Annotated in this window: 56 protein-coding genes (2 of these 56 only partly in view); 28 read left to right on the top strand and 28 right to left on the bottom strand. The window is 65.6% G+C overall.

The window, feature by feature from the left end; all coding sequences use genetic code 11:
* From atpD to HL671_RS21205, 4 genes are all read right to left on the bottom strand, one after another.
* Positions 1–641, bottom strand: the 5' end (the start) of a protein-coding gene (atpD, locus tag HL671_RS21220) for a F0F1 ATP synthase subunit beta (protein ID WP_012040747.1). It extends 802 nt beyond the left edge of the window; only the first 641 of its 1,443 coding nucleotides appear in the window; its start codon is at positions 639–641; its stop codon lies off the left edge, out of view.
* A gap of 88 nt (positions 642–729) precedes the next feature.
* Positions 730–1,608: a F0F1 ATP synthase subunit gamma gene (locus HL671_RS21215; protein ID WP_012040746.1), complete on the bottom strand. Its 879-nt coding sequence runs from the start codon at positions 1,606–1,608 to the stop codon at positions 730–732.
* 153 nt (positions 1,609–1,761) lie between these two features.
* Positions 1,762–3,291: a F0F1 ATP synthase subunit alpha gene (gene atpA, locus HL671_RS21210; RefSeq protein ID WP_012040745.1), complete on the bottom strand. Its 1,530-nt coding sequence runs from the start codon at positions 3,289–3,291 to the stop codon at positions 1,762–1,764.
* A complete protein-coding gene (locus tag HL671_RS21205) occupies positions 3,291–3,851 on the bottom strand; it encodes a F0F1 ATP synthase subunit delta (protein ID WP_172238313.1) in 561 nt (186 codons plus the stop codon). The genes atpA and HL671_RS21205 overlap by 1 nt, the downstream gene beginning before the upstream one ends.
* Before the next feature lie 650 nt (positions 3,852–4,501).
* Between HL671_RS21205 and HL671_RS21200 the strand changes: the two genes are divergently transcribed.
* Positions 4,502–5,050 (top strand): septal ring lytic transglycosylase RlpA family protein, encoded by a 549-nt coding sequence (locus HL671_RS21200; RefSeq protein ID WP_012040743.1) that lies wholly within the window; start codon positions 4,502–4,504, stop codon positions 5,048–5,050.
* A 156-nt stretch (positions 5,051–5,206) separates the two neighbouring features.
* On the opposite strand, the gene HL671_RS21195 is transcribed toward HL671_RS21200, so the two are convergent.
* Complete coding sequence (locus HL671_RS21195; protein WP_172238264.1) at positions 5,207–7,417, bottom strand: primosomal protein N'; 2,211 nt, start codon at positions 7,415–7,417, stop codon at positions 5,207–5,209.
* A 223-nt stretch (positions 7,418–7,640) separates the two neighbouring features.
* On the opposite strand from HL671_RS21195, the gene HL671_RS21190 reads away from it, so the two are divergent.
* Positions 7,641–8,636, top strand: coding sequence for a tyrosine recombinase XerC (locus HL671_RS21190; RefSeq protein ID WP_172238261.1), 996 nt, complete (start codon positions 7,641–7,643; stop codon positions 8,634–8,636).
* A gap of 80 nt (positions 8,637–8,716) precedes the next feature.
* Positions 8,717–9,307: a DUF4337 domain-containing protein gene (locus HL671_RS21185; protein WP_012040740.1), complete on the top strand. Its 591-nt coding sequence runs from the start codon at positions 8,717–8,719 to the stop codon at positions 9,305–9,307.
* A gap of 195 nt (positions 9,308–9,502) precedes the next feature.
* Here the strand turns inward: HL671_RS21185 and HL671_RS21180 are convergent, their stop codons facing one another.
* From HL671_RS21180 to HL671_RS21130, 11 genes are all read right to left on the bottom strand, one after another.
* Positions 9,503–10,042 (bottom strand): hypothetical protein, encoded by a 540-nt coding sequence (locus tag HL671_RS21180; RefSeq protein WP_012040739.1) that lies wholly within the window; start codon positions 10,040–10,042, stop codon positions 9,503–9,505.
* A 129-nt stretch (positions 10,043–10,171) separates the two neighbouring features.
* Positions 10,172–11,575: a dihydrolipoyl dehydrogenase gene (gene lpdA, locus HL671_RS21175; protein WP_012040738.1), complete on the bottom strand. Its 1,404-nt coding sequence runs from the start codon at positions 11,573–11,575 to the stop codon at positions 10,172–10,174.
* Positions 11,576–11,620: 45 nt separating this feature from the next.
* Positions 11,621–12,367, bottom strand: a complete 747-nt coding sequence (locus HL671_RS21170; protein ID WP_012040737.1) for an SDR family oxidoreductase — start codon at positions 12,365–12,367, stop codon at positions 11,621–11,623.
* A gap of 67 nt (positions 12,368–12,434) precedes the next feature.
* The gene (gene odhB / locus HL671_RS21165; RefSeq protein WP_012040736.1) at positions 12,435–13,670 is read right to left on the bottom strand and encodes a 2-oxoglutarate dehydrogenase complex dihydrolipoyllysine-residue succinyltransferase; all 1,236 of its coding nucleotides are present in this window, start codon (positions 13,668–13,670) and stop codon (positions 12,435–12,437) included.
* A gap of 136 nt (positions 13,671–13,806) precedes the next feature.
* On the bottom strand, positions 13,807–16,764 hold the full coding sequence (locus HL671_RS21160) for a 2-oxoglutarate dehydrogenase E1 component (RefSeq protein WP_012040735.1): 2,958 nt from the start codon (positions 16,762–16,764) through the stop codon (positions 13,807–13,809).
* A 141-nt stretch (positions 16,765–16,905) separates the two neighbouring features.
* Complete coding sequence (sucD, locus tag HL671_RS21155; protein ID WP_012040734.1) at positions 16,906–17,790, bottom strand: succinate--CoA ligase subunit alpha; 885 nt, start codon at positions 17,788–17,790, stop codon at positions 16,906–16,908.
* Positions 17,791–17,846: 56 nt separating this feature from the next.
* A complete protein-coding gene (gene sucC, locus HL671_RS21150; protein WP_172238257.1) occupies positions 17,847–19,043 on the bottom strand; it encodes an ADP-forming succinate--CoA ligase subunit beta in 1,197 nt (398 codons plus the stop codon).
* A gap of 122 nt (positions 19,044–19,165) precedes the next feature.
* Positions 19,166–20,134 (bottom strand): malate dehydrogenase, encoded by a 969-nt coding sequence (mdh, locus tag HL671_RS21145; protein WP_012040732.1) that lies wholly within the window; start codon positions 20,132–20,134, stop codon positions 19,166–19,168.
* A 225-nt stretch (positions 20,135–20,359) separates the two neighbouring features.
* The gene (gene zapE, locus HL671_RS21140; RefSeq protein ID WP_012040731.1) at positions 20,360–21,541 is read right to left on the bottom strand and encodes a cell division protein ZapE; all 1,182 of its coding nucleotides are present in this window, start codon (positions 21,539–21,541) and stop codon (positions 20,360–20,362) included.
* Positions 21,542–21,744: 203 nt separating this feature from the next.
* Positions 21,745–22,284 carry an RNA 2',3'-cyclic phosphodiesterase gene (gene thpR, locus HL671_RS21135; RefSeq protein WP_012040730.1) on the bottom strand — a complete coding sequence of 180 codons (540 nt, stop codon included), beginning with the start codon at positions 22,282–22,284 and terminating at the stop codon, positions 21,745–21,747.
* Between the two features lie 205 nt (positions 22,285–22,489).
* Positions 22,490–23,122 (bottom strand): arylesterase, encoded by a 633-nt coding sequence (locus HL671_RS21130; RefSeq protein ID WP_172238310.1) that lies wholly within the window; start codon positions 23,120–23,122, stop codon positions 22,490–22,492.
* 55 nt (positions 23,123–23,177) lie between these two features.
* Here HL671_RS21130 and HL671_RS21125 point away from each other — a divergent pair, with 55 nt between their 5' ends.
* From HL671_RS21125 to HL671_RS21110, 4 genes are all read left to right on the top strand, one after another.
* Entirely contained in the window at positions 23,178–23,912 is a 735-nt protein-coding gene (locus tag HL671_RS21125; protein WP_172238254.1) for an ABC transporter ATP-binding protein, read from the top strand.
* Entirely contained in the window at positions 23,909–26,479 is a 2,571-nt protein-coding gene (locus HL671_RS21120) for an ABC transporter permease (protein WP_172238251.1), read from the top strand. Before HL671_RS21125 ends, HL671_RS21120 begins: the two co-directional genes overlap by 4 nt.
* 263 nt (positions 26,480–26,742) lie before the next feature.
* The gene (locus HL671_RS21115) at positions 26,743–27,534 is read left to right on the top strand and encodes a Bax inhibitor-1/YccA family protein (RefSeq protein WP_012040726.1); all 792 of its coding nucleotides are present in this window, start codon (positions 26,743–26,745) and stop codon (positions 27,532–27,534) included.
* 182 nt (positions 27,535–27,716) lie between these two features.
* A complete protein-coding gene (locus HL671_RS21110; RefSeq protein ID WP_012040725.1) occupies positions 27,717–28,247 on the top strand; it encodes a GNAT family N-acetyltransferase in 531 nt (176 codons plus the stop codon).
* Between the two features lie 86 nt (positions 28,248–28,333).
* Here HL671_RS21110 and HL671_RS21105 read toward each other — a convergent pair whose 3' ends face one another.
* From HL671_RS21105 to acnA, 3 genes are all read right to left on the bottom strand, one after another.
* Positions 28,334–28,699: a DUF2794 domain-containing protein gene (locus tag HL671_RS21105; protein WP_012040724.1), complete on the bottom strand. Its 366-nt coding sequence runs from the start codon at positions 28,697–28,699 to the stop codon at positions 28,334–28,336.
* Positions 28,700–29,128: 429 nt separating this feature from the next.
* Positions 29,129–29,869 (bottom strand): DUF1223 domain-containing protein, encoded by a 741-nt coding sequence (locus HL671_RS21100; RefSeq protein ID WP_012040723.1) that lies wholly within the window; start codon positions 29,867–29,869, stop codon positions 29,129–29,131.
* Positions 29,870–30,058: 189 nt separating this feature from the next.
* A complete protein-coding gene (acnA, locus tag HL671_RS21095) occupies positions 30,059–32,776 on the bottom strand; it encodes an aconitate hydratase AcnA (protein WP_012040722.1) in 2,718 nt (905 codons plus the stop codon).
* A 223-nt stretch (positions 32,777–32,999) separates the two neighbouring features.
* On the opposite strand from acnA, the gene ccmA reads away from it, so the two are divergent.
* The 5 genes from ccmA (at position 33,000) to HL671_RS21070 (ending at position 36,308) form a co-directional block, all read left to right on the top strand.
* On the top strand, positions 33,000–33,611 hold the full coding sequence (gene ccmA, locus HL671_RS21090; RefSeq protein WP_041750261.1) for a heme ABC exporter ATP-binding protein CcmA: 612 nt from the start codon (positions 33,000–33,002) through the stop codon (positions 33,609–33,611).
* Positions 33,612–33,996: 385 nt separating this feature from the next.
* Positions 33,997–34,665, top strand: a complete 669-nt coding sequence (gene ccmB, locus HL671_RS21085) for a heme exporter protein CcmB (RefSeq protein ID WP_012040720.1) — start codon at positions 33,997–33,999, stop codon at positions 34,663–34,665.
* Positions 34,666–34,757: 92 nt separating this feature from the next.
* On the top strand, positions 34,758–35,534 hold the full coding sequence (locus HL671_RS21080) for a heme ABC transporter permease (protein WP_012040719.1): 777 nt from the start codon (positions 34,758–34,760) through the stop codon (positions 35,532–35,534).
* A gap of 1 nt (position 35,535) precedes the next feature.
* A complete protein-coding gene (gene ccmD / locus HL671_RS21075; protein ID WP_012040718.1) occupies positions 35,536–35,715 on the top strand; it encodes a heme exporter protein CcmD in 180 nt (59 codons plus the stop codon).
* Positions 35,712–36,308 (top strand): DsbE family thiol:disulfide interchange protein, encoded by a 597-nt coding sequence (locus HL671_RS21070; RefSeq protein ID WP_012040717.1) that lies wholly within the window; start codon positions 35,712–35,714, stop codon positions 36,306–36,308. Before ccmD ends, HL671_RS21070 begins: the two co-directional genes overlap by 4 nt.
* A 106-nt stretch (positions 36,309–36,414) precedes the next feature.
* Here the strand turns inward: HL671_RS21070 and HL671_RS21065 are convergent, their stop codons facing one another.
* Both HL671_RS21065 and ftsY read right to left on the bottom strand, forming a co-directional pair.
* Positions 36,415–37,017, bottom strand: a complete 603-nt coding sequence (locus HL671_RS21065; protein ID WP_172238248.1) for a septation protein A — start codon at positions 37,015–37,017, stop codon at positions 36,415–36,417.
* 86 nt (positions 37,018–37,103) lie between these two features.
* Positions 37,104–38,051 carry a signal recognition particle-docking protein FtsY gene (ftsY, locus tag HL671_RS21060; RefSeq protein WP_012040715.1) on the bottom strand — a complete coding sequence of 316 codons (948 nt, stop codon included), beginning with the start codon at positions 38,049–38,051 and terminating at the stop codon, positions 37,104–37,106.
* Between the two features lie 60 nt (positions 38,052–38,111).
* Between ftsY and HL671_RS21055 the strand changes: the two genes are divergently transcribed.
* The gene (locus tag HL671_RS21055; RefSeq protein WP_172238245.1) at positions 38,112–39,029 is read left to right on the top strand and encodes an RluA family pseudouridine synthase; all 918 of its coding nucleotides are present in this window, start codon (positions 38,112–38,114) and stop codon (positions 39,027–39,029) included.
* A gap of 52 nt (positions 39,030–39,081) precedes the next feature.
* On the opposite strand, the gene mtaB is transcribed toward HL671_RS21055, so the two are convergent.
* Together mtaB and dapF are read right to left on the bottom strand one after the other, a co-directional pair.
* Positions 39,082–40,386, bottom strand: a complete 1,305-nt coding sequence (gene mtaB, locus HL671_RS21050; RefSeq protein WP_012040713.1) for a tRNA (N(6)-L-threonylcarbamoyladenosine(37)-C(2))-methylthiotransferase MtaB — start codon at positions 40,384–40,386, stop codon at positions 39,082–39,084.
* On the bottom strand, positions 40,383–41,252 hold the full coding sequence (gene dapF / locus HL671_RS21045; RefSeq protein ID WP_012040712.1) for a diaminopimelate epimerase: 870 nt from the start codon (positions 41,250–41,252) through the stop codon (positions 40,383–40,385). Before dapF ends, mtaB begins: the two co-directional genes overlap by 4 nt.
* Positions 41,253–41,421: 169 nt before the next feature.
* Between dapF and HL671_RS21040 the strand changes: the two genes are divergently transcribed.
* The gene (locus HL671_RS21040; RefSeq protein WP_172238242.1) at positions 41,422–42,150 is read left to right on the top strand and encodes a GyrI-like domain-containing protein; all 729 of its coding nucleotides are present in this window, start codon (positions 41,422–41,424) and stop codon (positions 42,148–42,150) included.
* Between the two features lie 5 nt (positions 42,151–42,155).
* Positions 42,156–42,866, top strand: a complete 711-nt coding sequence (locus HL671_RS21035) for an SIMPL domain-containing protein (protein ID WP_172238239.1) — start codon at positions 42,156–42,158, stop codon at positions 42,864–42,866.
* An 86-nt stretch (positions 42,867–42,952) separates the two neighbouring features.
* On the opposite strand, the gene HL671_RS21030 is transcribed toward HL671_RS21035, so the two are convergent.
* Positions 42,953–43,945: an MBL fold metallo-hydrolase gene (locus tag HL671_RS21030; RefSeq protein WP_012040709.1), complete on the bottom strand. Its 993-nt coding sequence runs from the start codon at positions 43,943–43,945 to the stop codon at positions 42,953–42,955.
* Between the two features lie 345 nt (positions 43,946–44,290).
* Between HL671_RS21030 and ffh the strand changes: the two genes are divergently transcribed.
* From ffh to HL671_RS20995, 7 genes are all read left to right on the top strand, one after another.
* Complete coding sequence (gene ffh, locus HL671_RS21025) at positions 44,291–45,838, top strand: signal recognition particle protein (protein WP_012040708.1); 1,548 nt, start codon at positions 44,291–44,293, stop codon at positions 45,836–45,838.
* A gap of 183 nt (positions 45,839–46,021) precedes the next feature.
* Positions 46,022–46,354 carry a 30S ribosomal protein S16 gene (gene rpsP / locus HL671_RS21020; protein WP_008964221.1) on the top strand — a complete coding sequence of 111 codons (333 nt, stop codon included), beginning with the start codon at positions 46,022–46,024 and terminating at the stop codon, positions 46,352–46,354.
* Between the two features lie 128 nt (positions 46,355–46,482).
* On the top strand, positions 46,483–47,079 hold the full coding sequence (gene rimM / locus HL671_RS21015) for a ribosome maturation factor RimM (RefSeq protein WP_012040707.1): 597 nt from the start codon (positions 46,483–46,485) through the stop codon (positions 47,077–47,079).
* A 167-nt stretch (positions 47,080–47,246) separates the two neighbouring features.
* Positions 47,247–48,005, top strand: coding sequence for a tRNA (guanosine(37)-N1)-methyltransferase TrmD (gene trmD / locus HL671_RS21010; protein WP_172238236.1), 759 nt, complete (start codon positions 47,247–47,249; stop codon positions 48,003–48,005).
* A 107-nt stretch (positions 48,006–48,112) separates the two neighbouring features.
* Complete coding sequence (gene rplS / locus HL671_RS21005; protein WP_012040705.1) at positions 48,113–48,496, top strand: 50S ribosomal protein L19; 384 nt, start codon at positions 48,113–48,115, stop codon at positions 48,494–48,496.
* A 402-nt stretch (positions 48,497–48,898) separates the two neighbouring features.
* Positions 48,899–50,305: a 3-isopropylmalate dehydratase large subunit gene (gene leuC, locus HL671_RS21000; RefSeq protein WP_172238233.1), complete on the top strand. Its 1,407-nt coding sequence runs from the start codon at positions 48,899–48,901 to the stop codon at positions 50,303–50,305.
* A 191-nt stretch (positions 50,306–50,496) separates the two neighbouring features.
* A complete protein-coding gene (locus HL671_RS20995) occupies positions 50,497–50,712 on the top strand; it encodes a hypothetical protein (RefSeq protein ID WP_012040703.1) in 216 nt (71 codons plus the stop codon).
* Positions 50,713–50,796: 84 nt separating this feature from the next.
* Here the strand turns inward: HL671_RS20995 and HL671_RS20990 are convergent, their stop codons facing one another.
* Positions 50,797–51,501, bottom strand: coding sequence for a hypothetical protein (locus HL671_RS20990; RefSeq protein ID WP_172238230.1), 705 nt, complete (start codon positions 51,499–51,501; stop codon positions 50,797–50,799).
* A gap of 195 nt (positions 51,502–51,696) precedes the next feature.
* Here HL671_RS20990 and HL671_RS20985 point away from each other — a divergent pair, with 195 nt between their 5' ends.
* A complete protein-coding gene (locus HL671_RS20985) occupies positions 51,697–52,011 on the top strand; it encodes a DUF1330 domain-containing protein (RefSeq protein ID WP_374050106.1) in 315 nt (104 codons plus the stop codon).
* 418 nt (positions 52,012–52,429) lie between these two features.
* Here the strand turns inward: HL671_RS20985 and HL671_RS20980 are convergent, their stop codons facing one another.
* Both HL671_RS20980 and HL671_RS20975 read right to left on the bottom strand, forming a co-directional pair.
* Entirely contained in the window at positions 52,430–52,702 is a 273-nt protein-coding gene (locus tag HL671_RS20980; protein ID WP_012040699.1) for a hypothetical protein, read from the bottom strand.
* A 278-nt stretch (positions 52,703–52,980) separates the two neighbouring features.
* The gene (locus tag HL671_RS20975; protein ID WP_012040698.1) at positions 52,981–53,286 is read right to left on the bottom strand and encodes a hypothetical protein; all 306 of its coding nucleotides are present in this window, start codon (positions 53,284–53,286) and stop codon (positions 52,981–52,983) included.
* Between the two features lie 141 nt (positions 53,287–53,427).
* On the opposite strand from HL671_RS20975, the gene HL671_RS20970 reads away from it, so the two are divergent.
* From HL671_RS20970 to HL671_RS20950, 5 genes are all read left to right on the top strand, one after another.
* Positions 53,428–53,826 carry a metallopeptidase family protein gene (locus HL671_RS20970; RefSeq protein ID WP_041750257.1) on the top strand — a complete coding sequence of 133 codons (399 nt, stop codon included), beginning with the start codon at positions 53,428–53,430 and terminating at the stop codon, positions 53,824–53,826.
* A gap of 93 nt (positions 53,827–53,919) precedes the next feature.
* A complete protein-coding gene (gene leuD / locus HL671_RS20965) occupies positions 53,920–54,522 on the top strand; it encodes a 3-isopropylmalate dehydratase small subunit (protein ID WP_012040696.1) in 603 nt (200 codons plus the stop codon).
* A gap of 85 nt (positions 54,523–54,607) precedes the next feature.
* Complete coding sequence (locus HL671_RS20960; protein WP_172238227.1) at positions 54,608–55,405, top strand: glycosyltransferase family 32 protein; 798 nt, start codon at positions 54,608–54,610, stop codon at positions 55,403–55,405.
* 110 nt (positions 55,406–55,515) lie between these two features.
* Complete coding sequence (locus HL671_RS20955) at positions 55,516–55,932, top strand: DUF6455 family protein (RefSeq protein ID WP_012040694.1); 417 nt, start codon at positions 55,516–55,518, stop codon at positions 55,930–55,932.
* A gap of 39 nt (positions 55,933–55,971) precedes the next feature.
* Positions 55,972–56,343 carry a c-type cytochrome gene (locus HL671_RS20950; protein WP_172238224.1) on the top strand — a complete coding sequence of 124 codons (372 nt, stop codon included), beginning with the start codon at positions 55,972–55,974 and terminating at the stop codon, positions 56,341–56,343.
* 3 nt (positions 56,344–56,346) lie between these two features.
* Here the strand turns inward: HL671_RS20950 and HL671_RS20945 are convergent, their stop codons facing one another.
* Positions 56,347–56,436: the 3' portion of an HpcH/HpaI aldolase/citrate lyase family protein gene (locus HL671_RS20945; protein WP_172238221.1), read on the bottom strand. It continues 789 nt past the right edge of the window; the window shows 90 of its 879 coding nt (coding positions 790–879); the start codon falls outside the window, past its right edge; it ends in the stop codon at positions 56,347–56,349.

Here is a 56,436-nt window from a genome sequence, read left to right as displayed (position 1 = left end):
ACCGACGGATCCGGATTGTGCGGATCGGCGTTGACCTTGGACTCGATGAACTCGTGATAGAGGTCGTTGCCCTCGCGGGTGCGCTCGCCGACGCCGGCAAACACCGAGTAGCCACCGTGCGCCTTGGCGACGTTGTTGATCAGCTCCTGGATCAGCACGGTCTTGCCGACGCCGGCGCCGCCGAACAGGCCGATCTTGCCGCCCTTCGCATAAGGAGCAAGAAGGTCGACGACCTTGATGCCGGTGACCAGGATCTCGGCCTCGGTCGACTGGTCGGTGTAGCTCGGCGCTTCCTGGTGGATGGCGCGGAGGCTGTCGGCCTTGACCGGGCCGGCTTCGTCGATCGGCTCGCCGATCACGTTGATGATGCGACCCAGCGTGCCCTCGCCGACGGGAACGCGGATCGGAGCGCCGGTGTCGGTCACTTCCTGACCGCGCACGAGACCTTCCGTGGTGTCCATCGCGATCGTGCGCACGGTGGATTCACCGAGATGCTGCGCGACCTCGAGCACGAGGCGGTTGCCGGCGTTCTTCGTTTCCAGCGAGTTGAGAATTGCGGGCAGGTGACCTTCGAACTGAACGTCGACGACAGCGCCGATCACCTGGGTGATGCGACCGATCTGGTTGGCTGCGGTAGCCATCTCATCTCTCTCCTTACGATCCGAATTTCAGGCCGCGGTCTTTGACCGCGAGAATTGAACGTGATTGCTTGCAACGGGCGCTGCGCGGTCAGACCGCCTCGGCACCCGAAATGATTTCGATCAGCTCCTTGGTGATCTGCGCCTGGCGGGTCCGATTGTAGACCAGCGTCTGCTTGCGGATCATCTCACCGGCGTTGCGCGTCGCGTTGTCCATCGCCGACATCTGCGCACCGTAGAACGAGGCGTTGTTCTCAAGCAGCGCGCGGAAGATCTGGACGCCGACATTGCGCGGCAGCAGCGCCGACAGGATCTCGTCCTCCTCCGGCTCATACTCGTAGAGCGCGACCGGCGCGGCGTTGGCGGCCGGCGCCTCGACCACCAGCGGGATGATCTGCTGCGCGGTCGGGATCTGGGCAATGACCGACTTGAAGCGCGAATAGAACAGCGTGCAGACGTCGAACTCGCCGGCGTCGAAGCGGGCGATCACCTGCTTGGCGATGTCCTCGGCATGTACGAAGCCGATCTGGCGCACCGAGCGCAGATCGACATGTGCGATGATCTGCTTCTCGAACTGGCGGCGCAGCTGCTCATAGCCCTTGCGGCCGACACAGAAGAACTTCACGTCCTTGCCCTGGTTCATCAGGGCCAGGGCCCGCTCGCGTGCCAGGCGCACGATCGACGAGTTGAACGCGCCGGACAGACCGCGCTCGCCGGTGCAGACCAGCAACAGATGGACCTGGTCGCGCCCGGTGCCGGCCAGCAGCTTCGAGCTCGCCGGCGAGCCGGCGGAGGCCGCCGCGATGTTCGAGATGACGGCGTCCATCTTCTCGGCATAGGGACGAGCCGCCTCGGCGGCGAGCTGCGCGCGGCGCAGCTTGGAGGCCGCGACCATCTGCATCGCCTTGGTGATCTTCTGCGTCGCCTTGGTCGAGGCGATGCGCACCCGCATATCTTTCAGTGACGCCATGGTTCGTTAGCTCACCCCGGCGGCCGATCCGTCAGGACCCGGCCGCTCAACCCATAAAGATCATTTGGCGCCAGGCCGTGTGCCTGGCGTGACATCTTGGTCCACGTCGTCGACGTGGGGTGGCCGGTCGACCCGGCCACGCCTCCCGATCGATCAGGAGAAGGTCTTGGCAAAGCCCTCGACCGCAGCCTTCAGCTTGGCGGCGCTGTCGTCCGACAGATCGCGGGTGTCACGGATCGTGTTCAGCAGATCGGCATGCTTGCCGCGCAGCAGCGACAGCAGGCCGTCCTCGAACGCACGGACCTTGCCCAGCGGAAGCGCGTCGAGATAGCCGTTGGTGCCGGCCCAGATCACGCAGACCTGCTCTTCCATCTTCAGCGGCGAGAATTGCGGCTGCTTCAGGAGCTCGGTCAGGCGCGAACCGCGGTTCAGCAGGCGCTGCGTCGCGGCGTCGAGATCGGAGCCGAACTGCGCGAACGCCGCCATCTCGCGGTACTGCGCCAGCTCGCCCTTGATCTTGCCGGCGACCTTCTTCATCGCCTTGGTCTGCGCCGAGGAGCCGACGCGCGACACCGACAGACCGACGTTCACGGCCGGGCGGATGCCCTGGAAGAACAGGTCGGTTTCCAGGAAGATCTGGCCATCGGTAATCGAGATGACGTTGGTCGGGATGTAGGCCGACACGTCGTTGGCCTGGGTCTCGATGACCGGCAGGGCGGTCAGCGAGCCCGCACCTTGCGTCTCGTTCAGCTTGGCGGCGCGCTCGAGCAGGCGGGAGTGCAGGTAGAACACGTCGCCCGGGTAGGCTTCGCGGCCCGGCGGACGGCGCAGCAGCAGCGACATCTGGCGGTAGGCGACGGCCTGCTTGGACAAGTCGTCATAGATGATGACGGCGTGCATGCCGTTGTCGCGGAAGTACTCGCCCATGGTGCAGCCGGTGAACGGCGCCAGATACTGCATCGGGGCCGGATCGGACGCGGTCGCGGCGACCACGATCGAATATTCCAGCGCGCCCTGCTCCTCGAGCACCTTCACGAACTGGGCGACGGTCGAACGCTTCTGACCGACGGCCACGTAGACGCAATACAGCTTGATCTTCTCGTCCGGCTGCGCGTTGAGCGGCTTCTGGTTCAGAATCGTGTCGAGCGCGATCGCGGTCTTGCCGGTCTGGCGGTCGCCGATGATCAGCTCGCGCTGACCACGGCCGATCGGGATCAGCGCGTCGATCGCCTTCAGGCCGGTGGCCATCGGCTCGTTGACCGACTTGCGCGGAATGATGCCCGGCGCCTTAACGTCCACCCGCTTGCGCTCGGTGAACTGGATCGGACCCTTGCCGTCGATCGGGTTGCCGAGCGCGTCGACGACGCGGCCGAGCAGACCCTTGCCGACGGGGGCGTCGACGATGGCGCGGGTGCGCTTGACGGTCTGGCCTTCCTTGATCTCGCGGTCGGCACCGAAGATGACGACGCCGACATTGTCGGTCTCGAGGTTCAGCGCCATGCCGCGGGTGCCGTTCTCGAACTCGACCATCTCACCGGCCTGGACGTTGTCGAGACCGTAGACGCGGGCGATACCGTCACCGACGGACAGCACCTGCCCGACTTCGGTGACTTCGGCTTCCTGCCCGAAATTCTTGATCTGGTCCTTGAGGATCGCGGAAATTTCCGCGGCGCGGATGTCCATCAGCCTGCCTCTTTCATCGCGTGCTTGATCGAGTTGAGTTTGGTGCGAAGCGAACTGTCGATCATCCGGCTGCCGAGCTTGACGACGAGCCCGCCGATGATCGCTGGATCCACCTTCACGTTGAGCGCGACGTCCTTGCCGGTCACTGTCTTCAGTGAGGCCTTCAGGGCGTCGAGATTCTTGTCGGAGAGCGGCTCGGCGACCGTGACGTCGGCCGTGGCTTCACCCTTGTACTTTGCGACCAGCGCGTTGAAGGCGCGGATCACATCGGCCACTGCGAACAGACGGCGATTGGCGGTCAGCACGCGCAGCACGTTGGCCGCAACGCCGGCGATGCCGGCTTTGTCGAGCACGGCGTTCAGCGCCTTCAGCTGCACGTCCGCGCCGAACACGGGGCTGCGAACGAGACGCTTGAGGTCGGCGCTTTCATCGAGAAGAGCATTGAACTTGTCGAGATCGGCCTTGACCGCATCGACGGACTTTTCGTCACGGGCCAGTTCAAACAGGGCCGTCGCGTAACGACCGGACACACCGGACACGGAGGGATCTTCAGCAGCCACAGGCGCGCTCTTTTTATATGTGCCCAACCCACAAGAGGGAAACCGGCGCGCCGCCGCAGCGGCAGTCCAGTTAAGCCCTTGGAATTCAAGCAGGACTTTGATTTTCGATCGCCGCGAGAGCAGCTTGATCACGAAAAGCGGCGCTTTGCTAACATAGCGTAAGCGCAGCCGCAACAAGCGGCGGCCCGCTATTCGGCACGTTGTTGCCGCGCTGCATTGGGAACCGCGGCAGCCACGCCGATCACGCCAAATGGGCCAACCACAGACCGGACAGTCATACCTCCTCAGAACCTAAGTGTTCCAGCTGTTGCTGCATGGCCGCCATGTCCCATTCCCCTTGACTCTTGTTTGGCCGACTTCCGCGCGCCTGCCGCGCTGGGAACGCATTACTTGGCGTCATCTTGGTATGGCCAACGAGAACTTAACTCGAAAGTAATACGAAGTATTCATTACTTAACGAAGCGTTAAAGGGCCGGATTACGGAATTTTCCGAGCGTGACGGAACAAGTCCAAAGATAATTGAACTGGATCGGAACAATTTCTACTGCCCCATTCGTGCCTCATTGCCCCACCAAACGGCGCGCGCCTCAACACCTGACGGGGGTCCACTGGCCGCAGAAGGCGGCAATACTGTTTCGAGGGACAGATAGATGCTCAAACTGAAGAACCTCTCGGCTGGCAAGATCGCCGGCTCGCGCACCGCGCTCGCTGTAGCCGTGACGTTGATCGTCGGCGGCAGTGCCACCGAAGCCTCGGCCCGCTCCAGGCATCATCATCATCACGCCCGCCATCACCACCACCACATGGCGCGCCAAGCCGCTCAGCCCGCGGCAGACTCCTTTTCGAACGGCTGGTCGTCCAACGGCTCGTCCTGGATGAACGCCAACGCGTCGGTCACCCCGACCTCTGGCACCGGCCGCACCTTCTCCGGCATGGCCTCGTATTACGGCAACGAGTCCGGCAGCCGCACCGCCTCCGGTCAGCGCATGAACGCCAACGCCATGACCTGCGCCCACCGCTCGCTGCCATTCGGCACCAAGCTGCGCGTGACCCATGGCGGCCAGAGCGTCATCGTCACCGTCAATGACCGTGGCCCGTTCATCCGTGGCCGGGTGCTCGACCTCTCGACCGGCGCCGCCCGCGCCATCGGCCTGACTCGCGCCGGCGTCGGCCGCGTCACCGCCGAGGTCGTGTCGTAAGGCACCTGCATCTAGCCACTCTCCACGCGTCGTTAGGAGCGCAGCGAAGCTATCCAGGGGCCTGATCGGGACGCTGGATTGCGTCGTCGCGGAGCCTGTCATCGGGCCGCGCTTTGCGCGGACCCGTTGCTCCTCGCAATGACGGCAGAGAGAGACTTACAAGAAGCTCTGGGGGTCGACGTCGACCTCGAGCTTGAGATTGCCCTTGGGCTTCTCGGCATGCGCCAGCCAGTGGCGCAGATAGTCCGACAGATCGAAATTACGGGCCGATTTGAGCAGCAGCCGGAAGCGGTAGCGGCCCTTGATGACGGCGAGCGGGGCTTCGGCCGGGCCGAGCAGCAGCACGCCCTCCTCACGCGGCGCTGACGCTACCAGCCGGCGCGCGAAGCCCTCCGCGGTCGGCCGGTCGCCCGCCGAGATGATCAGGCTCGCCAGCCGGCCGAACGGCGGATAGCCGGTGCGCTCGCGGGCCTCGATCTCGCTGGTGTAGAAGGCCTCGCGATCGCAGGCGACCAGCGCCTTCATGACGGGATGCTCGGGCTGGTGGGTCTGCAGATAGCCGCGCCCGCGGCCCTGCTCGCGGCCGGCGCGGCCGATCACCTGGTTGAGGAGCTGCCAGGTGCGCTCGGCAGCGCGCGGATCGCCATTGCCGAGGCCGAGATCGGCATCGACCACCCCGACCAGATTCAGCCGCGGAAAATTATGGCCCTTGGCGACGAGCTGGGTGCCGATAATCAGGTCGACGCGGCCTTCCGCGATCTCGGTCAGCTCCGCGCGCATGGTCTCGATCGAGGTGATCAGGTCGCTCGACAGCACCATGCTGCGCGCGTCCGGAAACAGCGCCGCCGCCTCCTCCTGCAGCCGTTCGACGCCGGGGCCGACCGCAACCAGCGATTCCTCGGCGGCGCAATGCGGACAGGTCGGCGGGCGCGGCATCGAGAAGCCGCAATGGTGGCAGACCAGCCGCTGGCGAAAGCGGTGATCCACCAGCCAGGCGTCGCAGATGGTGCAGGCGAAGCGATGCCCGCAGGCGCGGCACAGGGTCAGCGGCGCATAGCCGCGGCGGTTCAGGAACAGCAGCGCCTGCTCGCCGCGCTCGATTGCGGTCCGGATCTCGCCCGCCAGCCGCGGCGAGATGTAGCGGCCGCGTGGCGGCGGCTCACGCCGGAGATCGATGGCCTCGATATGCGGCATGTGCTGGCCGCCGAAGCGCGACGGCAGCGCGACGCGCTGGTAGCGGCCCTTGCGCGCATTGACCTCGGTCTCGACCGAGGGCGTCGCCGAGGCCAGCACCACCGGAAACTTGGCGATGTGGCCGCGCACCACCGCCATGTCGCGGGCGTGATAATGCGCGCCCTCGTCCTGCTTGTAGGCCTGGTCGTGCTCCTCATCGACGACGATCAAGCCCAGATCCGCATAGGGCAGGAACAGCGCCGAGCGCGCGCCGACCACGACCGGCGCCTCGCCGGCGGCGATCGACGCCCAATTGCGCTGGCGCGTGCGCGGGGTCAGCTCGGAATGCCATTCCAGCGGGCGGACGCCGAAGCGCCGCGAGAAGCGCTCGAGAAACTGGCCGGTCAGCGCGATCTCCGGCATCAGGATCAGCGACTGGCGGCCGCGGCGGATCGTTTCGGCCACCGCCTCGAAATACACCTCGGTCTTGCCGGAGCCGGTGACGCCGTCGAGCAGCGCCACCTGGAATGTGCCGTTCGCGGCCAGCGTCCGCATCGCCGCGACGCCGGCAAGCTGGGCATCGAAGAACTCCGGCCGGGCGAAGTCGGGATCAGGGGCAGGCGGCGGGAGCGTCCGCGGCATCGCTTCGACCGTCAGGGTGCCCTCGTCGACAAGGCCGTCGATGACGCTACCGGACACGCCGATCTCGCGGACGAGGTCAGACTTGCCATGCAGCAGGCCGTCCGAGACCGCCTCGATGACCCGCCTCCGCGCCGGCGTCAGCCGTTTCGGCGCGTCCCCGATCAGGCGGACGCCGAGCCGCACCCGCTCCGGTCCGAGATGCTCGCCCATGCGTAAGCACATCCGCAGCACCATGCCGCGCGGCGACAGTGTGTAATTGGCGACCCAGTCGACCAGCGAACGCAGCTCCGGCTTGAGCGGCGGCACGTCGAGCTTCTCGCTGACCTCCTTCAGCCGGTTGTGCAGCCGCGGATCGGGATTGGCATTCTCCGCCCACACCACGGCCAGCACTTCGCGCGCGCCGAGCGGCACGCCGACCACGTCGCCCGGTTTCAGCGCCATGCCACGCGGCACGCGGTAGGAATAAGTGTGGTCGAGCGCGACCGGAACCAGCACGTCGACCACGCCGGCCGTGCTCGGGGCACCTGGAAAGAGATCGGTCGCGCGGTCCATGACGGCGGAGTTAGCCTTGATCCGGCTGAAGCGAAAGCCGCCCGGCAAAGTTAGCGAACGGTAAAGGTCGGGGATGCGATATACTTGAACTCCCTCGATGGGATCGAGCTGTTTCCGCGAACGCCGCGACGCCCCCTCGCCCCGCAGGCGGGGGAGAGGCACGGGCCCAGCCTGCCGCGAGAGACATCGCTCCATCGGACGCCGAACTCTTCGCGGGCACGACATGGCAAAACAGACGCGACCAATCGAAAAGGACATAAGCGACGCGCCCCAAGCCCCCGATCTCCTCGGCGCCGACGAGGGCGTCATCCGCGCCATGATGCAGTGGCTGGCGCATCTGCGCAGCGAGCGGCGGCTGTCGCCAAAGACGGTCGAGGCCTATGCGCGCGACCTCAGGCAATGCCTGCAATTCCTCTGCACGCATTGGGGCGGGCCGGTGACCTTGGCGCGCTTCGCCGCGCTGGAGGCCGCCGACATCCGCGCCTTCATGGCGATGCGCCGCGCCGACGACATTGCCGGGCGCTCCTTGATGCGGACATTGGCGGGCTTGCGCTCGTTCGGCCGCTTTCTGGAGCGCGAGGGCCAAGGCAAGGTCGGCGCGCTCGCCGGGATCCGCGCGCCGAAAATCGCCAAGAGCCTGCCGAAACCGCTGCCGATGGACGCCGCCAAGCGGCTCGCCGATGCCGATGAGCGCGCTGGCGAGACGCGCGAGACCTGGGTTTTGGCGCGCGATGCCGCCGTGATGGCCCTGCTCTACGGCTCGGGCCTGCGCATCTCCGAGGCGCTCGGCCTGAAGCGGCGCGAGGTGCCGCGGCCTGGCGAAGGCGACGTGCTGGTGGTCACCGGCAAGGGCAACAAGACCCGTATGGTGCCGGTGCTGCAGAACGTGCTGCAACTGATCGACGACTACGCCCGGCTCTGTCCCTATCCGCTGCCTGCCGAGGGGCCGATGTTTCTCGGCGCCAAGGGCGGCCCGTTGAGCCCGCGCATCATCCAGCTCGCGATGGAGCGGCTGCGCGGCGCGCTCGGCCTGCCCGACAGCGCCACACCGCACGCGCTGCGGCATTCCTTCGCGACGCACCTGTTGTCGCGCGGTGGCGACCTGCGCGCGATCCAGGAGCTGCTCGGCCACGCCTCGCTGTCGACCACGCAGGTCTATACCGGCATCGATTCGGAGCGGCTGCTGCAGGTCTACGCGTCAGCGCATCCGCGGCGCTGACACCGTTCCGTCACATCGTTTCGCTTGCGCTTGCACCCCCGTTCCGGCAATCGTCCGACGCTTGATCCGGAGGGGAACAGATGAGCGCACATGAGAGCATGGAGCATGCGGAGCACGCCGAGCACGCCTCGGGCGAGAACAAGAAGATCGCGCTGCTGATCGCGGTGATCGCGCTGTTCCTGGCGTTGTCGGAGACGCTCGGCAAGGGCGCGCAGACCGAATCGATCAGCAAGAACGTCGAAGCATCCAATCTGTGGGCCTTCTTCCAGGCCAAGACGGTGCGGCGCACGGTGGTGCAGACCGCAGCCGAACAGGGCAAGCTCAACCTGCCCGCGCTGCCCGACGAAGCGACCAAGGCCGCGCTGCAGAAACAGATCGACGATTGGCAGAAGAACGCCGCGCGCTACCGGTCCGAGCCGGAGACCGGCGAAGGCAGCGAACAGCTCGCCGCGCGCGCCAAGCATGCCGAGGAGGAGCGTGACCTCGCCACGGCGAAATACCACCACTACGAGCTGGCCTCGGCCGCCTTCCAGATCGGCATCGTGCTGGCGTCAGCGACGATCATCACCGGGATGCTGGTGCTGGCCTGGGCCTCCGGCGCGCTCGCTGTCGTCGGGATCGCCATGACCGTGCTCGGACTGTTCCAGCCGCATCTGTTGCATCTGCACTAAAGCCGGTGACGGCGTGTGACTCCCTCCCAGCTTGCGGGGAGGGTTGGGGTGGGGACCACCGCAGCGGCGGTGCACGTGGAGAGAATTCCCCCACCCGCGTCACATCTGACGATGCGACGCGACCTCCCCCGCAAGCGGGGGAGGTGAAGGACAATTCAGCAAATCTGCGCGTTGTTGAGTTTCGAGCAAGTCGGATTAGCGCGCCTGCACGCTGCGGCGAAAGCGCGTGATCTGGCGAACCAGCCGGGCGGACCAGCCACGGGTATTGCCGCCGAGCACGTCGCTGACGATCTCGCGGATGCGCTGCTTGATTGGGTCGACCAGCGCCGCGGCCTTCCGGCGCAGCGTGAGCACGGCGTCATAGAGCCACGCGAACCACGGCATCTGCAGCAGCTTGCTGCGCGTCACGTCGAAGATGAAGGCGGTGATACCGACGCCGACCATCTTGCCGAATACGATCGTCCCCAGCGCGAGCTTCCATTGATGATGCATCAATAGCCACATGCCGAGCAGCTTGAGCGGAAACAGCAGGACGACTGGCACGACGAAGACCACCAGGGTCAGCGCCGGCGACAGTGTCTCGATCCGGGCCGCGAGCCAATGCTTCAGGCTGCGCAGCGGGATCGCCGCGACGATGCGCGCCACGATCGGTTCGAGATGGTCCCACAGCCAGGCTTCGATCAGGAAGATGATCGCGAGCAGGACCCAGAACGGCTGAAGCAGGCGGCGCAGCATGGCACTCCATCTCGGCCCGGCCTCGGGCTGAGGCCGCCGTGACGATACGACCTCGAACCTTGCCGTTTGGTTCAGCGTGGTCGGCAGACCTTTTTGTCGCACCCGCCGATCACACCGCAAAAGCGTCGGTCACATGTGGATGGCACGCTTGCCGACCGCAAGAGCGGCTTCCTTGACGGCCTCCGACCGCGTCGGATGGGCGTGGCAGGTGCGCGCCAGATCCTCGGCAGAGCCACCGAACTCCATCAATACGGCGGCTTCGTGGATCAGTTCACCGGCCTCGCGGCCGATGATGTGCGCGCCGAGCACGCGATCGGTCTTCGCATCTGCAAGGATCTTCACGAAACCGTCAGTGGTCTGGTTGACCTTGGAGCGGCCGTTCGCGGTAAACGGAAACTTACCGACGGTGTACGCAACACCGGCCTGCTTGAGCTCGTCTTCCGTCTTGCCGACGGAGGCCACTTCCGGCGTGGTGTAGACGACGCCCGGAATCACGTCGTAGTTCACATGACCGGCCTGGCCGGCCAGGATCTCGGCCACCGCCACGCCCTCATCCTCGGCCTTGTGCGCGAGCATCGGACCGGCGACGACATCGCCAATCGCGTAGACACCGGGCACGCTGGTCGCGAAATGGTGATCGATCTGCACGCGGCCGCGATTGTCGAGCACGACGCCAGCCTCCTGCAGGCCGAGGCCGTCGGTGTACGGCACGCGGCCGATCGCGACGAGGACCACGTCGGCCTCGATCTTCTCAGCCGCGCCGCCGGCCGCCGGCTCGATCGTCGCGGCGAGCGTTGCCCCTGACGTGTCGACACCGGTCACCTTGGCGCCGAGCTTGAACGCAAAGCCCTGCTTCTCGAGGATGCGCTGGAACTGCTTGGCGATCTCGAGGTCCATGCCGGGCAGGATACGGTCGAGGAATTCAACCACGGTGACCTTGGCGCCGAGGCGGCGCCACACCGAGCCGAGCTCGAGCCCGATCACGCCAGCACCGACGACGAGCAGGCTCGACGGAATCTTGTCCAGCGACAGCGCGCCGGTCGAGGAAACGATGCGCTTCTCGTCGATCTCGATGCCCTTGAGGCGCGCGATGTCGGAGCCGGTGGCGATCACGATGTTCTTGGTCTCGACGGTCTGCGCGGTGCCGTCATTGCCGGTCACCTGCACCTTGCCGGTGCCGAGGATCTTGCCCTTGCCCTGGAGCACGTCGATCTTGTTCTTCTTCATCAGGAACTCGACGCCCTTGACGTTGCCGTCGATGCCCTGCTGCTTGAAGTTCATCATCGCCGGCAGGTCGATCTCCGGCGCCGGCACCTTGATGCCCATCTTGGCGAAGGAATGCCCGGCCTCCTCGAACAATTCAGAGGCATGCAGCAGCGCCTTCGAGGGCATGCAGCCGACATTGAGGCAGGTGCCGCCGAGGGTGGCGTTCTTCTCGACCACGGCCACCTTCATGCCGAGCTGCGCCGCGCGGATGGCGCAAACATAACCACCGGGTCCGGTGCCGATGACGACGAGATCGTAGTTAGCCATGATCGAATGTTCCGTAAGCTTGCAAGTCAGAGATAACGACGGTCGTCAGCGTCCGCCCGACACGTCGAGAATGGCCGAAGTGACATAGGAGGCCTCGTCCGACAGCAGCCAGACGATGGCATTGGCGATTTCATCCGCGGTGCCGACGCGCTTCATCGGCACCATCGGCGCCAGACGATGAGCGCGATCGGGCTCACCGCCGGAGGCATGAATATCGGTGTCGATCAGGCCGGGGCGAATGGCGGCGACGCGAATCCCTTCGCTGGCGACCTCGTGGCCGAGGCCGACGGTGAAGGAATCGATCGCGCCCTTGGAGGCGGCATAGTCGACATAGGTGTTGGGCGAGCCGAGCTTGGCGGCGACCGACGACAGATTGATGATCACGCCGCCCTTGCCGCCATGTCGCGTCGACATTCGCTTCACGGCCTCACGTGCACACAGAATGCTGCCGGTGACATTGACCGCCATCAGGCGCTCGATGCGTTCCGCGCTCATCTCGTCGACACGCGTGGTCGGGCCGACGATGCCGGCATTGTTGATCAGCGCACCAAGGGTGCCGAACTTGTCCGCCGCCTTGAACAAAGCGAGGATGTCGTGCTCGCGGCCGACGTCGCATTTCACCGCGATCGCCTTGCCGTTGCTGGCCTCGATCGCGGCAACCGTGCTCTGCGCCGCGGCCTCGTTGGAGGCATAGCCGACCACGATCTTGAAGCCGCGCGATGCGGCGGCGAGCGCGGTGGCGCGGCCAATGCCGCGGCTGCCGCCGGTGATCACTGCAACCCTGTCGGTCATGATGGCCCCCGTGAGGTTTGAGGCGCGCTTCTCAGCGCGCCTCTCGAGCATCAGCTAATGACGATGATCAGAGATCCAGCACGAGCCGCGCCGGATCCTCCAGGCTCTCCTTGACGCGCACCAGGAAGGTCACCGCTTCCTTGCCGTCGATGACGCGGTGGTCATAGGACAGCGCCAGATACATCATCGGGCGGATTTCGATCTTGCCGCCGACCACGACCGGGCGCTCCTGGATCTTGTGCATGCCGAGGATGCCGGACTGCGGCGCGTTCAGGATCGGGGTCGACATCAGCGAGCCGTAGATGCCGCCATTGGTGATCGTGAAGGTACCACCCTGCATCTCGTCGATCTTGAGCTGGCCGTCACGGGCGCGGCGGCCGAAATCGGCGATGCCCTTCTCGATGTCGGCGATCGACTTGTGGTCGCAGTCGCGCACCACCGGCACCACCAGGCCCTTGTCGGTGCCGACGGCCACGCCGATGTGATAGTAGTTCTTGTAGATGAGATCGCTGCCGTCGATCTCGGCGTTGACCGCCGGGATGTCCTTCAGCGCCTGCACCACCGCCTTGGTGAAGAAGCCCATGAAGCCGAGCTTTGAGCCGTGCTTCTTCTCGAACACGTCCTTGTACTGGCTGCGCAGCGCCATCACGTTGGTCATGTCGACCTCGTTGAAGGTCGTCAGCATGGCCGCAGTGTTCTGCACGTCCTTGAGGCGGCGCGCGATGGTCTGGCGCAGCCGGGTCATCTTCACGCGCTCTTCGCGCGCGGCATCGTCGGCCGGCGACGGCGCGCGGACCTGCACGGCGGCGGCCGGCTGATTGACCGGGGTCGGCGCCGACGCGGCGCGCTCGATCGCGGCCAGCATGTCGCCCTTGGTGACGCGGCCGTCCTTGCCGGAGCCCGGAACGGTGGTGGCATCGACGCCGCTCTCGGCGGAGAGCTTGCGCACCGAGGGAGCCTGCGGCGTATCGGCGGGCAGCGCCTTGGCCGGGGCGGGAGCTGCAGCCGCCGGTGCTGCGGCGGGCTTCGCGGGAGCCGGGGCAGCCGCGGCGGGCTTGGCGGCCACAGCGCCATCATTGATCTGGCCGAGCAGCGCGCCGACGGCAACCGTCTCGCCGTCCTTGGCGATGATCTCGCCGAGCGTGCCGGCCGAGGGAGCCGGCACCTCGATCGTCACCTTGTCGGTTTCGAGCTCGACGAGCGGCTCGTCGACCGCCACGGCGTCGCCGGCCTTCTTGAACCAGCGGCCGATGGTGGCTTCGGTGACGGATTCCCCGAGCGTCGGAACGCGAATTTCAGTCATGGTCTCTATCCTCAATAACCCGTGCGGTCATAAAGCCCGTCCGTCATCGCCTTGCGGCGAGCAAGCGATGCGGCACGGACGATCAACGCGGTGTACTTGCGCCCCGCATGGCATGCGGGGCGCGTGAAAGGCAGGTTCAGTTCAGGGCTTCGTCGAGCAGCGCCTTCAACTGGGCGAGATGCTTCGACATCAGGCCCGTGGCGGTGGCGGCCGACGCGGCACGGCCGGCATAGCGCGGACGCTTGCTCTTGCCGCCGGTCTGGTTCAGCACCCATTCGAGATAGGGCTCGATGAAGTGCCAGGCGCCCATGTTGCGCGGCTCTTCCTGGCACCATACGACTTCGGCGTTCTTGAAGCGGCCGAGCTCGGCGACCAGCGCCTTGAGCGGCACCGGATAGAGCTGCTCGATGCGCATCAGATAGATGTCGTTCAGACCGCGCTTCTCGCGCTCGTCATAGAGGTCGTAATAGACCTTGCCCGAGCACAGCACGATGCGGCGGATCTGGTCGTCCGGCACCAGCTTGGTCTTGTCGTCCGCCTGCATCTGGGCGTCATCATACAGGATGCGGTGGAAGGTGGTGCCCTTGGCGAGTTCCTCAAGCCGCGACACCGCGCGCTTGTGACGCAGCAGCGACTTCGGCGTCATCACGATCAACGGCTTGCGGATCTCGCGGTGCAGCTGGCGGCGCAGCACATGGAAGTAGTTCGCCGGCGTGGTCGGATAGACCACCTGCATGTTGTCCTCGGCGCACATCTGCAGATAGCGCTCAAGGCGCGCCGACGAATGCTCCGGACCCTGGCCCTCATAACCGTGCGGCAGCAGGCAGACGAGGCCGGACATGCGCAACCATTTGCGTTCGCCCGACGAGATGAACTGGTCGAACAGCACCTGCGCGCCGTTGGCGAAGTCGCCGAACTGCGCTTCCCACAAGGTCAGCGCGGTCGGCTCGGCGAGCGAATAACCGTATTCGAAGCCGAGCACCGCCTCTTCCGACAGCAGCGAGTTGATGACCTCGAAATGGCCCTGCTCCGGCGCCAGATGGTTGAACGGCGTGTAGCGGCTCTCGTCCTCCTGGTCGATCAGAACCGAGTGGCGCTGCGAGAAGGTGCCGCGCTCGCTGTCCTGACCGGAGAGACGGACCTTGTGGCCTTCGAGCAAGAGCGAGCAGTACGCCAGCGCCTCGCCGGTCGCCCAATCGAGGCCGACGCCGCTATCGATCGCCTTGGCGCGGTTCTCGAGGAAGCGCTGGATCGTGCGATGCAGGCGGAAGCCGTCCGGCACCTTGGTGATCTTGCGGCCGATCTCCTTGAGACGGTCGATCTCGACGCCGGTGACGCCGCGGCGCGCCTCTTCTTCCTGGTCGGCGGACTTCAGGCCTGCCCATTTGCCGTCGAGCCAGTCGGCCTTGTTCGGGCGATAGGAGGTGCCGGCTTCGAACTCGGCGTCGAGCCGGGCGCGCCAATCGGCCTTGGCCTTCTCGACCTCGCCTTCCGTCATCACGCCTTCGGCGACGAGACGCTTGGAGTAGATCTCCAGGGTCGACGGATGACCGGCGATCTTCTTGTACATCACCGGCTGGGTGAAGGCGGGCTCGTCACCTTCATTGTGGCCATGCCTGCGGTAGCAGAACATGTCGATGACGACCGGCTTGTGGAATTTCTGCCGGAACTCGGTCGCAACCTTGGCCGCGAACACCACCGCTTCCGGATCGTCGCCGTTCACATGGAAGATCGGCGCGTCGATCATCTTGGCGACGTCGGACGGATAGGGTGACGAGCGCGAGTAGCGCGGATAGGTCGTGAAGCCGATCTGATTGTTCACGATGAAATGAATCGAGCCACCTGTCCGGTAGCCCTTCAGGTCCGACAGCGCGAAGCATTCGGCCACGACGCCCTGGCCGGCGAACGCTGCGTCACCATGCATCAACAGCGGCAGCACCGAGATGCGCATGTCCGGCGGATCGCCGTGCTGGTCCTGCTTGGCGCGGACCTTGCCGAGCACCACCGGATCGACGATCTCGAGATGCGACGGGTTGGCGGTCAGCGACAGATGGATGCGGTTGCCGTCGAACTCGCGGTCCGAGGAGGCGCCGAGATGGTACTTGACGTCACCAGAGCCTTCGACCGCATCCGGGTTGGCCGAGCCGCCCTTGAACTCGTGGAACAGCGCGCGGTGCGGCTTGCCCATCACCTGGGTCAGCACGTTGAGGCGGCCGCGATGTGGCATGCCCAGCACGATCTCCTTCACGCCGAGATTGCCGCCGCGCTTGATGATCTGCTCCAGCGCCGGGATCAGCGACTCGCCACCGTCGAGGCCGAAGCGCTTGGTGCCGGTGAACTTGACGTCGCAGAACTTCTCGAAGCCCTCGGCCTCGATCAGCTTGGTGAGAATGGCGCGGCGTCCCTCGCGGGTGAACGAGATTTCCTTGTCCGGCCCCTCGATGCGCTCCTGGATCCAGGCCTTCTGCGCGGCGTTCGAGATGTGCATGAACTCGACGCCGAGCGTCTGGCAATAGGTGCGCTCGCAGATCGCGACGATCTCGCGCAAGCTGCCATATTCGAGGCCGAGCACGTGATCGAGGAAGATCTTGCGGTCGTAATCGGCTTCAGTGAAGCCGTAGGAGCGAGGGTCGAGCTCCTCGCGGTTGCGCGGGGCCTCGATGCCGAGCGGATCGAGCTTGGCGTGAAAGTGACCACGCATGCGGTAGGCGCGGATCAGCATCAACGCACGGACAGAGTCGCGGGTGGCCTGGTTGATGTCGGCCGGCGACAATTCGACGCCCTTGGTCTGCGCCTTGGCCGCAATCTTCTCGCCGACCTTCTTCTCGACCACAGCCCAGTTGCCATCCAGCGCCGAGGTCAACTCGTCGCGCGGCGAAACCGGCCAGTTGCTGCGCTCCCAGGACGGGCCCGAGGCGTTCTTCTGAACGTCGGCCGGCGCATCCTTCAGGCTCTTGAAGAACTCCTGCCAGTCGGCATCGACCGACGACGGATCCTTCTCGTAACGCGCATAGATTTCATCGATGTAGGTGGCATTGGTGCCCTGCAGAAAAGACGACAGGGCGAAGGCGGCGTTCGCATCTTGGCGAGACATGGTAGGCGTCCTGGTAATTTCGATGCGCCCAATCAAAACGGCGCAATGCCTGACCCGCTGGAAAAAGCGGGTCAGGTTCGGGTTAGGACCGTTTACCTTATTTATTGTAAATATTCGCGCCGAAAAGCACTAAGTCCTGAATCAGGATTTCAACTTTTCGACAAGCGTTTTGCCGAGCCGCGCCGGCGACGGCGACACCGTGATACCAGCCGCTTCCATCGCGGCCGTCTTCGAACCGGCATCACCCTTGCCGCCCGAGATGATCGCGCCGGCATGGCCCATGCGACGGCCCGGAGGCGCCGTGACGCCGGCGATGAATCCGACCATCGGCTTCTTGCGGCCGCGCTTGGCCTCGTCCTTGATGAACTGGGCCGCGTCTTCCTCGGCCGAGCCGCCGATCTCGCCGATCATGATGATCGACTCGGTCTTGGGGTCGGCAAGGAACATCTCCAGCATGTCGATGAACTCGGTGCCCTTGACCGGGTCGCCGCCGATACCGACCGCGGTGGTCTGACCGAGGCCTTCCGAGGTGGTCTGGAACACCGCTTCATAGGTCAGCGTGCCGGAGCGTGACACGATGCCGACCGAGCCGGGCTTGAAGATATTGGCCGGCATGATGCCGATCTTGCACTCTCCGGCGGTCATGACGCCCGGGCAGTTCGGGCCGATCAGGCGCGACTTGGAGCCCTGCAGCGAGCGCTTGACCCTGACCATGTCGAGCACCGGGATGCCCTCGGTGATGCAGACGATCAGCGGGACCTCGGCGTCGATCGCCTCGCAAATGGCGTCGGCCGCACCCGGCGGTGGCACGTAGATCACCGACGCGTCAGCGCCAGTGGCCTCGCGAGCCTCCTTGACGGTGTCGAACACCGGCAGGCCGAGATGGGTCGAGCCGCCTTTGCCCGGCGAGGTGCCGCCGACCATCTTGGTGCCGTAGGCGATCGCCGCCTCGGAGTGGAAGGTGCCGTTCTTGCCAGTGAAGCCCTGACAGATGACCTTGGTGTTCTTGTCGATGAGAATGGACATCGTGCTTTCTCTAAAAGCGTTGCGGTGAGGAGCTAAGCGAGCGCCTGAAACGGCGCTCAGCCTCCCTTGACGGCCTTGACGATCTTCTGCGCGGCGTCGTCGAGATTGTCGGCGGGCAGCACGTTCAGACCGGACTCGCTGATGATCTTCTTGCCGAGATCGACATTGGTGCCTTCGAGGCGCACCACCAGCGGCACCTTCAGGCCGACTTCCTTGACCGCGGCCACGACGCCCTCGGCGATGACATCGCACTTCATGATGCCGCCGAAGATGTTGACCAGGATGCCCTTCACGTTCGGGTCGGCGGTGATGATCTTGAACGCCGCCGCGACCTTCTCCTTGCTGGCGCCGCCGCCGACGTCGAGGAAGTTGGCCGGCTCCATGCCGTAGAGCTTGATGATGTCCATCGTCGCCATCGCGAGGCCGGCGCCGTTGACCATGCAGCCGATGGTGCCGTCGAGCGCGACATAGTTGAGATCGTATTTGGAGGCCTCGATCTCCTTGGCGTCTTCCTCGGTCTCGTCACGCAGCGCCACGACCTCGGGGTGCTTGAACAGCGCGTTGGAGTCGAACGACACCTTGGCGTCGAGCACACGCAGCTGGCCCTGCTTGGTGACGACCAGCGGGTTGATCTCGAGCATCGCCATGTCCTTGGCGACGAAGGCGGTATAGAGCTGGATGGTCAGCTTCTCGGCCTGCTTGGCGAGATCGCCCGAGAGCTTCAGCGCCTTGGCGACGGCGCGACCGTGATGCGGCATCACGCCGGTGGCCGGATCGACTGAGAAGGTGATGATCTTCTCAGGCGTGCTGTGAGCAACGTCCTCGATGTTGACGCCGCCTTCGGTCGACACCACGAAAGCGACCTTCGAGGTCTCGCGATCGACCAGCAGCGACAGGTAGAATTCCTTGTCGATATCCGAGCCGTCCTCGATGTAGAGGCGGTTGACCTGCTTGCCATCGGGGCCGGTCTGCACGGTGACGAGGGTTGCGCCGAGCATCTGCTTGGCGAACGCATTGACCTCGTCAATCGACTTGGCGAGGCGGACGCCGCCCTTGTCGCCGGCCGAGGCCTCCTTGAACTTGCCCTTGCCACGGCCGCCGGCGTGGATCTGGCTCTTCACGACCCAGACCGGACCGCCGAGCGTCTTCGCCGCCGCATCCGAGTCCTCCGGACGGAGCACCGGCACGCCCTTGGAAATCGGCACGCCGAACTCGTGCAGCAGTGCCTTGGCCTGATATTCGTGAATGTTCATAAGCGGTTGCTCCCCGAACCCGCGAGAGGGTGACGTATGGAATTGTTTTGAGGATGCTTGGTATACCATATACCAAGCATCCTGCAACTCGATCGGGCGGGCTTGGGGTCCGCCCGGCCAGGTCAGCGACCGAGCAGGTCGGGCGCGATCTTCTTGCAGGCGTCGACTAGGCCCTGCACGGCGGCCACCGACTTGTCGAACGCCTCGCGGTCCTTGCCGGCCAGCTCGATCTCGACAATGCGCTCAACGCCCTTGGAACCGATCACGACGGGAACGCCGACATACATGTCCTTGACGCCGAACTCGCCGTTGAGATGGGCGGCGCAGGGCAGCACGCGCTTCTTGTCGCGCAGATAGCTCTCGGCCATCGCGATCGCCGAGGCCGCCGGCGCGTAATAGGCCGACCCGGTCTTGAGAAGGTTGACGATCTCGGCGCCGCCATTGCGGGTGCGGTCTACGATCTCGTCGATGCGGGCCTGCGAGGTCCAGCCCATCTTGACGAGGTCGGGCAGCGGAATGCCGGCGACGGTGGAGTACTTGGTCAGCGGCACCATCGTGTCGCCATGACCACCGAGCACGAAGGCGGTGACGTCCTCGACCGAGACGTTGAACTCATCGGCCAGGAAGTAGCGGAAGCGCGCGGAGTCGAGCACGCCGGCCATGCCGACGACCTTCTTGGCCGGCAGGCCCGAGGCCTTCTGCAGCGCCCAGACCATCGCGTCGAGCGGGTTGGTGATGCAGATGACGAACGCGTCGGGGGCGTACTTCTTGATGCCGGCGCCGACCTGCTCCATGACTTTGAGGTTGATCGACAGCAGATCGTCGCGGCTCATGCCCGGCTTGCGCGGCACGCCGGCGGTGACGATGCAGACCTTGGCGTTATCCAGTGCTTCGTAGGAGTTGGCGCCGCTGTAATGGGCGTCGAAGCCATCGACCGGGGAGGACTGGGCGATGTCGAGCGCCTTGCCCTGCGGGACGCCTTCAGCAATGTCGAACATGACGACATCGCCGAGCTCCTTGAGGCCGATGAGGTGAGCCAGCGTTCCGCCGATCTGACCGGAGCCAATCAAAGCAATCTTGTCGCGCGCCATGGGAAATTTCCTTTGAACCCGAAGGGGTGAGGGAGGTTAAAAGTCGATTGGGTGGTTATCCCTTTCGCCCCGGCCGTTCAAGTCACGCTATGGCCAATTGACAGGCCTGCCTTGATTTCGATCAGGTCCGAGGCGGAGGGGTGCTGATGATCCTTTCAGCCTGATTGACGTGGCCTTTTCACGGCTGTGTGCCCGAAGGCAGGCGCTCCCGAAATCCGGTGTTTGTCAGGTTTCGACCAGCCCCGTAGAAGTCCCGGAGGCTGCCGAGTCCTTCCGGCCATGCGGCAGAGCCAAGTAGGATTCCGACCCCATCTCGATCAGGCGCGAGGACGTCCGCTTGAACTCCATGGCCTCGATGCCGTCGGTCGCGACGTAAAGCGAGATCGGATCCGCTTCGGCGGAAGCGATCAGCTTCACGGCGTTGTCATAGAGCGTGTCGATCAAGGTGATGAAGCGCTTGGCGGCATTGCGCTCCGCGTAGTCCATCACCGGAATATGGTCGATCAGGATGGTGTGATAGTCGTGCGCCAGGCGCAGATAGTCCGACGCTGCGAGCGGCTTCTCGCACAGGTCGGCAAAGCCGAAACGGGCAACGCCATTGGCCGAACAGGGCACATGCAGAAGGCGCCCCTTGATGGTGATGTCGCGCGACCTGCAGCGGGCGTGGCCGGTCAGCCTGCCCCAGGCGTTGTCGAGCGCGGTGCGGGCCTCGACGTCCGCCGGCACCAGCCACATCTTGACCCCGGCCAGTTTCTCCAGCCGGAAATCGGTCCGCGCGTCCAGCCGTACCACGTCCATGTGGTCGGCAATATGCTTGATGAAGGGCAGGAACAGCGCGCGGTTGAGGCCGCCCTTGTAGAGGTCCTCCGGCGCAACGTTGGAGGTCGCCACGACCACGGTGCCGAGCTCGAACAGCCTGGCGAACAGCCGGCCCAGGATCATCGCGTCGGCGATGTCGGTGACGTGGAATTCGTCGAAGCAGAGCAGCCATGACTGCTCGAAGATGGCCTGCGCCGTCAGCCCGATCACATCCGTATCGGCGAGCTCGCCGCGCGCAATGTTCTGGCGGTAGCCGTAGATGCGCTCATGCACCTCGGCCATGAATTCGTGGAAATGCGCCCGCCGCTTATGCTCGACCGGACAGTTCTGATAGAACAGGTCCATCAGCATGGTCTTGCCGCGGCCGACCTCGCCGTGAACGTAGAGGCCGCGCGGCGGCTCGCTCTTGTCGAAGAACAGGCGCCCCAGCAGGCTCTGCTTGCGCGCCGGCTTGTAGGTGGAAAGCCTGCGCTCGAGCGCGGCCAGCGCGTCGGCGACCTCGGCCTGGGCCGGGTCGGCCTCGATCGCTCCAGTATCGACCAAAGACTGATATTGCGCGCGGAACGCGTCTGACGGAGTGGACAGCATGAGCCCACTCTAGGTCATGAGACTTACGGAAAATGCAATCCGCAAATGGTGGAAGCGGCCATGCAGCCGAGCCGTAAGGACTTGGTATATGGCACGCAAACGCCGGCCGGCCCGTTAGTCCCGGGGTAACGACGTTGTTCTGCGGCTTGGCGTCTGTGGCTCGCGCTTGCGAGTTGGCGTTTGCGGCCCGGCTCCGGCAATCTTTAGACGGCGCAGAGGTCGTAGGCATCCTCCACGACATAGGGCCCGCCCCCCGTCGAAGCACGGGACGAGAACAACACGAAGCGCTCGGCGACGAACACCCGGCTCGGGAAGTAGCCCCGGACCGACAGATAATCGGCGACGTCCTGGCTCGATGCGTCGTGCAGCCGCGCCAAGGTCACATGCGGCACGAATTTGCGCCCCTCGGGATCGAGCCCGATCCGCTGCATCATGCGTTCCAGCTCGGCCTGCAGCTCGATCAGCGGCCGGCTGGGCGCGATGTTGGCGACGACAGCGCGCGGCTTGCGGCCGCCGAAGCTCGAGAGACCCTGCACCGTGACTTCGAACGGCTTGCGGTTGACCCGCCACAGCATCGCGGCGATCTCGTTGGCCGACGCGCCGTCGATATCGCCGATGAAACGCAAGGTGACGTGGTAATTTTCCGGATCGATCCAGCGGGCGCCGGGAAGGCCACCCCGCAAATTGGAGAGAGTCTGGCCGACCTCGGCCGGGATCTCCAGTCCAGTAAACAGACGCGGCATCGTTTCAGGACTCCCGATGCTGGAGGCTGATCCCGAAAATTGACGAGATCATGCCTTGACGAAAGGATCGACGACGAATCGCCAATGCATAATTCCTACCGAATTTATATGACTCCGCGACGGACGCAGCGTTAACGCCGGTAAGAGCTGCGGAAAACCTCGCCCGCAAGGTGACCGCGAATGATCCGACCGCGGCTTCGTTCCATCATTGCCCACGAAGCGGACGCAGGAATGCTTCCACCATAGGCAACATCCGGGAGACGATGATGTCGACGCCCGCGGCCGTGGGGTGAATGCCGTCGGCCTGGTTCAACTTGGGATCGGCGGCAACACCGTCGAGAAAGAACGGGTAGAGCTGGACGTCGAACTGCTTGGCGAGGTCGGGGTAGATCGCGTTGAATTTCGCAGCGTAATCGCTGCCGTAATTCGGCGGCGCCAGCATGCCGCACAGCATGACTGCGATGCCCCGCGCCTTCAGCCGCTGGACGATCTCGGTCAGCGCCTGCCGCGTGACCGACGGATCGATGCCGCGCAAGGCATCATTGGCGCCGAGCTCGACGATCACAGCCTCGGTGCCATCGGCCACCGACCAATCGAGCCGGTCGCGTCCGCCCGAGGAGGTGTCGCCGGACACCCCGGCATTGGTCATCTCGACCTTCAGCCCCTTGTCGTTCAACGCCTTTTGAAGCTTGGCCGGAAACGCATCCGAAGCCGACAGGCCGAGGCCCGCGCTCAAGGAGTCGCCAAGCACCACCAGCTTGATCGGCTTGCCGGCCTCGGCGCCCGCGAATGCCGGCCCCATTGTCATCAAGGCGAGCATCAACACGAGTATGTGCACGAAGATGCGCCCGCGCCTCTCGACCCGGCTTGCGGAGTTGCCATATGACCGAGCCATGGACAGTCTCATCGAAACCTCGCCTTTGGCCGGCACAGCGCCGGACACCATTACCATCGCCAACGTCAATCTCTCGCTCGGCACCGGAGCGGCGCGTGTTCACATTCTCAAGGACATCAGCCTGCGGGTGGGACAAGGCGAGACGATCGGCCTGATCGGACCGTCGGGCTCCGGCAAGTCCACGCTTCTGATGGTGATGGCGGGATTGGAACGTCCTGACAGCGGTCAGGTGGTGGTCAATGGCACCGCTTTCAATGCCCTGGACGAGGACGCGCTGGCCCGGTTCCGCGGCCGCCAGGTCGGCATCGTCTTCCAGTCCTTCCACCTGATCCCGACCATGACCGCGTTGGAGAATGTCGCCGTGCCGCTGGAGCTGGCCGGGCATTCCGGCGCCGCCGAGCGGGCCGCGCGCGAGTTGGACTCGGTCGGCCTCGGCCACCGGCTGCACCATTATCCGACCCAGCTGTCCGGCGGCGAGCAGCAGCGCGTAGCGCTGGCGCGCGCCCTCGCCCCCGACCCGGCCATCCTTGTGGCCGACGAGCCGACCGGCAATCTCGACGAGACCACCGGCCGGCAGATCGTCGACCTGCTGTTCACCAAGCATGCCGAGCGCGGCATGACCCTGGTGCTCGTGACCCATGACGGCGGGCTTGCGCATCGCTGCGACCGTGTCGTGCGGCTGCGCTCGGGACGGATCGAAGCCGACGGCGCACACGAGCCTGCCCTGGCATGAGCAGCGTCGCCGAACCGATCCCCGCCGGCCGCATGGCCTGGCTGCCGGTGCGTTACGCCCTGCGCGAGCTGCGCGGCGGCCTGCGCGGCTTCTACGTCTTCATCGCCTGTATCGCGCTCGGCGTGCTCGCCATCGCCGGCGTCGGCTCGGTGGCCGCGAGCCTCAATGACGGCCTCGTTCGCGAGGGCCGCACGCTGCTCGGCGGCGACGTCGCGTTTTCGCTGTTTCAGCGCGAAGCCAAGCCGGAGGAGATCGCGTTCCTGCGTTCGCGCGGCGAGGTGTCGCTGGCGGCGACCTTGCGGGCCATGGTGCGCTCCAACGACGCCAAGCTGGCGCTGGTCGAGCTCAAGGCTGTCGACGACGCCTATCCGCTGCTCGGCAAGGCCGAGCTGCAGCCCGACCTGCCGCTCTCCGACATTCTGGCCGAGCGCGACGGCGCTTATGGCGCGGCCGCCGATCCGGCGCTGCTGGCGCGGCTCGACCTCAAGGTCGGCGACACCGTCAGCATCGACACCGTGCGCTTCCAGATCCGCAGCGCGCTGCAGGCCGAGCCGGACAAGCTGTCGGGCGGCATCGGGCTGGGACCGCGCTTCCTGATCAGCGAGGCCGGCTTGCGCGCCACGCCGCTGCTGCAGCCGGGCAGCCTGGTGCGCTGGACCTACCGGGTCCGGCTGCCGGACAACGCCAAGGACGATCATGCCGCGGCGTCCTTCATCGCCGACACCCGTCTGACCTTGCCATCGGCCGGGTGGGAGATCCGCAGCCGCAGCAATGCCTCGCCGCAATTGGAGCGCACCATCGGCCGCTTCACCCAGTTCCTGACCCTGGTCGGTCTCGCCGCGCTGCTGGTCGGCGGCGTCGGCGTCGCCAATGCGGTCAAGAGCCATGTCGACCGCCGCACCGAGGTGATCGCGGCGTTCAAGGCGCTGGGCGCCACCAGCCGCGACGTGTTCGGAATCTACCTCGTGCAGGTCATGGTGCTCGCCACGATCGGTTCGATCATCGGACTTTGTGCCGGCGCCGCCCTGCCCTTTGCGATCGTCGGGCTGTTCGGCAACATCCTGCCGCTGCCAGTGATCCCGGCGCTGCATCCGGACGAGCTGGCGCTGTCCTTCGTCTACGGTCTGCTCACCGCCCTCGCCTTCGGCCTGTGGCCGCTCGGGCGCATCCGTGACGTGCCCGTGGCGGCGCTGTTCCGCGAGGCGGTGATCGCCGAGTGGCACCGTCCGCGCTGGAGTTATCTGGCCCTGATCGCCGGCACGGTGGCGCTCTTGGTGGCGGTGGTGATCGGCCTGTCCTACGACAAGAAGATCTCCGCCGTGTTCGTGGTCGCCGCTGCGCTTGTGTTCGTGCTGCTGCGGGGCATCGCCGCTGTCGTGATGGCGAGCGCGCGCGCCATGCCGCGCAGCCGCTTCCCGATGCTGCGGCTCGCCGTCAGCAACATCTATCGCCCGGGCGCGCTGACGCCGTCGGTGGTGCTGTCGCTCGGACTGGGGCTCGCGGTGCTGGTCACGATCACCCAGATCGACGGCAATCTGCGGCGGCAGTTCCTCGCGCAGCTGCCGGAACAGGCGCCGTCATTCTTCTTCATCGACGTGCCCTCCGGCGAGGCCGAACGCTTCCGCGGCTTCCTGAAGGAGCTTGCGCCACAATCCTCGGTCGACGACGTGCCGATGCTGCGCGGCCGGATCGTCTCCGCCCGCGGCGTGCGCGCCGAGGACCTCAAGGCCACGGCGGAGACCGAATGGGTCCTCCAGAGCGACCGCGGCCTGACCTATACCGGCGAGATCCCCAAGGGCTCCAAGGTCGTCGAGGGCGAATGGTGGGGCGAGAGCTACAGCGGACCGCCACTGGTCTCGATCGAGAAGCGGATCGCGGATGGCCTCGGCCTCAAGCTCGGTGACGACATCGTGGTCAACGTGCTCGGACGCGACATCGCGGCGCGGATCGGCAACATGCGCACCATCGACTGGCAGGGGCTCGGCATCAATTTCGTGCTGGTGTTCTCGCCGAATGCCTTCAAGGGCGCGCCTCATACCCATGTCGCCACCCTGACCGAGGCGCGCTCCGATGCGGCCGAGGATGCTCGCGTCATCCGCAAGGTCGCCGACGCGTTCCCGATGGTGACCAGCGTGCGCGTGCGCGAGGTCATGGAGACGGTCGGAACTGTCGTTTCCAACCTGGCGCTCGCGATCCGCGGCGCCAGCGCGGTGACCCTGATTTCGGCGATCCTGGTGCTGGGCGGCGCGCTCGCCGCCGGCCACCGTCACCGCGTCTATGACGCCGTCATCCTGAAGACGCTCGGCGCCACCCGGCTGCGCTTGCTGGGCGCCTACGCGCTTGAGTATCTCATGATTGGCTTCGCAACCGCTGCGTTCAGTGTGATTGCCGGCTCGGTCGCCGCCTGGTTGATCGTGACCCGGCTGATGACGTTGAGCTTCGCCTGGCAGGCCGGAAGCGCCGCTATGGTCGTCCTGGCGGCGCTGGTCGTGACCGTCGGCCTCGGACTGGCCGGAACGCTGCTGGCGCTCAATCAGAAGCCGGCAAGCGTTCTTAGGAATCTGTAGCGGCTTGCGCGATCATGCCGCACGGTTAACGCGCGTTATAGAGGGCGAACGCCTGCGGAGCGACATTCAGCCGCGCGTGGAAGCTTGCAGCGGATATGCTAGTTTCCCATCTAGGGAATGGGCTCAGAGACCTGCCAAAGATGGCAAATTTGCCGATGACGCAAATTTAATGTCTGTGGTGGGGGGTATGAGATAGGGTTTTTCGAGAACCGGCATAAGGTCCGTCAGGACCTCTGTTCCGGGCAACCAACGGGAATTCGACCATGTCGGACCTAGACCGCAACTATGCTTCACCCTTTGGCCGGGTGGCCGGGCGCGCCGATGCCGCGACCGTCGACGCCGGTCTGCGCGCCTACATGCTGCGCATCTACAATTACATGAGCATCGGCTTGGCGATCACCGGTCTGGCGGCGCTCGGCGTCTACATGGCGTCGGTGACCGGCGACCCGGCGGCGGGCGTGTTCAAGTTCGGCAACGCCTACCTGACGCAGTTCGGCTACGCGATGTTCGTGAGCCCGCTGAAGTGGCTGTTCATCCTGGCCCCCTTGGTCATGGTGTTCGCGATCTCGGCCGGCATCAACCGCTTGGCGCCGTCGACCGCGCAGATCCTGTTCTGGGTGTTTTCGGCCCTGATGGGTATCTCGCTGTCGTCGATCTTCCTGGTGTACACCCACACCTCGATCGTGCGGGTGTTCTTCATCACCGCGGCGACGTTCGGTGCGCTCAGCCTGTACGGCTACACCACCAAGCGTGACATGACCGGCATGGGCTCGTTCCTGTTCATGGGCCTGATCGGCATCGTGCTGGCGAGCCTCGTGAACCTGTTCCTGGCGAGCTCGATGCTGCAGTTCATCGTCTCGGTGGTCGGCGTGTTCGTGTTCGCCGGTCTCACGGCCTGGGATACGCAGCGCCTGAAGAACGAGTACATCTATGGCTACGCCTCCGCGGGCGGCGACATCGCCGAGCGTGCAGCGATCACCGGCGCCCTGTCGCTGTACTTGAACTTCATCAACCTGTTCACGCTGCTGCTGCAGCTGCTCGGACAGCGCGACTGAGCCAGCGGACCACAGTCACAGCCTTCGGAAGCCCCGGCCTCACCGCCGGGGCTTTTCGTTGTGCCGGCCCGCTTAGACCTGCTCGCTCGTACCCTGCTCGTTTGCGCCGCGCGCAGACACGCGACGACAGCCATGCCGCAACGGCGGATTGATCGTCCGATCCGCCTTGCTATGGTTTCGCCATGCCTGACATCGACATCCGGCCCACCGGCGAGGCCGATCTTCCCGCCATCACCGCCATCTACGGTCAGGCCGTGCGCGAGGGCACGGCCACCTTCGAGCTCGATGCTCCGGACTTGACCGAGATGACCCGCCGCTTCCGCGCGCTCACGGATGGCGGCTTCCCTTATTTCGTCGCCCTGCTGGACGGAGAGGTGGTCGGCTATGCCTATGCCGGACCGTACCGGCCCCGCCCTGCCTATCGTTTCACGGTGGAGAATTCGATCTATCTGGCTCCTGCGAGCCAGCGCCGGGGCATCGGAAGGCGGCTGATGCAGCGCTTGATCACGGCTTGTGAGGAGCGGGGCTTCCGCCAGATGATCGCGGTGATCGGCGACTCCGCCAATGCCGGATCGGTCGGACTGCATCGCGCCTGCGGCTTCCAGATGATCGGCACCCATCCGAGCGTCGGGCTCAAATTTGGCCGATGGCTCGACACGGTCATGATGCAGCTGCCGCTCGGCGCCGGCGGCAGCAATGTGCCCGCCGCGTAACCACGGCGAGTCCTCTCCGCGATCGCGCCTCTCAAGCCCACCGGCCGGCGCGCAGGGGATCACACGACGCGAGTCGAATCACCGGATCAAACCAGGGCCGGCTTTGGCGCGATCACCAGCAGCACGCGCTCGAGCTCGTGGCCGCGCCGCAGGATCAGGCCGGTCGCCGAGATGACGCTGTACATACCCTGCTTGCGGGCGAGGCGCGGGTCCTTCTCGATACGGTAGATCGGCACCTCGGACGCGCGACGAAATACGGAAAACACCGCCCGGTCGCGCAGGAAGTCGATCGAATAGTCCCGCCATTCGCCATCGGCGACCATGCGGCCGTAGAGATTGAGGATCCGGTTCAGCTCAAGCCGGTCGAACGTCACCCGATTGGGCGCTGCGGCCGCGCTGCGGGCCGCCGCGCGGTTCTCGCTCGGATCGGCATCCTCCGGGGTGAGCTTCATCGGCGTCCTCCTGTCATCTCTGTGACATGATCGCGCCATCCGCCGGAAGCCGCAAGGGGCGGCTTTGAGTGTTGAAGTGCGGCTCCAGCTACGACCAACACGAGTTCCGCGAACACGTCAGCGTCACGGGATCGTTAGCAGAATCATAATCGCGCCGTCTTTCCGCCCAGGGACCGCCCCCGATCTTGGGCATAAGATTCGTGTGCGTTGGCCCGGTCCTTTCGGTTCCGGATTCCTCAGCCCCCAGCCCCCCGGGGTCGTCAGGATCGGGTCTATTCACAAGTGATGGCAAAGGGCCAACGCAAGTTGGTCCTTTTGCTTTTTGGACCGACGCAAGGCTGCGTTGCTGCTGGCTGGATCGCGCGATCAAGCCGGACGCGCCTGAACGCGGCCGGGAACGGCTCCAAGACCAGCGGATTTGGACAGGCGCTAATGCAGCTCGGAATAGGCTGCGCCGAGCATCGGACCCGGCCGGTCACGGCTGCCGTCCTGCACATAGACAACGGCACCGTCGACGCCCTCTTTGGCGATCTTCTCCAGCGGCACGCTCCAGCTGGTCGACGCTCCGGTCCAATCGCCAAGCTTCAACAGATTGCGAACGACGTTGTAGTAGGTCAGCTCGCGCCCGCTGTTCTCGCCACGCCCGACCTGGATCGGGACGGCCCGCGAGATCGAGCAGACCCAGACCTCGCCATGTCTGCGCGGCATGTGCTCATCGGCCGCGGCGATCGAGACGGTCAGCTCCTGGCCCTCGATCGACAGTCTGACCGGCACCGACATGGCGGCACCGCCCTGCGCGGTCTCCTCAATGGCGCCCTCGATCGCCTCGCGATCACTGCCGATGACATGAACCGAGCCGTTGACCACGGCCTGGGGCGTATAGACCTCACGATCGCCGCGAACGCGCGAATAAGCGCGCTGCCGCGCCGTGAAGCGGGAATCCGCCAGGGTGTCCTTCCAACCGAGATAGTCCCAATAGTCGATCGGTAGCGACAATGCGATCACCGACGGATCTCTGGCCAGATCGCCAAGCACCTTGTCGGCCGGCGGACAGGAGGAGCAGCCCTGAGAGGTAAATAGTTCGATGACCGCACGCGGATCGGAGGCGGCTGGCCGGACGAAAGCGATGACCGCACAGACACTGAGCGCCGCGCGCGACCACCACGACATCTGTCCACCCATCATCACTGTCCTGTCCGGAACAACACTGTCCGCCACACCCTGCCGCGTCAATAACTGCGAAGCCGCCCTCGGCGTTGACAACCAAAAATGCAAAGGAGGCGGCCTATGTCATAGGCCGCCTCCTTCATCACCCGCTACTCACTTCAGAGTGAGCCAATCTGTCGCATCGCGCCTTGGTTAAGCGGCGAGCTTGCGCAGCACGTAGTGCAGGATGCCGCCGTTGCGATAGTAGTCGAGCTCATCGAGCGTATCGATGCGGCAAAGCAGCGGCACCTGCTGCGCCGCGCCGTCAGCCGAAACGATCTCGGCGGTCAGCGTCTGACGCGGCTTCAGGTCGCCCTGCAGCCCCTTGATGGTGACCTTCTCATCGCCCTTGAGCCCGAGCGAGGACCACGACGTGCCTTCCTGGAAGGTGAGCGGGAGCACACCCATGCCGACCAGGTTGGAGCGGTGGATGCGCTCGAAGCTCTGGCAGATCACGGCGCGGACGCCGAGCAGACGGGTGCCCTTGGCCGCCCAGTCACGCGACGAGCCGTTGCCATATTCGGCACCGGCGAACACGACCAGCGGCACGCCCTCTTCCTGGTACTTCATCGCGGCATCGTAGATCGACATCTGCTCGCCGTCGGGCCAGTGCTTGGTCAGGCCGCCCTCCGGGATGTTGCCGTCGGCGCCCTTGAGCATGAAGTTCTTGATGCGGATGTTGGCGAAGGTGCCGCGCATCATGATTTCGTGATTGCCGCGGCGGGTGCCGTACTGGTTGAAGTCGGCCGGGCGGACCTGGTGCTCGCTGAGGAATTTACCAGCGGGCGAGGTCAGCTTGATCGAACCGGCCGGCGAGATGTGGTCGGTGGTGATCTTGTCGCCGAACAGCGCCAGCACGCGGGCCTCGACGATGTCCTTGATCGGCTCCGGCTCCTTCTTCATGCCCTCGAAATACGGCGGGTTCTGCACGTAGGTCGACGACATGTTCCAGCGATATGTCTCGCTCTCGACCGTCTTGATCTTGCGCCAGTTGGTGTCGCCCTTGAACACGTCGGCGTAGCGCTTCTTGAAGATCGAGGCCTTGACGAACTTCTTGACGAAGTCATTGACCTCCTTCGTCGTCGGCCAGATGTCCTTCAGGTAGACCGGCTTCTTGTCCTTGCCGATGCCGATCGGCTCGACCGCCAGATCCTTGGTCACGGTGCCGGCGAGCGCATAGGCGACGACCAGCGGCGGCGAGGCCAGATAGTTGGCCTGCACGTCCGGCGAGACGCGGCCTTCGAAGTTGCGGTTGCCCGACAGCACGGCCGCCGCGACGACGCCGTTGTCGTTGATCGACTTCGAGATCTCCTCCGGCAGCGGCCCGGAATTGCCGATGCAGGTGGTGCAGCCGAAGCCGACCAGGTTGAAGCCGACCTTGTCGAGGTCTTTCTGCAGGCCCGAATTTGCCAGGTATTCGGCAACCACCTGACTGCCCGGGGCGAGCGAGGTCTTCACCCACGGCTTGGCCTTGAGGCCCTTGGCCGCAGCGTTGCGGGCCAAGAGGCCGGCGCCGATCAGCACGCTCGGGTTCGAGGTGTTGGTGCAGGAGGTGATGGCGGCGATGACGACGTCGCCGTGGCCGATGTCGAAATCCTTGCCCTCGACCGGGAAGCGCTGGGTGGCATCGCTCTTCTTGTACTCGCCGGCCAGCGCGGTGGCGAAGCCCTCGGCGACGGCGGGCAACGCGATGCGGCCCTCGGGACGCTTCGGACCGGCCATCGACGGCACGACGTCGCCCAGATCCAGCGTCAGCGTCTGCGTAAACACCGGATCCGGCGACTTGGCGGTCCGGAACAGGCCCTGGGCCTTCGCGTAGGCTTCAACAAGCGCGACGCGCGGTGCCTTGCGGCCCGAGGTCTTGAGATAATCGATCGTGGCGGCGTCGACCGGGAAGAAGCCGCAGGTCGCGCCATATTCCGGAGCCATGTTGGCGATCGTCGACTTGTCGGCGACCGAGAGATGGTCGAGGCCGGGGCCGAAGAATTCGACGAACTTGCCGACCACGCCGAGCTTGCGCAGCATCTGGGTGACGGTCAGCACGAGGTCGGTGGCGGTCACGCCTTCCTTGAGCGCGCCGGTCAGCTTGAAGCCGACCACGTCGGGCAGCAGCATCGACAGCGGCTGGCCGAGCATGCAGGCCTCGGCCTCGATGCCGCCGACGCCCCAGCCGAGCACGGCGAGACCATTGACCATGGTGGTGTGCGAATCAGTGCCGACCAGCGAATCCGGATAGGCGACCTCGAAGGTGCCCTTGGTCCGGCCGACCGTCATCTTCTCCTTCTTGGTCCAGACGGTCTGCGCCAGATATTCGAGGTTGACCTGGTGGCAGATGCCGGTGCCGGGCGGCACGACGGAGAAGTTCGAGAACGCCTTCTGACCCCATTTCAGGAATTCGTAACGTTCCTGGTTCTGCTTGTACTCCTCGGCGACGTTCTTGCCGAACGCCTTGTTGTCACCGAAGTAGTTGACGATCACCGAGTGGTCGATGACGAGATCGACGGGGACCAGCGGATTGATCTTCTCGGCATCGCCGCCGAGCTTCTGCATCGCATTGCGCATGGCCGCGAGGTCGACGACGGCGGGCACGCCGGTGAAATCCTGCATCAGCACGCGCGCCGGGCGAAACGCGATCTCGTGCTCCAGCGATTTCTTTCGCAGCCATTTCGACACCGCGACGATGTCGTCCTTGGTGACGGTGCGACCGTCCTCGTTACGCAGCAGGTTCTCGAGCAGCACCTTCATCGAGTAGGGCAGCTTGGAGATGTCCTTGAGACCGTTCTTCTCGGCTGTGGGCAAGCTGTAATAGATGTAGCTCTTCGTTCCGACCTTGAGGGTCTTGCGACACTTGAAGCTGTCGAGCGAGGTCATGCGTGGGAATCCCAATTGATCTGTATACCCTGAGGGGGTATTTAAGAACCGTCAGCGCGAGGCGCCGGATGGCTTGCAGCGGACGATTGTGTGCTGCATCAAGGTCGGGCTTATAGAAGCTTTCTAACTGCGCCGCCACAGCCACAAGCAAGTCGCGACGTGGCATCACCCACAAATTCTCACACGCTAGCCTTCAATTTCGTAAGGGCTGTCACGACGGGCCATGCAGCTTGCTCCCAGATTGTTCGGACACGACGTCAGATGCGTGCGCGGCGGCCGCGAGGTGTTCGCCGGCCTTGCCTTCGAGGCGGTCGCGGGCGAGGCGCTGGCGGTGACCGGGCACAATGGCGCAGGCAAGACCTCGCTGCTGCGGCTGATCGCAGGGCTCCTGCTGCCTGCCGGCGGCACCATCGCCATCGAGGGCAGCGAGGCCGAACTGACGGTGCCGGAGCAGGCACATTATCTCGGCCACCGCGACGCGCTGAAGCCGGCGCTCAGCGTGCGCGAGAATCTGGCGTTCTGGGCCGACTTCCTCGGCGGCGGCACGACGCGGCCGATCCCCGACTGTCTCGCCGCCGTCGGCATCGCCCACGCGATCGATCTGCCCGCCGGCTATCTCTCCGCCGGCCAGCGCCGCCGACTGTCATTGGCCCGCCTGCTCGCCGTTCCCCGGCTGCTGTGGCTGCTCGACGAGCCGACCGCAGCGCTCGACGTCGCAGGCCAGGCGATGTTTGCCGGCCTGATGCGCGAGCATCTCGCCGGGGGCGGGCTGATCGTGGCGGCAACGCACGGCCCGCTCGGCATCGACACGCGCGAACTGCGGATCGGAGCATGAGTACGATGACCGTCAGCATTGTTTGCGCCAAGCCCACCGCGCTTTCCGTTCCCTCCCCCCTTGTGGGGGAGGGTCAGGGAGGGGGGTCCCCCACGACGGGCCCTATCGCTTTGGACAAGATCCCCTTCCGTCAGATTCCGTCCCATCGGCTTGCGCTCCCCTTCCCCTTGCGGGGAGGGCAACCGGCCGCATTCGCGGCCAGCTTCTTTAAGGCACGCCGAAGCAAAACTTCGGCTATAGGTGGGGGTCCCCACGGGCAGTATCGCCCGGAGCCACCCCCCTCCCTGACCCTCCCCCACAAGGGGGGAGGGAACGCAGTGTGCGGGTGGAGGGAGGGTGGCTCGCCCAATGACCACGCGGCATCAACATCCGAGACCCTTCCCGCATGACCGCCCTCGCTGCCCTCATTCGCCGCGACATCAGAATCGCGCTGCGCATCGGCGGCGGCGCGCTGATTGGGGTGCTGTTCTTTCTCACCGTCGTGGTGCTGATGCCGTTCGCGGTCGGGCCCGACCTCGCGCTGCTGACCCGGCTCGGCCCGGCGATCCTGTGGCTCGGCGCCCTGCTCGCCAGCCTGCTGACCCTCGACAGGTTGTTCACCGCCGACCATGAGGACGGCTCGCTCGACCTGATCGTGATGAGCCGGACGCCGCTGGAGCTCGCCTGCGCCGCCAAGGCGCTGGCGCACTGGCTCGCCGCCGGCCTGCCGCTGGTGATCGCCACGCCGGTTCTCGGCCTGCTGCTGAACCTCGACGCGACCGCCACCGGCGCTGTCGCGCTGACCTTGCTGGCCGGAACGCCGGCGCTGACCTTCATCGGCATGATCGGTGCGGCGCTGGCGGTGACGATGTCACGCGGCGGGTTGCTGTTGGCCGTGCTGGTGCTGCCACTATCGATCCCGGTGCTGATCTTCGGCGTGGCGGCGTCGCAGGCGGCGATTGTAGGCCCGCTGCCGTTCGGCGCGCCGTTCTCGATCCTTTGCGCCTTGTCGCTGGTTAGCTTCGTGATCGGTCCCTTCGCAGCCGCAACAAGCCTCCGCAACGGCCTGGACTAACGGAACACCGGCGGGGTTTGACCATGATCAACTCTTGCCGAGCGGCACCGTGCTGATTGCCTGCAACTGCTTCCGCCTTTAACAAGGTTCTCATGTCGCTGATCGACCTCGCCAATCCCACCCGGTTCCTTGCGCTGACGGCACGGCTGCTGCCGTGGCTGGCGCTGGTCACGGTCGTGCTGCTGGCCGCCGGCCTGTACCTCTCGGCGCTGGCGCCCGACGATTATCAGCAGGGCGCCACCGTCAAGATCATGTTCATCCACGTGCCGAACGCGTGGCTGTCGATGTTCGTCTGGGGCGTGATGAGCCTCGCCTCGCTCGGCACCCTGGTGTGGCGGCACCCGCTCGCCGATGTCGCGGCAAAAGCAGCCGCCCCGATCGGCGCCAGCTTCACCTTTCTCGCCCTGCTGACCGGCTCGCTGTGGGGCCGGCCGATGTGGGGCACCTATTGGGAATGGGATGCGCGGCTGACCTCGGTGCTGATTCTGTTCCTGATGTATCTCGGCCTGATGGCGTTGTGGCGCGCGGTCGAGGATCCGACGCGCGCCGCCCGCGCGGCCGCCGTGTTGACGCTGGTCGGCGCGATCAACCTGCCGATCATCAAGTTCTCGGTCGACTGGTGGAACACGCTGCACCAGCCGGCTTCGGTGATGCGGATGGGCGGACCGGCGCTCGACAAGTCGTTCCTGATTCCGCTTCTGGTGATGGCGATCGGCTTCTCGTTCCTGTTTGTGACCTTGCATGTCGCTGCCATGCGCAACGAGATTCTCCGCCGGCGCGTGCGCAGCCTGCAGATGATGCAGGCGCGCGCCTATACTGGCAGCGCCCCTGCGAGCGGGGCAACCGGTCCGATCGTGGGAGCCGCCTGACATGGACCTCGGTCCCTACACCTCCTTCATCGCAACCTCCTATCTCGCCGCCGCGCTCGTCGTGGTGCTGCTGATTGCCTGGATCGCGATCGACTACCGCACCCAGAAGGCGCGGCTGCGCGCGCTTGAGGAGAGCGGCATCGTCAGGCGCTCGGGCCGCGCGGCGACGGACATCCAATGACCGAACAGGCTGCAACGGAGCCTGCGCCGCGGCGCCGCTCATTCCTCATGCTGCTGCCGCTCGTGGTGTTTCTCGGGCTTGCGGCGCTGTTCTGGTTCCGGCTCGGCAATGGCGATCCGTCGCGGATTCCCTCCGCCTTGATCGGCCGCCCCGCCCCGAACACGCCGCTGCCGGCGCTGCCCGAGCTGGCCAAAGACGGTACGCCGGTGCCCGGACTCGACCCGGCCGCGCTCAAGGGCAAGGTCAGCATCGTCAACGTCTGGGCGTCGTGGTGCGTGCCGTGCCACGACGAGGCGCCTCTGCTGGTCGAGCTCGGCCGCGACAAGCGCTTCCAGATCATCGGCATCAACTACAAGGACGGCGCCGACAACGCCCGCCGCTTCCTCGGCCGCTACGGCAACCCCTATGACGTCGTCGGCGTCGACGGCAACGGCCGCGCCGGCATCGAATGGGGCGTCTATGGCGTGCCCGAGACCTTCGTCGTCGGACGAGAAGGCACCATCGTCTACAAGCTGGTCGGCCCGATCACGGCCCAGAACCTCGACGCCGTGCTGAAGCCGGAAATCGAGAAGGCGCTGAAGGCGGGCGGGTAGTTCGAAGGCAAACAGGTCGTTTCTCGTCATTGCGAGCGAAGCAATTCAGGGCGTCACCCGGAGCTCTGGGTTGCTTCGTCGCTTGCGCTTGACGGCGGTGGTGGAACTACCCCTTGCTCACATCCCCTTCCGCTGCATCGCTGGCTTCCAGCGACGCCGGGTCCTGGTGGTAGCGCTTGATCAGCGGCATCTGGGCTATGGCGAAGATCATGGTCAGCGGCACCACGCCGAAGGCCTTGAAGCCGACCCAGAAATCCGTGCTCTGGGTGCGCCAGATGATCTCGTTCAGCACCGCCATCACGGCGAAGAACAACGCCCAGCGGAAGGTGAGGATGCGCCACCCCGCCGGCGTCAGATTGAACATCTGATCGAACATGATCGCGATGAAGGAGCGATTGAACAGCAGCCCGCCGCCGAGCACGGCCGCGAACAGGCCGTAGATGATGGTCGGCTTCAGCTTGATGAAGGTCTCGTCGTGCAGCACCAGAGTGAGCGTGCCGAACACCAGCACGACGATGCCGGTGACGATCGCCATCAGCGGCACGTGCTTCGTCACGACGTAGGAGGCGATCATCGCCGCCACGATCGCGACCATGAAGGCGCCGGTCGCCGCGAACAGATTGAACTTGGCGTTGACGACGAAGAACACGATCAGCGGACCGAGTTCGGTCGCGAGCTTGAACAGCGGATGCGGCTGGGTCTTGTCCATTCCATGTCCCGTTGGCTGTCATCAGCCGCGGCCGCGGCTGATCCAGTAGTCCGTTACGCGTCGCCCGCCAGGAGCCCGCCGCGGTGTCAATCGTCGATGCCGGCAATCGCCCGCGCAAAATCCCTGGCGGCGAAGGGCTGCAGGTCGTCGACGCCTTCGCCGACGCCGATGAAATGCACCGGCAGCTTGAACTTCTCCGACAGCGCCACCAGGATGCCGCCGCGCGCCGTGCCGTCGAGCTTGGTCATCACCAGGCCCGTCACACCTGCCGTACGATGGAACGCCTCGACCTGCGACAGCGCATTTTGTCCCACCGTCGCATCGAGCACGAGCAGCACCGCGTGCGGCGCCGAGGCGTCGACCTTGCGAATGACACGCACCACCTTTTCAAGCTCGTTCATCAGCTCGGCCTTGTTCTGCAGCCGGCCGGCGGTGTCGATCAGCAGGATGTCACGGGCCTGCTCCTTGGCCGCGGTGATCGCCGTGAAAGCGAGGCTCGCCGAATCCGAGCCCTGCGCTCCGGCGATGACAGGCGCCTTGGTCCGCTCGCCCCAGACCTTCAGCTGCTCGATGGCCGCGGCGCGGAACGTATCGCCCGCCGCCAGCATGACCTGCTTGCCGTCGGAAGCGAATTTCGCTGCCAGCTTGCCGATGGTCGTGGTCTTGCCGGAGCCGTTGACGCCGACGACGAGGATGACGAACGGTTTGTGACTTGCCTCGACGACGAGCGGCTTGGCCACCGGGGACAGCACCTTTTCGACCTCGGTCGCGACCACCGCCTTGACCTCGTCGGCGCTGATCGCCTTGTCGTAGCGGCCGGCCCCGACCGCCTCGGCGATGCGCGCGGCCACCTGGGTGCCAAGATCGGCGCGCAGCAGGACATCCTCGATGTCGTCGAGCATCGCGCGATCGAGCTTGCGCTTGGTGACGAGATCGGCCACGGCCGTGCCGAGCGCGCCGGAGGTGCGCTTCAGGCCGGCCGACAGCCGCCGCCACCACGACAGCTTGGGTGTTTCGGAGGTGGTATCGTTCATGGCGTGGTGTTAGCCCTTTCCTCCCGCAAACGAAAGCCTCGCACCCGCTTTACGGTTTCCATGGACATTAACCAACCTTCCGATGAGGAGATGCTCGCCCGCGTGCTCCACCGCGACGGGCTGATGCTGGTGATCGACAAGCCGGCCGGCATTCCCGTGCACAAGGGACCGAAGGGCGGAGCCAATCTCGAAGCCTCGTTCGACGCGCTGCGCTTCGGCCTGCCGCGCCCACCGGTGCTGGCGCATCGGCTGGACAAGGAAACCTCGGGCTGTCTGGTGCTCGGCCGCCATCGCAAGGCAACGGCCTCGCTCGGGCTTTTGTTCAAGCACGGCAAGATTTCGAAGACCTACTGGGCGGTCGTCGAGGGCGGCCCCGACGCTGACGAAGGCGTGATCGAACTCCCGCTGGGCAAGCTGAATGCGGAACGCGGCTGGTGGCAGAAGCCGGACCCGCAGGGCCAGCCGGCGGTGACGAAATGGCGCGTGCTGGGGCGGTCGTATTCCCTCGTCCCTCCGTCTCCGAACTCGGCTTCCACTTGCAGCACCGACTCCCCTCCTCCTTATGGAGGCCAGACGAGCGAATCTCGCTCTGCAGGGTCGGGGGTGGGGGTCCCCACCGGCAGTCTCGCCCGGAGCCACCCCCCTCCCCAACCCTCCTCCACAAGGGGGGAGGGAGCGCAGGGGGCCGGAGGTGAGTCGGTACACACCACTGGCAGCCCGCGCCTCACCTGGCTCGCCATGGAGCCCGTCACTGGCCGCACGCATCAATTGCGCGTGCATGCGGCATCTCAGGGCTGGCCGATCGTCGGCGACAACATCTATGGCAACGGCCCCCGCTTCGGCGAACCGCGGCTGCACCTGCATGCGCGCGAGATTTCCATTCCGCTGTCGAAGAACAAGCCGCCGGTCCATGTCGTCGCGCCAGCGCCGATGCACATGCATGAGCGGCTGCGGCTGTGCGGATGGAACGGGGAGTGAGGCCCCGATCAGGCACGAGTGAGACCCAGCGCTCTCGCCACGCCCTCAGCTGTCATCGCCCGGCTTGACCGAGCGATGACAGCGAGGACTGGACTAATAGCTTCGACTCATCATGCCCGGCGATTTTGAGCCGCTGCACCGTCCCCGACGCCGCGCCGGTGACTGCGACAGGCAGGTAGTGCTCCGTCCTGCCCTGCGTCGCGCTCTCGATCAGCACCTCGCGCTCGCAGCCGATCTCAGCATCCAGCCGCTGCCGCAACGCGACTTCGCCTGCGGCCCGTAGCCGCCGTGCACGCTCGCGGATGACGGCGCCATCGACCTGCGGCATGCGCGCCGCCGGCGTGCCCGGGCGCGGCGAGTAGGGAAAAACATGCAGGAAGGCCAGTCCGCATTCCTCGACGAGTTCGAGCGAGCGCACGAACATGTCCTCCGTCTCGGTCGGGAAGCCCGCGATCAGATCCGCCCCGAGCGCGATATCCGGCCGCAGCAGCCGCACATGGTCGCAGAACGCGACCGCATCGGCGCGCGAATGCCGCCGCTTCATCCGCTTCAGGATCAGGTCATCGCCGGCCTGCAGCGACAGATGCAGATGCGGCATCAGCCGGGCGTCGTCTGCGAGCGCGTCGAGCAGATCGGCATCGGCCTCGATCGAATCGATCGAGGAGATGCGCAGCCGCTGCAGTTCCGGCACGTGGCGCAGGATCTGCTTCACCAGCCGGCCGAGCTTCGGCGTCCCCGGCAGGTCGTGGCCGTAGCTCGTCAGATCGACGCCGGTCAGGACGATCTCGGCATGACCGCGCGCGGCCAGCGCACGCACCTGGTCGACGACCGCCCCCATTGGCACCGAGCGCGAATTGCCGCGACCGAACGGGATGATGCAGAAGGTGCAGCGATGATCGCAGCCGTTCTGCACCTGGACGAACACCCGCGGCAGGCCGCGCTGAAAACCCTCGACCAGATGCGGCGCCATCTCCGTCACGGCCATGATGTCGGAGACGGCGACCTTCTCGGATGTGTCGATGCCGAAGCGCGGCGGCGCCAGCGCCTGCGCCGTCGCGCGCCAGGCATCGAGTTGCAGCTTGTCCTCATTGCCCATGACGCGATCGACCTCGGGCATGTCAGCAAACATGCCGGCCTGCGTCTGCGCCGCGCAGCCGGTCACGACGATGCGCGCCGCCGGGCGCTCGCGTTTCAGCTTGCGGATCGTTTGCCGTGCCTGCGCCACGGCCTCATTGGTGACCGCGCAGCTGTTGATGACGATGGTGTCGGAGGCGCCCGCCGCCTCCGCGTGTCGCGCGATCAGCTCGGACTCGAACGCGTTCAGCCGGCAGCCGAAGGTGACGACATCGACGCTCATGCCACGCTGGCGAACAGCTGTGGCTCGAACCGGCCCTCGAACTCGAAGGTCGCGGTGCCCGTCATCAGCACGTGATCGTCGCGCTCGCGCCATTCGATTGTCAGCTCGCCACCGGGCAAGGTCATCTGGACGATGCGATTGGCCCGCTTCAGCCGGGCGGCCGCGACCGCCGTGGCGCAGGCCGCCGAGCCGCAGGCCTTCGTCAGCCCCGCGCCGCGCTCCCAGGTGCGCATCGTGATGTGATCGCGATCGACGATGTGGGCGAGCGTGATGTTGGCGCGCTCCGGGAAGATCGGGTGGTTCTCCAGCAGCGGTCCGAACCGCTCCAGGTCATAGGAGTTGACGTCGCCGTCCACCCAGAACACCGCGTGCGGATTGCCCATGTTGACGACCGAGGGCGAGTGCAGGATGGGCGCATCGATCGGCCCGATCTGCAGCTCGATATAGCGGGTGTCGCGGAACTCCTCGGCCAGGGGAATCTCCTGCCAGCCGAATTTCGGCACACCCATGTCGACGGTGTAGAGGTCGGGCGCGGGCCCCTGCCAGCAGTTCAAGAGTCCGGCACGGGTCTCGAAGGTCGCGCTGGCCTGGCCGGTCTTCTCGAACACCTGCCGGACAACGCAGCGCATGCCGTTGCCGCAGGCGCCGGACTCCGACCCGTCATTGTTGTAGATGCGGATGAACGCCTCGGTGCCGTCGAGCCGGGGCGGCTGCAGCACCATCAACTGGTCGTAGGGAACGCGGGCTGCAACCGCCCGCGCCTCGTCGGGCGTGACCACATGCTTCACGTCACGCAGATCAAGCACGACGATCTCGTTGCCGATCCCGTTCATTTTGACGAAGCTGTGGTTGGCCAGCGCGCTCATGAAATTATCCAAATTTTGTCCGCTTTATATGGCCTCAGCCGCGGCCTTGACCAGTCCGCAGACTGACATGACGCATCTGTCATGGGACGCCGCGCCGCCGGGCATGTTAGGACCGGTCGTTCGCCGGCACGAACCGGGCAAAGGCAGCACGGCACTGGAGAATAGTCGAATGAATTTCAGCACTTTCCGCCTCGTTCTGGCCGTGAGCTCGGTCGCCGTTGCGCTGGGCGGTCCGGTCGCCCGGGCGCAGGCGCCGGCAGCCCCCACGGCTCCGGCGGTATCGGCGACGCCCTCCCCTGCCCCGAGCACGCCCCCGGCGCCGGCCGCGGCGGCCCCCGCAGCCAGCCCGACGCCGGCTGCCAGCGCCAGCCCCTCACCGCCACCGTCTCCCGCTCCCGCTCCCGGCCAGGCGCCGGCCGCGGCGCCCACCCAGACGACCGACGCCTTCGGCGACGAGATCAAGCTCGAGGCCAAGAAGGTGGTCCTCGTGAAGGGCACCGCCAATTGGGACAATGCCTTCGACACGCTGATCGATTCCTTCAAGGCGCTGTCAACCATGTTGGACAAGCAAGGCGTGAAGCCCGCCGGCAACGGCATGATCGTCTACACGTCGACCGACGACAACGGCTTCACCTTCCTGGCCGAGATGCCGATCGAGCAGGAGCCGAAGACGCTCGGCAAGGGCATGAGCATCGGCCAGTCGCCGGAGGGCAAGGCCCTGAAGTTCGTGCATCGCGGCTCCTACGACAACATGGACAACACGTATGAGGCGATCACGAACCATCTCGACGAGCGCCGCCTCGAAGCCAAGGACACGTTCATCGAGGAGTATATGACCGACCCCTTGAAGACCGCCGAGGACAAGCTCGTCATCAACGTCTATGTGCCGCTGAAATGAGCGCCATGATGATCAGACCGATCCTGGCAGCCGCGATCGCGAGCTGCGTCGCGCTTCCTGCGGTCGCGCAGGACGGACCGCGGCTGGACATGCCGGCCATCACCGTCAGCGGCGAGGCCAGCGTCTCGGCGCCCCCGGACCTGGCGCAGATCGATGCCGGGGTGGCGTCCGACGCCAAGACCGCGCGCGAGGCCGCCGAGGCCAACAATGCCGCGATGGCCAAGGTGCTCCAGGCGCTGAAGACGGCGGGATTGGCCGACAAGGATGTCCAGACCTCGCGGCTGTCGCTGCAGCCGCAATATGCCCCGAACCGACCGGGCCAGGCGCAGGTCACCGGCTATCGGGCCTCGAACCGCGTCACCATCAAGCTACGGGAAGTGGGCAAAGTGGCCAGCGTGATCGACACGGTGGTCGGCGCCGGCGCCAACGATGTCGGCAACGTCTATTTCACCGTTGCCGAGCCGTCGAAGCTGCTCGATGACGCGCGCGAGAAGGCTGTTGCCGACGCGCGGCGAAAGGCCGAGATCTACGCCAAGGCGGCCGGCGTCACGCTCGGCAAGCCGCTCAGCATCTCCGAGGACGGCGCCTCCGCGCCGGTGTTCCGCGCCAAGAACTTCGGCGCACCGATGGCCGCGACGCCGACCCCGGTGGCGCAAGGCGAGGAGACGCTGTCGATCACGGTCAATGTCACCTGGGCGATCAAGGCCGGGCCGTAGGGCGCCGCCCCCTTCGGCGCGCGGCCCATTCACGCGCGGCCGCAAACCGACAGCGCGACAACACCTTTTGCGATTGCGAGGGCGAACTAAACCTCCACAACTTGTCCCGGCTTGAGCGTGCCAAAACGGTCGCGCGGGATGCCTGCCAAATCGAGCGCGGCGTGCAGCGCGTGAACCGGCGCGTCGATCGCCTCGTCGGTGAGCTGGAACGTGCCGTGATGATGCGCCAGCGCGGTCTCGGCGCCGCAATCCTGCAGCGCCTGCACGGCCTCCTCCGGGTTCATGTGCTGGTCGCGCATGAACCAGCGCGGCTCATAGGCGCCGATCGGCAGGATCGCGAGCCTGATGGGCGCATGCAGCTCGGCGACACGGCGGAAATGTTTGCCGGTGCCGTAGCCGGAATCGCAGACGATGTAGAACTTGCCACGCGGCGTCTCCAGCACGAAGCTCGCCCACAGCGCCTTGTTGCGGTCGAACACGCCGCGCGCCGTCCAGTGCCGCGTCGGCACCAGGGTGACCGCGACCTCGTCGTTCAGCGCGACGCGGTCATGCCAGTCATAAGCCTCGGCGCGGATCTTCGCATCCGCTGCGGTCATGGTGAGGTCGTTACCGAGCGGCGTGACGACACGCGGGGCAAAGCGCGCGGTCAGCCGCGACAGTGTGCGGAGGTCGAGATGGTCGTAATGGCCATGCGAGACAAGCACGACGTCGATATGAGGCAAGGCCTCGAAGGCGATGCCGGGATCGTTGTGCCGGCGGGGGCCGGCGAACGAGAACGGCGACACCCGCTCCGACCATACGGGGTCGATGAGGATGTTGAGCCCTCCGGTCTGGACCAGCCAGCTGGCATGGCCGATGAAGGACAGCCGCGCCGCCTGGCCATGAACCTTGTGCGGCGGCGTATCGGCATGAGGGCTCGGCGCCCATTTCGGCCAGCGGGCGCGCTTGCCGTTGCGGTCGAACTGCCAGCGCAGCACTTCAGAGAGGGATTTGGGCGGGGCGCCGTCGGGATCGTAGAAGCGTTTACCGTCGAAATGGTCGGTGACGGGGCCGGAATAGGTCCTGGAACGGCGGAGCAAGGCGTCCTCGCGGAAAAGCTGAACTGGCGCAAGAGGTAGGGAGCCCCGCAAGGTCCGGCAACGGGACACCAGGACGCAAGTTTCCTTGACTTTTCGGTCTCCCAAGGGTTTAACCCGGCCGAATTTCGGAAAGTTTCGTCTTTTCGAGCCACCGCCCGGCCCTGGAGGCCGGAGGTCAACGCCCGACAGCGCTATGCGCCCTCGGGCGCAAATGTGTTTGGACGACCCTCATCCTGAGGAGCCGCGAATGCGGCGTCTCGAAGGATGGGGCCGACGATGTGGCCGCCCTTCGAGACGCAGGCTTTGCCTGCTCCTCAGGGCGAGGCAGCAACAGGGATAACGGCATTGTTCGACAATCTGTCGGAAAGGCTTGGCGGCATTCTCGATCGGCTGACGGGGCGTGGTTCGCTCTCGGAAGCCGATGTCGACGCCGCGATGCGCGAGGTCCGCCGGGCCCTGCTCGAGGCGGACGTCGCGCTGGAAGTTGTCCGCAGCTTCACCGAGCGCGTGCGCGAGCAGGCGATCGGCGCCACCGTCGTCAAGTCGGTGACCCCTGGCCAGATGGTCGTCAAGATCGTCCATGACGAGCTGGTCAAGACGCTCGGCGACGACGGCCAGACCATCGACCTCAACGCCGTGCCGCCGGTGCCGATCATGATGGTCGGCCTGCAGGGCTCCGGCAAGACCACCACCACCGCAAAGCTCGCGCGCCGCATGGTCCAGCGCGACAAGCGCAAGGTGCTGATGGCCTCGCTCGACGTCTACCGTCCGGCCGCCATGGAGCAGCTCGCGGTGCTCGGCCGCGACCTGGACATCCCGACCTTGCCGATCGTCGCCGGCCAGATGCCGCCGCAGATCGCGCGCCGCGCCATCGAGGCTGCCAAGCTCGGCGGCTACGACGTCGTGCTGCTCGACACCGCCGGCCGCACCACGCTGGACGAGGACATGATGAAGGAGGCCGCCGAGATCAAGGCGGTCGCCAACCCGCACGAGGTGCTGCTGGTCGCGGACTCTCTGACCGGCCAGGACGCCGTCAATCTCGCCCGCGCGTTCGACCAGCGCGTCGGCCTCACCGGTATCGCGCTGACCCGGATCGACGGCGACGGCCGCGGCGGCGCCGCGCTGTCGATGCGTGCCGTCACCGGCAAGCCGATCAAGCTGCTCGGCACCGGCGAAAAGACCGATGCGCTGGAGGATTTCTATCCTTCGCGTATCGCCGGCCGCATCCTCGGCATGGGCGACATCGTCTCGCTGGTCGAGAAGGCCGCGGCGAACATCGACGCCGAAAAGGCCGCCCGCGCCGCCGAGAAGATGCGCAAGGGTCAGTTCGACCTCAACGACATGCGCGAGCAGCTCCTGCAGATGGCGCAGATGGGCGGCATCAGCGGGCTGATGGGCATGATGCCCGGCATCTCCAAGATGAAGAACCAGATCGCGGCCGCCGGGATCGACGACAAGATCCTCAAGCGCCAGGTCGCGATCATCGATTCGATGACCCGAGAGGAGCGCAAGCATCCCGACCTGCTCAAGGCCAGCCGCAAGAAGCGCATCGCCGCCGGCTCGGGCCAGAGCGTCGAGCACGTCAACAAGCTGCTCAAGATGCACCGGAACATGGCCGACGTGATGAAGGCCATGGGCTCCGGCAAGCGCGGCCCGCTGGCCGGCATCGCCCAGGCGATGGGGTTTGGCGGCGGTGGCGGCATGCCCTCGCCCGAGCAGCTCAAGGCGCTCGCGGAAAAGATGCCGGGTGGCATGCCCGGCGGTCTGCCGAACCTGCCGAAGGATCTTCCCGCCGGCCTGCGCGGCGGTTTGCCCAATCTGCCGGGCCTCACCGGCCTCAGCGGCAAGCCGACGCTGCCGGGCCTTGGCCTGCCTCCGGGGAAAAAGAAATGACGTCACTCNCGGGCCTTGGCCTGCCTCCGGGGAAAAAGAAATGACGTCACTCTCGTCATTGCGAGGAGCGAAGCGACGAAGCAATCCAGAGTCGCGCATGCCGCTCTGGATTGCTTCGCTTCGCTCGCAATGACGACTTCCATCCAACTTCACATCGATACATCGACCTAAAGGAGAACCTACATGTCCGTCGTCATCCGTCTCGCCCGTGCCGGCACCAAGAAGCGCCCGGTCTATCATGTCGTCGTCGCCGACTCGCGCTTCCCGCGTGACGGCCGCTTCATCGAGCGTCTCGGCTATTTCAATCCGCTGATGCCGAAGGACAACGAGGCGCGCCTCAAGCTCGACATGGAGAAGGTGAAGGGCTGGCTCGCCAAGGGCGCGCAGCCGTCCGACCGCGTCGCCCGCTTCCTCGATGCCGCCGGCGTCAAGAAGCGCGAAGCCCGTCAGAACCCGATCAAGGCCGTGCCACGCAAGGAGCGCAAGGCGCAGGCCGAAGCCGCCGCCAAGGGCTAAGGTCCCTTGACGCTGATGGCCTCATGCTTCGAGACGCACAGCTTACGCCGTGTTCCTCAGCATGAGGACGTGGCTCCTCGTCGTGAGGCGCGCGCCGTTGCACGCGTCTCGAAGGACGAGGCCTTCTGATGTCCAAGCTCATCTGCGTTGCCAAAATCGGCGCCGCGCACGGCGTGCGCGGCGAGGTTCGCCTGTGGACCTTCACCGAGGATCCGCTGGCCGTGCTGCATTACGGCCCGCTCACGACCAAGGACGGCAGCCGATCTTTCGAGGTCGCCAAGGCGCGCGAGGCCAAGGATCATCTCGTCGCAACGATCAAAGGCGTCACCGACCGCAATGCGGCCGAGCGGCTCAACGGGCTTGAGCTCTATGTGCCGCGCGACCGCCTGCCGGAGACCGATGACGACGAATACTACCATGCCGACCTGATCGGCCTGGCTGCAGAGACGACGGCGGGCGCACCGCTCGGCCGTGTGCTCGCGATCCATAATTTCGGCGCCGGCGACATCATCGAGATCGCCCCGCCCTCCGGCAGCACGCTGATGCTGCCGTTCACAAATGCTGTGGTGCCGACGGTGGATCTCGCCGGCGGGCGGGTGATCATCGAACTGCCCGCGGAGATCGAGGGCGAGGATCAAGACTCGTCTGACAATGCAGGTTCACCAGAGGGCGATGCTGCCGCCTCAAACTCAGCTCGTCATCCCCGCGAAAGCGGGGATCCATAGCCACCGCGGCTGATTTGCTTGTGCGGGACGGGCCACGTGCCTCCTCCTAACATCACGCGTTATGGGTCCCGGATCGGCGCCGGTGGGGGAGCCGCAGCCGTGGGAGATGACAGCGCCGCATTGATCGGGGGCTCGATCTCACCGCTCCGGTGCCGTAACAGAGCATCATGACCGCTTCACCCGCCGCACCCTGGCGCGCCACCGTGCTGACCTTGTTTCCCGAGATGTTTCCCGGGCCGCTCGGCGTCAGCCTGGCCGGCCGCGCGTTGATGGGCGGCATCTGGTCGCTGGAGGCGCGCGACATCCGGGCGTCGGCCACCGACAAGCATCGGAGCGTCGATGACACGCCGGCCGGCGGTGGGCCCGGGATGGTGCTGCGCGCCGACGTGCTGGCGGCAGCGATCGACGCGGCGGACGTCGCGCCGGAGCGGCCGCGGCTGCTGATGAGCCCGCGCGGTCGGCCATTGACCCAGGCCGCGGTCCGCGACCTCGCGGCCGGCCCAGGGCCGTTGATCGTGTGCGGCCGGTTCGAAGGCATCGACCAGCGCGTCATCGATGCCCGGGAGCTCATCGAGGTCTCGATCGGCGACTATGTGCTGTCGGGCGGCGAGATCGCGGCGCTGGTGCTGATCGATGCCTGCGTACGGCTGCTGCCGGGCGTGATGGGCAAACTCGAATCGGGCACCGATGAGAGCTTCTCGGACGGCCTACTCGAATACCCGCAATACACCCGCCCGCAGCTGTTCGAGGGCCGGACCATTCCGGATGTACTCACCTCGGGCGATCACGCCAAGGTCGCCGCCTGGCGGCGGTCGCAGTCCGAGGCGCTGACGCAAGCACGCCGGCCGGATCTCTGGGCCGAATGGCAGACCCGAGAACAAAGCAGGACCGGCCAAAAAGCGCCAAAAAGCACGACAGACGGGTGACAAGCCTCGCGCTTTGGCTTATAGGAGCGCCCAATTCCGCAAGTGACGGCAGGAACAAGCGCAGCCCGCGTGACCCGGCTGGGCGCGCCGCCGATGGAGATTTACCCGTGAACCTGATTCAGCAGCTCGAAAAAGAGCAGTTCGATAAGCTGTCCGCCAACAAGACCATTCCGGAGTTCGGACCCGGCGACACCGTGATCGTCAACGTGAAGGTGGTCGAAGGCGACCGCACCCGCGTGCAGGCCTATGAGGGCGTCTGCATCGGCCGCTCCGGCGGCGGCATCAACGAGAGCTTCACGGTGCGCAAGATCTCCTATGGCGAGGGCGTGGAGCGCGTGTTCCCGATCCTCTCCCCGATGATCGACTCGATCAAGGTCGTGCGCCGCGGCAAGGTGCGTCGCGCCAAGCTGTATTACCTGCGCCAGCTGCGCGGCAAGTCGGCCCGCATCGTCGAGAAGCAGGACCGCCAGCAGGCCGCCGTCAACGAGTGATCGTTGCCACCTTTGGATTGACGAAGAGCGCGGGCCGGTCCCGCGCTTTTTTGTTTCGCCACGTCGTCATCGCGAGCGAAGCGAAGCAATCCAGGGCCGAGCGAGGACTCTGGATTGCTTCGCTTCGCTCGCCATGACAGCGGCCACAAACGCATCTCGCACTCCGCGCCGTGCGTGCTATATATCGCCCTGAAATGGTTCTAGATCGCACCAGCATGGCCTGCCGCCGCGTCGTCATCGACGATCGCCGCCGGCTGCCTGGGCGGTTCTTCGGACGCTTCGCCACCTCGGCGACATCGGAGCTTAGGCGCGCGCTGTAAGTCGCAGCGCCTCAGTCCCGATCGTTTACGCGTGCCCGTCACGCGTCCTGATTCAAACCTTCATTCCCGGGAGCATTCGCTCATGTCGAAACCGACCACGCTGTACGACAAGATCTGGAACGACCATCTGGTGCACGAAGCCGAGGACGGCACCTGCCTGCTCTACATCGACCGTCACCTGGTGCACGAGGTGACCTCGCCGCAGGCGTTCGAGGGCCTGCGCATGACCGGACGCAAGGTGCATGCGCCGGAGAAGACGCTCGCCGTCGTCGACCACAACGTGCCGACCACCGATCGCTCCAAGCCCAATCCGGATCCGGAGAGCATCGAGCAGATCAAGACGCTGGCCGAGAACGCCCGCGAATTCGGCATCGAATATTACAACGAGTTCGACCGCCGCCAGGGCATCGTCCACGTCATCGGCCCCGAGCAGGGTTTTACGCTGCCCGGTACCACGATCGTGTGCGGTGACAGTCACACCTCGACGCATGGCGCGTTCGGCGCGCTGGCGCACGGCATCGGCACTTCCGAGGTCGAGCACGTGCTGGCGACGCAGACGCTGATCCAGAAGAAGGCCAAGAACATGCGCGTCACCGTCGACGGCAAGCTGCCGGACGGCGTGACAGGCAAGGACATCATCCTCGCCATCATCGGCGAGATCGGCACCGCGGGCGGCACCGGCTACGTGCTCGAATACGCCGGCGAGGCGATCCGTGCGCTGTCGATGGAGGGCCGCATGACCGTCTGCAACATGTCGATCGAGGGCGGCGCCCGCGCCGGCCTGGTTGCGCCGGACGAGAAGGCCTACGACTTCCTGCGCGGCCGTCCCAAGGCGCCAAAGGGCGCGGCCTGGGATGCGGCGATGCGCTACTGGGAGACGCTGCGCTCCGACGACGGCGCGCATTTCGACCACGAGATCCGGCTCGATGCCGCCAAGCTGCCGCCGATCGTGACCTGGGGCACCTCGCCCGAAGACGTGATCTCGGTGACCGGCGTGGTGCCGGATCCGGACAAGATCGCCGATGAGGCCAAGCGCATCTCCAAGCACCGCGCGTTGAAATATATGGGCCTGACCGCCGGCACGAAAATCACCGACATCAAGCTCGACCGCGTCTTCATCGGCTCCTGCACCAATGGCCGCATCGAGGATCTGCGCGCCGCCGCCAAGATCGCCGAGGGCAAGACCGTCAGTGCTCACGTCAACGCGATGGTCGTGCCGGGCTCGGGCATCGTCAAGGAGCAGGCCGAGGCTGAGGGTCTCGACAAGATCTTCATCAAGGCCGGCTTCGAATGGCGCGAGCCGGGCTGCTCGATGTGCCTCGCCATGAACCCGGACAAGCTGGCGCCGGAAGAGCGTTGCGCCTCGACCTCGAACCGCAATTTCGAGGGTCGCCAGGGCTTCAAGGGCCGTACCCATTTGGTATCGCCTGCGATGGCCGCAGCGGCCGCGATCGCCGGCCACTTCGTCGACGTGCGCGACTGGCGCTGAAGCCCTGATACGCCGGCGCAGCAGAGCTGCTCGGCGACCGATCTGCGAACACGCGCGATGGCCCCGAGCCATCGCGCTTTCATTTTGACTCGATGTCGACCCCGCCCGGCAAGGGCTCCTTAAGCTTCCGCATGCATGATGCTACCGCCGGACGCGCGGCGTCTGCAGAGGAACGTGCCGAGGAGCCTGCCATGGCCGACAAGCCGGAATTCGTTGACCTCATCCGCGACGCAACGCGGCAGCGCCGGCGGACGCCGCCAGCCAAGATCATTGCCAAGCCGGAGGCACCGAAGGACGAGCGTCGGCTGTCCAACTGGCCGCCAGGACGCTTTGCCAAATGGCGACTGGAGACGCTGGTGCCGTGGAAGCTGACGGTGAAGAACTGGCAGTTCAAGGACTGGCTCTGACCACCGCACCGGATCGGGCGCGCTCAAACGACAGAAGGACGCCGTTGGGCGTCCTTCCATGTCGTGCTCGGGCTCTCGGCCTCGTCAGTAATAGCGCCAGTGGTGGCGGTGATGACGATGGTGCCAGCGGTGATGGTGCCGCCAATGATGTCCCCGCCAATGCCGGTAGTGGCAGATGCGGCGCGGTCCGTAATGGGTCCAGACAACGCGGCAGCGACGGTAGGGATAATAATAGCCGGTCGTGTAGGTCGGATAATAGTAGCTGCGATAGCCGTAGAAGTGCCGCCGATGGTGGTGGAAGTACGGCCGGTAGGCATAGTGCGGATGATGATGATAGCCGCCGCCATGGAAGATCGGCCGTGGACCGCCGCCGCCATGAAACACCGGGCCACCGCCATGGAACACAGGACGCGGTCCACCGCCTCCGAAGGCGTGGCCCCCATGGAAAGCAGGGCCTCCACCACCTCTGAACATGGCCCCGCCGCCGTGGAAGGTGGGACCAGCGTGGAAGCCACCGCCGCCACCGTGGAACCCGCCACCGCCATGGAAGCCGCCACCACCGTGAAATCCGCCGCCGTGAAAGCCGCCGCCTCCACCATGACCGCCAGGGCCACGCACCTGGATGGTCAGTGCGTCGGACGGCGCTTGCGCCCTCGACCCGACACCGGGACTGACCGGCGACATCGCAAGCGCAGGCCGACTGGATGCGCCCGCCAGTAGGAACAAAGCTGCCGCCGCAAGACTGAGGCGACGAGCAAGACCAGCACGCTGGTCTTTCATCCTCATCATGGTCCCTTCTCCCTGAATGCTGTGCAACGATGGACCCATGCAGCGCCCTTGCTGGTCGTCCGATCGGTGGATTGGCGCACCCCCAACATGAACGTAGTGATAGGGACGTGAATGCGGCATGAATGATACACGTAACGCGCGCATCTGCGGCGTGGCGTCGCGGCAGGGAGACTCTGCATCGGCGTCTCCATCGTCGTGCAACTCAAGATCATCGATCGCGCCGCCTATGATCGTTACCTCGCCGGCTTCTTCGACGTCTTTCGCAACTACAACGTCCGGCTGCCCGCCGCCGACGAGGCACCAATCTCGGTCGAAGGACGCTGGGACGGTGACAAGATCGTGCTGATATCGTTTCCCGACGAATACGATTTTCGCGCCTGGGCAGAGTCGGCTGCGGACCAGGAGCTTGCGCCGGATCGCAAAGCCGGTGCTGAGGCTATCGTGCTGCTCGTGCGTGGACTTGGCGAGCGACCCGACCGCACTGCAACGTTGATACGCCGACGATCTTGATCGCTGGCGTTCTTAGTGAAGGAACGGCGTGAACAGCACCACGGGCCCTGGTGGATAGGCCGGCCTATAATGCACCGGACGACCGTAATAATGCGGTGCTTCGACCCAACAATCGGCCGGTTTGCAGGGACGAGGCCGCAGGCGGAGATCGAGTGCAGTGACCATCGCTTGGCGGCTTGCCTGTCGCTTCTCCGGTGATGAGACAACGGGAGATGTTGCGGCAGAGCTTGCAAGCAACATCGCCACGGTCACGATGCCGATCCCAAGCCAAGTCTTATTGTGCCAAGTCGTATTATGCCGAATCGTGTCGAGCGGTGCATTCATGGCAGACCCCATCGCCAGCCCGCCATGAAACTACAGGCCCGCGAAGCGGGCCTGTTTGATTTCGATCATGACCCACAGAGCAGGGTCGCGAGGCTCACCAGTGCCGGTGATGCCGATGCCAGTGGCGGTGCGGATGCCAATGGCGATGCGGGTGCCAGTGACGCCGCGGGTGCCAATAGTGCCGGCGGGGATGCCAATGGCGGCGTCCGTGCCAATGCACCTGAGAGGTCTCCTGGACCGTGCCCTGCTGCACCGCCGTCGCGGCGCCCGGATTGATGAGCGACAGCGCTTGCGCGCGTTCGGCCGGTGCCGCCAGCGCCAGGACAGCACCGATCGCCGCGATGCCCAACAGCTTCGTCACAGTCATGAACTTCTCCTTGGATCGGCTGAGATCACGTCAGGCACCGAACGCTCGTTCATCAACTGAATGATGGCGACCGTCACGGCACGACGCAGATCAATCTCGAACGAGCGACGTGAATAGGACCTGAAGACCTGCGCACGGAGCAGAATGCCGAATCGCCGCGCGCGGTTCCGGCGCAGCGCGCGACATATCGCGCACTGTGTCGAGAAGGTCACGCCAGATGAAAGATCACGACAGCCCGATGGGGACTATGCCGCTGCTCCGTGCCGCACGCGCGTCGATCAGCCTCGCCGCCATGTGCAGCTCATATGGGGGACGATGACGGTCCCGCTCGGCCGATTCTCTTGGACATAGGTCGCGTCGCACACCCTGACCGCATTCGGCCCCGGATTATAGCGCGGCACCACGTCCGGCTCCCAATGCCCCTCATAGCGGGGATAGATCGGAACCCGCCGCGGACGGCGCTGCGCCGAAACATCCGTGCTCGCGCCGCTCGGGATGGAGCGCAACTGCGCACCGGTCGGCTGCTCCGCCCGGGCCGGGATCGAGATCAGGAACGCCGCTGCGAGCGCTGTTCCAGCGAGCATCATCGACATCCGGCTCATGCATCCCCCTACCCAAATCGTGCGGCACGACGGTCGCCGTTTTCACCCCTCGCGTCAACGGCCACCGCGCCTGAGGACATAAACCAGGATGCATCATGATCAAAGCCGGGCTAGAAGGCGGCGATGTGGACAGATTTGAAAGCTCCCTCGCTCGCCGACATGGAAGTCATGGCGCATGAGATGTTCGAGCGCCTGCCCGAGCATTTCCGCACCATGTGCGAAGGCGTCATCATCCGGGTCGACGACTTCCCGACCGAGGAGGTGCTCGACCAGTTGGACGCCGAGAGCGAGTTCGACCTGCTCGGCCTGTTCCAGGGCACCGGGGTGCCGTTCCGCAGCAATGACGACCTGCCACGCCTGCCCAACATGATCTGGCTCTATCGGCGCCCGATCCTCGATTACTGGGCCGAGCACGACGAAAGCCTCGGCCACATCGTCCGCCATGTCCTGATCCACGAGATCGGCCACCATTTCGGAATGTCCGACGACGACATGGCCGCGATCGAGGCCTCCGTCGACTGACGATCGCGGCCGACTCTCCGGGGATTTTGACTTTATCCGCCTCGGCAATCGGGCTAAACAGCAGCCTGAACGATATTCTCGAAGGTGCCCCCGATGGACAAGTTCACCACGCTGGAAGGCGTCGCTGCGCCGCTGAAGATCATCAATGTCGACACCGACATGATCATCCCCAAGCAGTACCTCAAGACCATCAAGCGCACCGGTCTCGGCAAGGGCCTGTTCTCGGAGCAGCGCTACAAGGACGACGGCAGCGAGAACCCTGATTTCGTCCTCAACCAGCCGGCCTATCGCAACGCCAAGATCCTCGTCGCCGGCGACAATTTCGGCTGCGGCTCGAGCCGCGAGCACGCCCCCTGGGCGCTCCTGGACTTCGGCATCCGCTGCGTGATCTCGACCTCGTTCGGCGACATTTTCTACAATAACTGCTTCAAGAACGGAATCTTGCCGATCCGCGTCTCGCAGGCCGATCTCGACAAGCTGTTCGACGACGCCGAGCGCGGCGCCAATGCGACCCTGACGGTCGACCTTGCGAGCCAGGAAATCCGCGGCCCCGACGGCGGCACGGTGAAATTCGACATTGACCCGTTCCGCAAGCACTGCCTGCTCAACGGGCTCGACGATATCGGGCTGACGCTGGAGAAGAAGGCCTCGATCGACAGCTACGAGGCCAAGCTGGCCGAGCGCGCCTGGGCCTGATCACGGGGCTCAGCACCAGAGTTCACAGGCCCCGGACCTTGTCCGGGGCTTTGTTTCGAGCGCGGTTCACGAGAGCGGTCCTCATTTGACGCGTGTATTGCCCGAGGTCGTCACCTTCTGGCGCGGACCGCTCGACCGGCTGCGCCAGACCTGCCTGCGCTCGCAGCTCGCCGCCGGTCACAAGGTCACGGTCTACAGCTTCGACCCGCTGCCCGGGCTGCCCGATGGCGTCGGTAACGCCGAGGCCGAGGCGATCCTGCCTTATGCGTTCTCCGAACGTCTCAGGCCGCCGCAGCCCGACGGCAGCTGGCGCGACTGGACCACCTTGCAGTTCAGCGACTTCTTCCGCATGCGGCTGATGGCGCAAGGCGCCGGACTCTGGCTCGACGCCGACGTGCTGCTGCTGCGCCCGCTCGAGATCGATCCGGCCAAGCCTTATTTCGCCTGGGAACGGCCGCGGCAGCTCGGCAACTCGGTGCTCTATCTGCCGCCGAACGATCCGATCGTCGCCGAATTCGACGCGCTGATGGCGCAGGAGGAGCTGACGCCGAACTGGCTGTCGCTGCGTCACCGGCTGACCTTTGCGCTCCGGCGGCTGCGCGGCGTCTCGAACCGCCTGTCGGACATCCGCGTCGCCATTTTCGGCCCGGCGGCGCTGACCGCGCTGGCCCGCCGCCACGGCTCGCTCCGCCATGCGCTGCCGAAGCGCAGCTTCTATGCGGTGCATGCCGAGCCCAAGGCGTTCTTCGATCCGTCCGACTTCGCCGGGCTGATCGGCGACCCGGCCATCATCGGGCTGCACATCTCGCCCAAGGGCCGCGGCGGCGAAGCCCCGCTGCCCGGCAGCCTGTACGGCTGGGCGGCCGACCGCTTCGGCGCCTGAGCCCTCCGCCTGCCCCCTGCGCGGTCCGCACGGCCGCCCCGCTGCTTGATCTAACGCAACGTCGGCTCGCCGGCCCGGTGATTGATTGCAGCCATCATCGGAGACGAGCCATGACCGCCCAAGCGAAGCCCTATCCACGCGTCCAATTCCTGATCGACACGTTCGCGCAATGGCTCCGGCATCGGCGCGAGCTCAGCGAGCTGAGGCAGCTCGATCGCGACGATTTCGAGCGCATCGCGATGGACCTGCAGGTCACGCCGGCGGATCTCGACGAATTGGTCCGGCACGGCGAGCACGCCGCCGACGAGCTGCCGCAGATGCTCAAGGCGCTCGGCATCGACGAGGCCGCGCTCGGCCGCGCCGAGCCGCTGGTGTTGCGCGACATGGAGCGGGTTTGCGCCATGTGCAAGGACAAGCCGCGCTGCCATCGCGATCTGGCGGCGGGCACATCCGCCGCGCATTACGAGGACTATTGTCTCAACGCACCGACCATCGACCGCCTGGGCGCCGCCGCCGCGAAGCACTGACGGCGTCTCACCTCACGTCCCCGAGAGCGGAGCAACGCGATGAGCCTGCCAAAGCTGCACCGCAACACCTGGCTCCATGTCGGCGCCGCGATCCTGCTCGCGCTCGGCGCGATGCTGCTGATCCGGCTGCACAATGCCGGCGGCGCCACGCCGGCCACCGAAAGCGTGCAGGCCGGCCGCAAGCTGGCGGAAGCGTGGTGCAGCTCCTGCCACGCCATCGACGCCGGGGGATCCCGGGCCCAGACCACGACGGCGCCTGATTTCGTCGCCGTCGCCAACATGCCGTCGACCACGGAGCTGGCGCTGAAAGTGTTCCTGCAGAGCAGTCACCCGACGATGCCCAACGTCGTCCTGACAGCCGAGCAGCGCGGCGACCTCGTCAACTACATCCTCAGCCTGAAGCACATCTGAGAACTACTTCCCCGCCGCGGCGATGGCATCCGCGATCGCGATCGTCCGTCGCGCCATGTCGGCATGCAGCCGCTCGACCATGCGGCCATCGAT

Source organism: Bradyrhizobium denitrificans (assembly GCF_013179005.1).
Taxonomy (GTDB): Bacteria; Pseudomonadota; Alphaproteobacteria; order Rhizobiales; family Xanthobacteraceae; genus Bradyrhizobium; species Bradyrhizobium denitrificans.
This window is presented reverse-complemented; position numbering and strand designations above follow the sequence as displayed.

Coding starts and splice junctions, on each gene's coding strand:
- mtaB (WP_012040713.1), bottom strand. CDS start 40,386: ATGAGCGTCGATGTCGTCACCTTCGGCTGCCGGCTGAACGCGTTCGAG.
- HL671_RS21120 (WP_172238251.1), top strand. CDS start 23,909: ATGAGCAGCGTCGCCGAACCGATCCCCGCCGGCCGCATGGCCTGGCTG.
- rpsP (WP_008964221.1), top strand. CDS start 46,022: ATGTCCGTCGTCATCCGTCTCGCCCGTGCCGGCACCAAGAAGCGCCCG.
- mdh (WP_012040732.1), bottom strand. CDS start 20,134: ATGGCGCGCGACAAGATTGCTTTGATTGGCTCCGGTCAGATCGGCGGA.
- HL671_RS21040 (WP_172238242.1), top strand. CDS start 41,422: ATGAATTTCAGCACTTTCCGCCTCGTTCTGGCCGTGAGCTCGGTCGCC.
- lpdA (WP_012040738.1), bottom strand. CDS start 11,575: ATGGCTAACTACGATCTCGTCGTCATCGGCACCGGACCCGGTGGTTAT.
- HL671_RS21195 (WP_172238264.1), bottom strand. CDS start 7,417: ATGGACCGCGCGACCGATCTCTTTCCAGGTGCCCCGAGCACGGCCGGC.
- HL671_RS21125 (WP_172238254.1), top strand. CDS start 23,178: ATGGACAGTCTCATCGAAACCTCGCCTTTGGCCGGCACAGCGCCGGAC.
- HL671_RS21065 (WP_172238248.1), bottom strand. CDS start 37,017: ATGGACAAGACCCAGCCGCATCCGCTGTTCAAGCTCGCGACCGAACTC.
- trmD (WP_172238236.1), top strand. CDS start 47,247: ATGACCGCTTCACCCGCCGCACCCTGGCGCGCCACCGTGCTGACCTTG.
- HL671_RS21105 (WP_012040724.1), bottom strand. CDS start 28,699: ATGAAGCTCACCCCGGAGGATGCCGATCCGAGCGAGAACCGCGCGGCG.
- HL671_RS21110 (WP_012040725.1), top strand. CDS start 27,717: ATGCCTGACATCGACATCCGGCCCACCGGCGAGGCCGATCTTCCCGCC.
- rimM (WP_012040707.1), top strand. CDS start 46,483: ATGTCCAAGCTCATCTGCGTTGCCAAAATCGGCGCCGCGCACGGCGTG.
- HL671_RS21190 (WP_172238261.1), top strand. CDS start 7,641: ATGGCAAAACAGACGCGACCAATCGAAAAGGACATAAGCGACGCGCCC.
- sucC (WP_172238257.1), bottom strand. CDS start 19,043: ATGAACATTCACGAATATCAGGCCAAGGCACTGCTGCACGAGTTCGGC.
- HL671_RS20950 (WP_172238224.1), top strand. CDS start 55,972: ATGAGCCTGCCAAAGCTGCACCGCAACACCTGGCTCCATGTCGGCGCC.
- HL671_RS21180 (WP_012040739.1), bottom strand. CDS start 10,042: ATGCTGCGCCGCCTGCTTCAGCCGTTCTGGGTCCTGCTCGCGATCATC.
- leuD (WP_012040696.1), top strand. CDS start 53,920: ATGGACAAGTTCACCACGCTGGAAGGCGTCGCTGCGCCGCTGAAGATC.
- HL671_RS20980 (WP_012040699.1), bottom strand. CDS start 52,702: ATGACTGTGACGAAGCTGTTGGGCATCGCGGCGATCGGTGCTGTCCTG.
- HL671_RS21080 (WP_012040719.1), top strand. CDS start 34,758: ATGTCGCTGATCGACCTCGCCAATCCCACCCGGTTCCTTGCGCTGACG.
- thpR (WP_012040730.1), bottom strand. CDS start 22,284: ATGCCGCGTCTGTTTACTGGACTGGAGATCCCGGCCGAGGTCGGCCAG.
- sucD (WP_012040734.1), bottom strand. CDS start 17,790: ATGTCCATTCTCATCGACAAGAACACCAAGGTCATCTGTCAGGGCTTC.
- HL671_RS21100 (WP_012040723.1), bottom strand. CDS start 29,869: ATGTCGTGGTGGTCGCGCGCGGCGCTCAGTGTCTGTGCGGTCATCGCT.
- ftsY (WP_012040715.1), bottom strand. CDS start 38,051: ATGAACGATACCACCTCCGAAACACCCAAGCTGTCGTGGTGGCGGCGG.
- HL671_RS21160 (WP_012040735.1), bottom strand. CDS start 16,764: ATGTCTCGCCAAGATGCGAACGCCGCCTTCGCCCTGTCGTCTTTTCTG.
- zapE (WP_012040731.1), bottom strand. CDS start 21,541: ATGCTGTCCACTCCGTCAGACGCGTTCCGCGCGCAATATCAGTCTTTG.
- HL671_RS20955 (WP_012040694.1), top strand. CDS start 55,516: ATGACCGCCCAAGCGAAGCCCTATCCACGCGTCCAATTCCTGATCGAC.
- HL671_RS21185 (WP_012040740.1), top strand. CDS start 8,717: ATGAGCGCACATGAGAGCATGGAGCATGCGGAGCACGCCGAGCACGCC.
- dapF (WP_012040712.1), bottom strand. CDS start 41,252: ATGAGCGCGCTGGCCAACCACAGCTTCGTCAAAATGAACGGGATCGGC.
- leuC (WP_172238233.1), top strand. CDS start 48,899: ATGTCGAAACCGACCACGCTGTACGACAAGATCTGGAACGACCATCTG.
- HL671_RS21055 (WP_172238245.1), top strand. CDS start 38,112: ATGGACATTAACCAACCTTCCGATGAGGAGATGCTCGCCCGCGTGCTC.
- atpA (WP_012040745.1), bottom strand. CDS start 3,291: ATGGACATCCGCGCCGCGGAAATTTCCGCGATCCTCAAGGACCAGATC.
- HL671_RS20995 (WP_012040703.1), top strand. CDS start 50,497: ATGGCCGACAAGCCGGAATTCGTTGACCTCATCCGCGACGCAACGCGG.
- odhB (WP_012040736.1), bottom strand. CDS start 13,670: ATGACTGAAATTCGCGTTCCGACGCTCGGGGAATCCGTCACCGAAGCC.
- HL671_RS21070 (WP_012040717.1), top strand. CDS start 35,712: ATGACCGAACAGGCTGCAACGGAGCCTGCGCCGCGGCGCCGCTCATTC.
- ccmB (WP_012040720.1), top strand. CDS start 33,997: ATGACCGCCCTCGCTGCCCTCATTCGCCGCGACATCAGAATCGCGCTG.
- HL671_RS20990 (WP_172238230.1), bottom strand. CDS start 51,501: ATGATGAGGATGAAAGACCAGCGTGCTGGTCTTGCTCGTCGCCTCAGT.
- HL671_RS21200 (WP_012040743.1), top strand. CDS start 4,502: ATGCTCAAACTGAAGAACCTCTCGGCTGGCAAGATCGCCGGCTCGCGC.
- HL671_RS21215 (WP_012040746.1), bottom strand. CDS start 1,608: ATGGCGTCACTGAAAGATATGCGGGTGCGCATCGCCTCGACCAAGGCG.
- ccmA (WP_041750261.1), top strand. CDS start 33,000: ATGCAGCTTGCTCCCAGATTGTTCGGACACGACGTCAGATGCGTGCGC.
- ccmD (WP_012040718.1), top strand. CDS start 35,536: ATGGACCTCGGTCCCTACACCTCCTTCATCGCAACCTCCTATCTCGCC.
- acnA (WP_012040722.1), bottom strand. CDS start 32,776: ATGACCTCGCTCGACAGCTTCAAGTGTCGCAAGACCCTCAAGGTCGGA.
- HL671_RS20970 (WP_041750257.1), top strand. CDS start 53,428: ATGTGGACAGATTTGAAAGCTCCCTCGCTCGCCGACATGGAAGTCATG.
- HL671_RS21170 (WP_012040737.1), bottom strand. CDS start 12,367: ATGACCGACAGGGTTGCAGTGATCACCGGCGGCAGCCGCGGCATTGGC.
- HL671_RS21035 (WP_172238239.1), top strand. CDS start 42,156: ATGATGATCAGACCGATCCTGGCAGCCGCGATCGCGAGCTGCGTCGCG.
- HL671_RS21115 (WP_012040726.1), top strand. CDS start 26,743: ATGTCGGACCTAGACCGCAACTATGCTTCACCCTTTGGCCGGGTGGCC.
- HL671_RS20975 (WP_012040698.1), bottom strand. CDS start 53,286: ATGCTCGCTGGAACAGCGCTCGCAGCGGCGTTCCTGATCTCGATCCCG.